At 57.7% G+C, this 57,671-nt stretch carries 53 protein-coding genes (2 of these 53 cut by a window edge); 22 read left to right on the forward strand and 31 right to left on the reverse strand.

All coding sequences use genetic code 11. The features are described 5' to 3' along the window. The 3 genes from HDF14_RS05650 to HDF14_RS05660 form a co-directional block, all read right to left on the reverse strand. Nucleotides 1–1,508 carry the 5' portion of a metallopeptidase TldD-related protein gene (locus HDF14_RS05650; RefSeq protein ID WP_183974377.1) on the reverse strand. Its footprint begins 247 nt before the window's first position, so 1,508 of the gene's 1,755 nt are visible here — the first part of the coding sequence; its start codon is at nt 1,506–1,508; its stop codon lies off the left edge, out of view. A gap of 161 nt (nt 1,509–1,669) precedes the next feature. Next, complete coding sequence (locus HDF14_RS05655) at nt 1,670–2,017, reverse strand: hypothetical protein (RefSeq protein WP_183974379.1); 348 nt, start codon at nt 2,015–2,017, stop codon at nt 1,670–1,672. Continuing rightward, nucleotides 1,999–2,559, reverse strand: a complete 561-nt coding sequence (locus HDF14_RS05660) for an RNA polymerase sigma factor (RefSeq protein ID WP_183974381.1) — start codon at nt 2,557–2,559, stop codon at nt 1,999–2,001. Before HDF14_RS05660 ends, HDF14_RS05655 begins: the two co-directional genes overlap by 19 nt. A gap of 99 nt (nt 2,560–2,658) precedes the next feature. Between HDF14_RS05660 and HDF14_RS05665 the strand changes: the two genes are divergently transcribed. From HDF14_RS05665 to HDF14_RS05675, 3 genes are all read left to right on the forward strand, one after another. Beyond that, complete coding sequence (locus HDF14_RS05665) at nt 2,659–3,117, forward strand: DUF6249 domain-containing protein (protein ID WP_183974383.1); 459 nt, start codon at nt 2,659–2,661, stop codon at nt 3,115–3,117. Between the two features lie 81 nt (nt 3,118–3,198). After that, the gene (locus HDF14_RS05670; protein ID WP_183974385.1) at nt 3,199–4,515 is read left to right on the forward strand and encodes a M48 family metalloprotease; all 1,317 of its coding nucleotides are present in this window, start codon (nt 3,199–3,201) and stop codon (nt 4,513–4,515) included. Then, entirely contained in the window at nt 4,512–4,883 is a 372-nt protein-coding gene (locus HDF14_RS05675) for a histidine triad nucleotide-binding protein (RefSeq protein ID WP_313899494.1), read from the forward strand. Before HDF14_RS05670 ends, HDF14_RS05675 begins: the two co-directional genes overlap by 4 nt. A 111-nt stretch (nt 4,884–4,994) precedes the next feature. Here the strand turns inward: HDF14_RS05675 and HDF14_RS05680 are convergent, their stop codons facing one another. Further along, nucleotides 4,995–6,119, reverse strand: a complete 1,125-nt coding sequence (locus HDF14_RS05680; protein WP_183974387.1) for a response regulator — start codon at nt 6,117–6,119, stop codon at nt 4,995–4,997. A 1,029-nt stretch (nt 6,120–7,148) separates the two neighbouring features. Here HDF14_RS05680 and HDF14_RS05685 point away from each other — a divergent pair. After that, a complete protein-coding gene (locus tag HDF14_RS05685; RefSeq protein ID WP_260698043.1) occupies nt 7,149–7,847 on the forward strand; it encodes an OmpH family outer membrane protein in 699 nt (232 codons plus the stop codon). A gap of 125 nt (nt 7,848–7,972) precedes the next feature. After that, entirely contained in the window at nt 7,973–8,665 is a 693-nt protein-coding gene (locus HDF14_RS05690; RefSeq protein ID WP_183974389.1) for an OmpH family outer membrane protein, read from the forward strand. A 435-nt stretch (nt 8,666–9,100) separates the two neighbouring features. Here the strand turns inward: HDF14_RS05690 and lepA are convergent, their stop codons facing one another. Then, a complete protein-coding gene (gene lepA / locus HDF14_RS05695; protein ID WP_183974391.1) occupies nt 9,101–10,903 on the reverse strand; it encodes a translation elongation factor 4 in 1,803 nt (600 codons plus the stop codon). Between the two features lie 393 nt (nt 10,904–11,296). Between lepA and HDF14_RS05700 the strand changes: the two genes are divergently transcribed. From HDF14_RS05700 to HDF14_RS05710, 3 genes are all read left to right on the forward strand, one after another. After that, on the forward strand, nt 11,297–12,589 hold the full coding sequence (locus HDF14_RS05700) for a PP2C family protein-serine/threonine phosphatase (protein WP_183974393.1): 1,293 nt from the start codon (nt 11,297–11,299) through the stop codon (nt 12,587–12,589). Nucleotides 12,590–12,738: 149 nt separating this feature from the next. Then, nucleotides 12,739–14,625: a transglycosylase SLT domain-containing protein gene (locus HDF14_RS05705; RefSeq protein ID WP_183974394.1), complete on the forward strand. Its 1,887-nt coding sequence runs from the start codon at nt 12,739–12,741 to the stop codon at nt 14,623–14,625. A gap of 158 nt (nt 14,626–14,783) precedes the next feature. After that, nucleotides 14,784–15,599, forward strand: coding sequence for a hypothetical protein (locus HDF14_RS05710; protein ID WP_183974396.1), 816 nt, complete (start codon nt 14,784–14,786; stop codon nt 15,597–15,599). A gap of 76 nt (nt 15,600–15,675) precedes the next feature. Here the strand turns inward: HDF14_RS05710 and HDF14_RS05715 are convergent, their stop codons facing one another. The 8 genes from HDF14_RS05715 to HDF14_RS05750 form a co-directional block, all read right to left on the reverse strand. Beyond that, on the reverse strand, nt 15,676–16,224 hold the full coding sequence (locus HDF14_RS05715; RefSeq protein WP_183974398.1) for a peroxiredoxin: 549 nt from the start codon (nt 16,222–16,224) through the stop codon (nt 15,676–15,678). 127 nt (nt 16,225–16,351) lie between these two features. Then, nucleotides 16,352–17,218, reverse strand: coding sequence for an LpxI family protein (locus HDF14_RS05720; protein WP_183974399.1), 867 nt, complete (start codon nt 17,216–17,218; stop codon nt 16,352–16,354). 17 nt (nt 17,219–17,235) lie between these two features. Next, on the reverse strand, nt 17,236–18,387 hold the full coding sequence (locus HDF14_RS05725) for a Gfo/Idh/MocA family protein (protein ID WP_183974400.1): 1,152 nt from the start codon (nt 18,385–18,387) through the stop codon (nt 17,236–17,238). 46 nt (nt 18,388–18,433) lie between these two features. Then, nucleotides 18,434–19,219, reverse strand: a complete 786-nt coding sequence (gene lpxA, locus HDF14_RS05730) for an acyl-ACP--UDP-N-acetylglucosamine O-acyltransferase (protein WP_183974401.1) — start codon at nt 19,217–19,219, stop codon at nt 18,434–18,436. After that, nucleotides 19,216–19,737, reverse strand: coding sequence for a 3-hydroxyacyl-ACP dehydratase FabZ (fabZ, locus tag HDF14_RS05735; protein WP_183974402.1), 522 nt, complete (start codon nt 19,735–19,737; stop codon nt 19,216–19,218). Before fabZ ends, lpxA begins: the two co-directional genes overlap by 4 nt. 66 nt (nt 19,738–19,803) lie before the next feature. Next, entirely contained in the window at nt 19,804–20,859 is a 1,056-nt protein-coding gene (locus tag HDF14_RS05740; protein WP_183974403.1) for a PLP-dependent cysteine synthase family protein, read from the reverse strand. A 50-nt stretch (nt 20,860–20,909) separates the two neighbouring features. Continuing rightward, nucleotides 20,910–21,770, reverse strand: a complete 861-nt coding sequence (locus HDF14_RS05745; RefSeq protein ID WP_183974404.1) for a hypothetical protein — start codon at nt 21,768–21,770, stop codon at nt 20,910–20,912. Nucleotides 21,771–21,781: 11 nt separating this feature from the next. Beyond that, nucleotides 21,782–22,585, reverse strand: a complete 804-nt coding sequence (locus tag HDF14_RS05750; protein WP_183974406.1) for an SDR family NAD(P)-dependent oxidoreductase — start codon at nt 22,583–22,585, stop codon at nt 21,782–21,784. A gap of 89 nt (nt 22,586–22,674) precedes the next feature. On the opposite strand from HDF14_RS05750, the gene HDF14_RS05755 reads away from it, so the two are divergent. Together HDF14_RS05755 and HDF14_RS05760 are read left to right on the forward strand one after the other, a co-directional pair. After that, a complete protein-coding gene (locus HDF14_RS05755) occupies nt 22,675–23,064 on the forward strand; it encodes a DoxX family membrane protein (RefSeq protein WP_183974408.1) in 390 nt (129 codons plus the stop codon). A gap of 178 nt (nt 23,065–23,242) precedes the next feature. Then, nucleotides 23,243–23,851 carry a hypothetical protein gene (locus tag HDF14_RS05760; RefSeq protein WP_183974410.1) on the forward strand — a complete coding sequence of 203 codons (609 nt, stop codon included), beginning with the start codon at nt 23,243–23,245 and terminating at the stop codon, nt 23,849–23,851. Nucleotides 23,852–23,876: 25 nt separating this feature from the next. On the opposite strand, the gene HDF14_RS05765 is transcribed toward HDF14_RS05760, so the two are convergent. From HDF14_RS05765 to HDF14_RS05775, 3 genes are all read right to left on the reverse strand, one after another. Then, nucleotides 23,877–24,224: a hypothetical protein gene (locus tag HDF14_RS05765; protein WP_183974412.1), complete on the reverse strand. Its 348-nt coding sequence runs from the start codon at nt 24,222–24,224 to the stop codon at nt 23,877–23,879. 99 nt (nt 24,225–24,323) lie between these two features. Beyond that, nucleotides 24,324–24,605 carry a hypothetical protein gene (locus HDF14_RS05770; protein WP_183974414.1) on the reverse strand — a complete coding sequence of 94 codons (282 nt, stop codon included), beginning with the start codon at nt 24,603–24,605 and terminating at the stop codon, nt 24,324–24,326. An 11-nt stretch (nt 24,606–24,616) separates the two neighbouring features. Further along, on the reverse strand, nt 24,617–24,967 hold the full coding sequence (locus HDF14_RS05775; protein WP_183974416.1) for a hypothetical protein: 351 nt from the start codon (nt 24,965–24,967) through the stop codon (nt 24,617–24,619). Between the two features lie 186 nt (nt 24,968–25,153). Between HDF14_RS05775 and greB the strand changes: the two genes are divergently transcribed. After that, nucleotides 25,154–25,747 (forward strand): transcription elongation factor GreB, encoded by a 594-nt coding sequence (gene greB, locus HDF14_RS05780; protein ID WP_183974425.1) that lies wholly within the window; start codon nt 25,154–25,156, stop codon nt 25,745–25,747. A gap of 19 nt (nt 25,748–25,766) precedes the next feature. Here the strand turns inward: greB and HDF14_RS05785 are convergent, their stop codons facing one another. Then, on the reverse strand, nt 25,767–26,216 hold the full coding sequence (locus HDF14_RS05785) for an MmcQ/YjbR family DNA-binding protein (protein WP_183974427.1): 450 nt from the start codon (nt 26,214–26,216) through the stop codon (nt 25,767–25,769). Nucleotides 26,217–26,576: 360 nt separating this feature from the next. Then, nucleotides 26,577–26,987 carry a DUF3253 domain-containing protein gene (locus HDF14_RS05790; RefSeq protein WP_183974429.1) on the reverse strand — a complete coding sequence of 137 codons (411 nt, stop codon included), beginning with the start codon at nt 26,985–26,987 and terminating at the stop codon, nt 26,577–26,579. Nucleotides 26,988–27,241: 254 nt separating this feature from the next. On the opposite strand from HDF14_RS05790, the gene HDF14_RS05795 reads away from it, so the two are divergent. Together HDF14_RS05795 and HDF14_RS05800 are read left to right on the forward strand one after the other, a co-directional pair. Further along, nucleotides 27,242–28,447 (forward strand): D-alanine--D-alanine ligase, encoded by a 1,206-nt coding sequence (locus HDF14_RS05795; RefSeq protein WP_183974431.1) that lies wholly within the window; start codon nt 27,242–27,244, stop codon nt 28,445–28,447. A 48-nt stretch (nt 28,448–28,495) separates the two neighbouring features. Next, nucleotides 28,496–29,131, forward strand: coding sequence for an energy transducer TonB (locus HDF14_RS05800; protein WP_183974433.1), 636 nt, complete (start codon nt 28,496–28,498; stop codon nt 29,129–29,131). 22 nt (nt 29,132–29,153) lie between these two features. On the opposite strand, the gene HDF14_RS05805 is transcribed toward HDF14_RS05800, so the two are convergent. The 8 genes from HDF14_RS05805 to HDF14_RS05840 all read right to left on the reverse strand — a co-directional run bounded on the left by HDF14_RS05805 (nt 29,154) and on the right by HDF14_RS05840 (nt 39,027). Continuing rightward, the gene (locus tag HDF14_RS05805) at nt 29,154–30,395 is read right to left on the reverse strand and encodes a threonine ammonia-lyase (protein ID WP_260698044.1); all 1,242 of its coding nucleotides are present in this window, start codon (nt 30,393–30,395) and stop codon (nt 29,154–29,156) included. Nucleotides 30,396–30,446: 51 nt separating this feature from the next. Further along, a complete protein-coding gene (locus HDF14_RS05810) occupies nt 30,447–31,301 on the reverse strand; it encodes a prephenate dehydrogenase (protein ID WP_221304562.1) in 855 nt (284 codons plus the stop codon). Between the two features lie 18 nt (nt 31,302–31,319). Next, nucleotides 31,320–32,339, reverse strand: coding sequence for a 3-deoxy-7-phosphoheptulonate synthase (gene aroF / locus HDF14_RS05815; RefSeq protein ID WP_183974435.1), 1,020 nt, complete (start codon nt 32,337–32,339; stop codon nt 31,320–31,322). A 79-nt stretch (nt 32,340–32,418) separates the two neighbouring features. Beyond that, complete coding sequence (locus HDF14_RS05820) at nt 32,419–32,682, reverse strand: chorismate mutase (protein ID WP_183974437.1); 264 nt, start codon at nt 32,680–32,682, stop codon at nt 32,419–32,421. A 130-nt stretch (nt 32,683–32,812) separates the two neighbouring features. Then, nucleotides 32,813–33,574 (reverse strand): tryptophan synthase subunit alpha, encoded by a 762-nt coding sequence (gene trpA / locus HDF14_RS05825; RefSeq protein ID WP_183974439.1) that lies wholly within the window; start codon nt 33,572–33,574, stop codon nt 32,813–32,815. 9 nt (nt 33,575–33,583) lie between these two features. Further along, the gene (trpB, locus tag HDF14_RS05830; RefSeq protein WP_183974441.1) at nt 33,584–34,822 is read right to left on the reverse strand and encodes a tryptophan synthase subunit beta; all 1,239 of its coding nucleotides are present in this window, start codon (nt 34,820–34,822) and stop codon (nt 33,584–33,586) included. Nucleotides 34,823–35,060: 238 nt separating this feature from the next. Continuing rightward, nucleotides 35,061–37,538 (reverse strand): RelA/SpoT family protein, encoded by a 2,478-nt coding sequence (locus tag HDF14_RS05835; protein WP_183974443.1) that lies wholly within the window; start codon nt 37,536–37,538, stop codon nt 35,061–35,063. An 88-nt stretch (nt 37,539–37,626) separates the two neighbouring features. Continuing rightward, nucleotides 37,627–39,027, reverse strand: coding sequence for a sensor histidine kinase (locus HDF14_RS05840; RefSeq protein ID WP_221304563.1), 1,401 nt, complete (start codon nt 39,025–39,027; stop codon nt 37,627–37,629). A gap of 663 nt (nt 39,028–39,690) precedes the next feature. Between HDF14_RS05840 and HDF14_RS05845 the strand changes: the two genes are divergently transcribed. The 3 genes from HDF14_RS05845 to HDF14_RS05855 all read left to right on the forward strand — a co-directional run bounded on the left by HDF14_RS05845 (nt 39,691) and on the right by HDF14_RS05855 (nt 42,697). Further along, complete coding sequence (locus HDF14_RS05845) at nt 39,691–41,490, forward strand: choice-of-anchor D domain-containing protein (protein ID WP_313899495.1); 1,800 nt, start codon at nt 39,691–39,693, stop codon at nt 41,488–41,490. A gap of 347 nt (nt 41,491–41,837) precedes the next feature. Next, entirely contained in the window at nt 41,838–42,461 is a 624-nt protein-coding gene (rpsD, locus tag HDF14_RS05850; RefSeq protein WP_183974455.1) for a 30S ribosomal protein S4, read from the forward strand. A gap of 2 nt (nt 42,462–42,463) precedes the next feature. Further along, nucleotides 42,464–42,697, forward strand: coding sequence for a hypothetical protein (locus HDF14_RS05855; protein ID WP_183974457.1), 234 nt, complete (start codon nt 42,464–42,466; stop codon nt 42,695–42,697). A gap of 228 nt (nt 42,698–42,925) precedes the next feature. On the opposite strand, the gene HDF14_RS05860 is transcribed toward HDF14_RS05855, so the two are convergent. Next, a complete protein-coding gene (locus tag HDF14_RS05860) occupies nt 42,926–45,820 on the reverse strand; it encodes an aconitate hydratase (RefSeq protein ID WP_183974459.1) in 2,895 nt (964 codons plus the stop codon). A gap of 419 nt (nt 45,821–46,239) precedes the next feature. Between HDF14_RS05860 and HDF14_RS25975 the strand changes: the two genes are divergently transcribed. Beyond that, nucleotides 46,240–48,009: a YXWGXW repeat-containing protein gene (locus tag HDF14_RS25975; RefSeq protein WP_260698045.1), complete on the forward strand. Its 1,770-nt coding sequence runs from the start codon at nt 46,240–46,242 to the stop codon at nt 48,007–48,009. Nucleotides 48,010–48,077: 68 nt separating this feature from the next. On the opposite strand, the gene HDF14_RS05870 is transcribed toward HDF14_RS25975, so the two are convergent. Next, a complete protein-coding gene (locus HDF14_RS05870; RefSeq protein WP_183974461.1) occupies nt 48,078–48,680 on the reverse strand; it encodes a hypothetical protein in 603 nt (200 codons plus the stop codon). A gap of 122 nt (nt 48,681–48,802) precedes the next feature. On the opposite strand from HDF14_RS05870, the gene purD reads away from it, so the two are divergent. The 5 genes from purD (at nt 48,803) to HDF14_RS05895 (ending at nt 53,644) form a co-directional block, all read left to right on the forward strand. After that, nucleotides 48,803–50,092: a phosphoribosylamine--glycine ligase gene (gene purD, locus HDF14_RS05875; protein WP_183974463.1), complete on the forward strand. Its 1,290-nt coding sequence runs from the start codon at nt 48,803–48,805 to the stop codon at nt 50,090–50,092. An 89-nt stretch (nt 50,093–50,181) separates the two neighbouring features. After that, nucleotides 50,182–51,132, forward strand: a complete 951-nt coding sequence (locus HDF14_RS05880; protein ID WP_183974465.1) for an aldo/keto reductase — start codon at nt 50,182–50,184, stop codon at nt 51,130–51,132. A 133-nt stretch (nt 51,133–51,265) separates the two neighbouring features. Beyond that, a complete protein-coding gene (locus HDF14_RS05885) occupies nt 51,266–51,760 on the forward strand; it encodes a DinB family protein (RefSeq protein ID WP_183974467.1) in 495 nt (164 codons plus the stop codon). Beyond that, entirely contained in the window at nt 51,757–52,746 is a 990-nt protein-coding gene (locus HDF14_RS05890) for a VOC family protein (protein ID WP_221304564.1), read from the forward strand. Before HDF14_RS05885 ends, HDF14_RS05890 begins: the two co-directional genes overlap by 4 nt. A 37-nt stretch (nt 52,747–52,783) precedes the next feature. Beyond that, entirely contained in the window at nt 52,784–53,644 is an 861-nt protein-coding gene (locus HDF14_RS05895) for a sugar phosphate isomerase/epimerase family protein (RefSeq protein WP_183974469.1), read from the forward strand. A gap of 15 nt (nt 53,645–53,659) precedes the next feature. On the opposite strand, the gene HDF14_RS05900 is transcribed toward HDF14_RS05895, so the two are convergent. The 3 genes from HDF14_RS05900 to purL form a co-directional block, all read right to left on the reverse strand. After that, nucleotides 53,660–54,085, reverse strand: a complete 426-nt coding sequence (locus tag HDF14_RS05900; protein WP_260698046.1) for a MerC domain-containing protein — start codon at nt 54,083–54,085, stop codon at nt 53,660–53,662. Nucleotides 54,086–54,210: 125 nt separating this feature from the next. Next, nucleotides 54,211–55,695 (reverse strand): amidophosphoribosyltransferase, encoded by a 1,485-nt coding sequence (purF, locus tag HDF14_RS05905; RefSeq protein ID WP_183974471.1) that lies wholly within the window; start codon nt 55,693–55,695, stop codon nt 54,211–54,213. Then, nucleotides 55,692–57,671 carry the 3' portion of a phosphoribosylformylglycinamidine synthase subunit PurL gene (purL, locus tag HDF14_RS05910; protein WP_183974473.1) on the reverse strand. It continues 540 nt past the right edge of the window, so the window shows 1,980 of its 2,520 coding nt (coding positions 541–2,520); its start codon lies beyond the right edge, outside the window; it ends in the stop codon at nt 55,692–55,694. Before purL ends, purF begins: the two co-directional genes overlap by 4 nt.

Genomic DNA, 57,671 nt, shown 5'->3' on the forward strand with positions numbered 1-57,671 from the left:
ACGAGTTCATCGGGGCGGCCATCGACGTAGACGCGATAGACCACCAGCGGAATTACCTGGAAGGCTTGGGGGGAACGGCGTGTCGTAACGGCAAAGCCCGAAGAGATGTCTTCGAAGTAAAGACCGTAAGCCTTGCCTTGCTTCTTCGCTTCGGCCTTCAACATCTCGCGCAGTCCGGCATCGCTGACAGTTTTAGAGGAAGTGACAATAAGATTTCCCTGTCGGCCCGTAGGCATATGACCGGTCTCAGCACGGCCGTGGCCGTTCGAGTTCGAGAAGCTCGCGATAGGAAGACGCGACATCAGGAAGGTATCGAGAACGCCATCTTTGATCAGGTCAACGCGACGCGCCTGCTGACCTTCGTCGTCGTAGCTATAGTGTCCGCTGAGTGAAGTTCCTTGGAACTCCGCCAGCGTCGGGTCGTCAGAGACGCTAAGAAATGTCGGCAAAATCTGTTTCCCGAGCAGTTTTGTGAAGGTCTGTCCTTCGTCGTCGCCGCGTTGGCGTTGGCCTTCGAGCCGGTGACCAAGAACCTCATGAAAGAAGACAGCGGAAGCCCTGCCGCTAAGGATCGCAGGGCCGTTGAAAGGCTCGGTAACAGGCGCCTCCCGCAAGGCCTCGAGATTCTTAGCCATCGCGGCAGTCTTGTCGATGAGTGCTTTCTGGTCGGGAAGATGCGCCACCTCGTCGGCTTCGAAGGTCTCTGCGCGGAACAGGTCCATTCCATCGGCGGCGCGTGTCCTGGCGACGATAACAAGTCGCGCGACATGGTTCGGGGTCGCGACCTTAGCACCTTCAGAGGACACAAAGTAGTCCGTCTCCGTTGTCGCTTCGAGCGCGACATTGTTGTAAAAGACATCGGGATACTGTTTGAAGAGGCCGGAGAGTTCGCGCAGGCGAGACTGCCATCCTGCGGTGTCGACGACCAGCGCTGGCGAGGGTTGCAGGATCGCCGAAGCTGGCTTCTCACTAGAGAAATCGGCCGAGGCGTCCTCCTCCTTCGCGCGAACCTGTTGCTCAGTCTTCACCTTCAGATAGCCGTCGAGCGCCTTGCCGTAGCCGCGGTTGGTAGCGAACCACAGGGTACGCTCGATGGCGTCGCTGTCGTTCGCGAGCGGCAAGGGGATTGTCGTCAGGGCACTGTTCCTATGGTCGCCATGAGTATTATCTTCAGCCGCCGTGCCAAGCCGCACCTGAACATCGGCGACGCGCCGGCGATTCTCACGCGAGCCGGTGATTGCCCCGAACTGCGCAGTCATGCTCACGCTGTCGCTATCGGAGACAGCATAGCTGAGAAAGTAAGGCTTCGGTTGAGTCGCGTCCGTCGCGTTGTTGCCAAGCGAAGTCATCGCGCGATGCAACTCAGACTCCATGGTGTCGATCAGGACAGCCGCCGGAGCGGGTTCAGGACTTTTGGTTGCTGCTGCACTGTAATCGACGGAGGAGATCGCCACCCCTACCAGGCCGGCGAAACTAACGCAGGCCACTGCCACTCTTTGTCTCTTCATGGAAAAGGAAACTCGTTTCACCTGCAAAATACGCCTGTTGCCGAGTGTATCGGAAGTGACGCTATAGCGCTTAGTCTCCGTGCGGTCCGTAGTAAACCATGCTGTCTTTCCGCAGACGACGAGAGTTGGACGAAACGACGCGGGTTTTGGCGCTAGGCAGCTTAGACGCTGTAACGCCGAACACTAACCCAAACGGTCAACACAACGAACTGAGTAAGAAGGAGAGACTCCGCCAGTCCAAACGCGGCGTGCCTTCCGTTGTGCACGGTCAAAGCGATGAGCACCACGAACGTCAAGATCATGCCCAGGAACACCGCGTTCTGGCCGTAGTGGGTAGGGGTCAACGATACCGGACGACGGCCTGCGGGAAGCCTGCTGGCAACGCGGGCAGCGAAGTCGGCGGGAATCTCAGTGCGGGGTGCCGTCTCGAGAGCACGCAGAATGCGCAGGTCCTGCTCGTCATCTGCGGCCTTGTTCACGAGCTTCGAATTCATTGATTCGTCTGACATTCCGTTCTCCTCTCCTTCGTTTGACGTTGTTGGATGGCTTCACGAAGCTTTTTACGCCCACGGTGAAGGTGAGTCCGAACCGTACCGATCGGCATCCCCAACGCATACGAAATCTGCTCGTAGCTGCGTTCTTCCTGATGATAGAGGATCAGGATCGTCCGTTCAATCTGACTGAGGAGCTGAAGCTGCTCCTCCACAGTCTGCTGGAACTCGCGTTCCTCCAGCTGCTGCTCGGCGTTGCGGTCGGGGTGTGCAAGCCTCTCCTCCCAGGCTGAAGTCTCGTCCGATAGCGAAACATGGGCGCGGTCATCACGTCGCCTCCGCTTCCACTCGTCCTGCGCGACATTCACCGCGATTCGGTAAAGATAGGTTGTGATCAGTGATTCACCACGAAAACTCGGCAGCGCACGGTAGAGCCGCAAAAAGACATCCTGCGCAAGATCATCGACATGCTCACGACTGCCGGTCAAGCGCAGTAGGGTGCGAAAGACCATGGCCTGATGGTCGCGTACCAGCTGCTCGAAGGTGAGATCGGTGTCCAAGCGAGGTTAGACAATAGAGTGCTCCGAAAGTTTCATTGAAGCGAGTGAAACTTTCCGGATGCGTCCCTGTCTAACGCGGGCAGAAAGAGGAGGTAGCATATGGATTTCATGATGAGTCCCTTTATTGTGCCTGTAGCCGGTTGCGCCGTTGGCGCGGTCGCGATCGTTTCAGGTATCTGGTTCGAAGCTCAACAGCGCCGTAACAAGGCGGAACAACGCATGGCCATGATTGCACGCGGCGTTCCTATCGCCGAGATCGAGAGGCTGCTTGGCAGCGGCGACGATGAGAAACGAGTAAGAGACCCACTGCGCAGTCTAGGGAACGCGCGGCGCGCTGGGATCGTTCTCGTTTCGCTCGGTGTCGGGCTGGTTCTATTTTTTGTAGCGCTCAGCGCAGTTGTGCAAGTGCGTGAAGTATTGGCGGGAGCGGCTGTGGGTCTTATTCCTCTGGCCATTGGAGTTGGCTTTTTCGTTGACTACAACCTGCAGAAGCGCGAGCTATCGCGCTTCGGGTTGGAGGTCGGTGCCGAATCGTCAGGCGTTGGATCGGATCGGTAGCTTTCGGCACGGTCGTTCGCATTTTGCGCGAGGTATGCGAATCATGCACACTGGCTTCATTCAGAATGGAGCCTTGAATTGATGAATGTACGTGCAGCTCTGCTTCTGCTGATAGGTTTTTTTCTGGTCACGCTCCCGTCAGCTCGAGCCCTGGGAACCACCCCAACCGAGGCGCAGGCTCTGCGAGAGGCCGCGCTGAATCACACGGCTTATACCCTGCCGCCGGAGAAGCTCAAGCTCGCAAAGGAGCTGTTTCGCGACCGCACCACACTACATTTCCTGGGCGAAGGGTGGGGCATCCTCCAACTCATTCTGCTGCTCGCCCTTCGTGTACCGGCGCGAATGCGCGACGTCGCCGAGAAAATGACGAAGAACCGCTGGGTCCAATGTTTCATCTTTGTCTTTCTCTTCCTTCTTCTCATCGCTCTCCTGAACGCACCACTACGTCTTTTTGGACACCACATCGCGCTCGCGTATGGGTTGTCGGTACAGCGCTGGGGCAGCTGGTTCGCGGATCTTGGTAAAAGCTTCCTGCTCGAATGGATCGTGGCCGGGCTACTCGTGATGGTGTTGTTCTGGGTAATCCGCTGGTCGCCAAAACATTGGTGGTTCTGGTTTTGGATCCCGACGATGGTCGCCGTAATGTTCGGCGTCTTTCTCTCGCCGATTCTTGTCGATCCGCTCTTCAACAAGTTCGAGCCGTTGCAGCAATATGACCCAGCGCTGGTCGCCCAGTTAGAACGAGTCGTGGCTCGCAGCGGCGAAACCCTGCCACCGGACAGAATGTTCTTCATGCGAGCCAGCAGCAAGGTCACGAGCATGAATGCGTATGTCACTGGCTTCGGACCCTCCAAGCGCCTCGTGCTGTGGGACACCACGATCTCTGCAGCGACTCCCGACGAACTCGCTGGTGTCTTTGGCCACGAACTCGGCCACTACGCCCTGCATCACATCATCCGGGGTCTGCTCTTCAGCGCAGTGTGCCTGCTAGTCGGCTTCTTAGTGGGGCAACGAATCACCTGGTGGCTGCTCACAAAGTATGGAGGACGTTGGCAGATCCGTTCCCAGAACGACTGGGCCTTCCTGGCGGTGCTGGTATTGGTGCTAAATTTGCTGAACTTCGCCGCGGAGCCGATCGAGAACGCCTTCAGCCGATCGATCGAACATGCCGCCGACGTGTACGGACAGGAGGCGATCCACGGCATCGTCTCCGACCCGCAAACCACCACCCTGCAAGGGTTCCAGAAACTCGGCGAGAACTCGCTCGACGACCCCACACCGCATCCATTGGTCGACTTCTGGTTAGACGGCCACCCATCCATAGCATCCCGCGCCGCCTTCGCATTAGCCTATAACCCCTGGACAGCAGGGCAACATCCGAAGTACTTTCAACCATGATGAAGATCACGCCGAGCAATATTGCATCTTCCGAATGCCTCTTCTGCAAGATCGTAGCCGGAGACATTCCGGCAAACCGTGTCTACGAGGACCAGTTCTGCATCGGTTTTCCCGACATCAACCCACAGGCCCCTACCCATCTGCTCATCATCCCAAAGCAGCACATTGCTTCCACCGCAAAGGCAGAAGCGGAACACTCCCCACTCTTAGGCTCACTGATGTCCGCAGCTGCCGAGATTGCGCGAAAAGAGAAGCTGCACAAAGGCTACCGAATCGTCGTCAACACAGGCGACGATGGGGGCCAGACCGTGAACCACCTGCATCTTCATCTACTCGGCGGAAGACACATGAAATGGCCTCCCGGGTAGAAAGTCGCCAAGAGGGAAGCATTAAAAAGAAAGAGCCCGAAAGATCTCTCTCGCGGGCCCTTCACTCAACTCACTAACGCTGAACCGTAACGTTCTGGTGCCGGCTTCCGTTTACTGGTTGAAGTTCGGCTCGTCTTCTTCTTCCATTCCATAGCGGCGCAGAAGGTTCGGAAGATTCTGCGAGAACGCTGCACGCGGCATCACCGTATCGCAACCCGCTTCGACGGCCTTCGCCTTCAGGTCTCCCTGCAGATGCGACAGGAAGCCGACGATGGAGGTGCTGCGCTTGAGCTTGGTCTTCAATTTGGGAATCAACGTCAAGGGCTTGGCATTCGCATTGTTGAGGTCGAAGACGATCAGGCCAGGCCGATCTTCCTCTTCGCCACTGACCAACGCGGCAACCGCCTCCTTGTCATTCTTGACGAACGCTACCTTGACCCCGAGCTTACGTGCTGTCTCGGAGATCTTGGCGATGAAGAAGAGATCTTCGATAAAGAAGAAGATCTTCGTCGGTGCATCCTCAGCGATCGGAATCGCACGCCCCTGCGAGTAGTCGATGGGCTGGGAGTCGCTCTGGTAGCTGCGCCCACCGCCATGGCCGTTGCTGCGGCCCTGGTAGTTCCCGTTGTGTGAGTCCATTGTGGATGGCGGGGTGTCGGCGAAGTTGCCGTTCACGGCGCGATAACTATGGTCCATCGGACCGACAAAGCTGCGTGGACCGCGGGACTGCTGTTTGCCGCCGCCGCCCTTGCGTTTGAACCCGCCGCTGTTGTTACCTGGCTGGTGCGTATCGCGGTCGCGATAGCCGCCACCGTTGCTGCTGAATCCACCGCCGTTACTACCGCTGGCGACGTTGCCCGGATTCTCCGGGGAGCGCTGACGGTCACGGTCGCGAAACTTCTTCTTCCAGCGTTTGCCACTGGACGCGCCGTTTTGTTGCTGGCCGGCATTGGCCTGAAAGCCCTGTCCGCCTTGCGGTTGGAACGTCTGAGGAGCGGCTGCGCCCTGAATAGAGCCGATGGGTTGACCTGCGCCCTGCTCGCCGGATTGGCTCGCCTGCGGTGCGTCTGGACCTTTGCTCTTCCGCTTGCGGCGGCGACGGCGGCTGCTTTTGGACTGCCCCATGCCGTGCGGGACGTTCTGCCCGGCAAATTGAGCCTCTCCGTCCTGCTGGACGGGAGACATTGTCGAACCCTGGTGAGAATCTACCTCGGGTACATTCTGCTCTGAAGTCATGCTTCCACTTCCTATTGCTTTAGATCGCAATTAGCGGTTCTCTCCCACGCGACGGTCTCGTCTTCCCGTGGGACTCACGGAGGAGGAACCAAACCGGTATTGAAGCGTCGGATGAAACGGTCTCAAGTTTTACTCGAACGGACTTCTTCTATTGGTATTTGGCTGCGATCAAATCGGCAAATCTGCCGGTTACGCACAGCCTGGAGCGCCAGACAGCAGCGAATCCTTGGTTTTTCACCCTCTACCTGTTTGCGACAGAGTCCGACAAATCCGGTCTACTGTAATCCTGTATCGTTGCCGCCAAACCTACGCAATCGGTAGTTTTCTGGTGGCCACACAGCGATCGGCACCCACAGCCGGTTCACAAGGCAACTCCTAGGGTACGCTCAAAGAACGAACTTGGCAAGGGCCTCTTCTACGACTTTCTGGTAAGCCACCCAACCAATTCAAAACTTCCGCTGAAATCAGAAGGGCCGCTCCTCGAGAGCGGCCCCTCTATCTTGAATGGCCAGTCACTGGCCTCCTGAAAAACTTGCAATCGAGGAAGCGAACCTCCGGACTTTGGTCTACACCATCGATTGGGTGTAGCTTCTGCTGAGCCGGAGGCATGTCTGACACACATCGATCAAGCCAACGTGTTGCCTTTCATGAAGAAGCAATTCATTCGCCAAAAACATGAGCAGGTCATTCGTTGGCAAACTCCGAAAGCAGCTGCTAACAACCACCCCGGAAATCTGAAAAACAGAAGACTGAGGCCCGCAGGCTCCATATTTCGGTAGGCTAGGAAGATCTAACTCGATTGACCCGTCCCCGGCTGGACCCTATAATTTATCTGTTCCGGCAGCCCTCTCGTTTTGCTACCGATTTGCCCCCATGGCAGTCTGTTCAATCGAGGTAAAAGATGGGCGTGCTCTGTCTCAAGGGTGCGTTGATCGAGTGGATGGAGGGAACGGCCTAGACGGCACTCCATGTGCGCGCGAAGCCGCACGCACAAGTTTGATCAATCCCTGAAGGAGTACCACACACCGCATGATGAATCGTACCTTCGCTTTTGTTACCGCTCTCGCTGCGGGAATGTCGTCCGCTGTTGGAGTGGCCCAGACAGCTGCTCCGACCGCTCCTGCTGCCGCTCCCACCCAGTCCGCTGCGGCGCCCGCGCCAGTTGCGCCTCACGCAGTGCCAGCAAAGATCGCGACCATTGAGTTCGAGCAGGTCGCCGCTGCAACCAACGAAGGGCAGCGCGCGCTCCAGACCTTAGAGAAGAAGTACGAGCCCAAGGGCGCCGAGTTGCAGGCAAGGGCGCAGGAGATCGACACGCTGAAGAAGCAGGTGCAGAGCGCCCCGGCAACGATGACGGATGCGGAACGCGCCACTAAGCTGCGTGCCATCGACACAAAGGAAAAGCAACTGCAACGCGATGGTCAGGATGCACAGCAGGCCGTCAGCGGTGAGCAGCAGCAGGCCATTGGCGTGGTCGCGAAGAAACTTGCGCCGGTCGTCAAGAAATACGTCGAGGACAACGGCTACACCATGCTGCTCGACATCACTGGCCAGCAGGGTGGTTCCGTAAGCCTGCTCTGGACCAGCGACGGCACCGACATCTCGCGCGCGGTTCTCGAAGCGTACAACGCAGCCTCGGGAATCGCACCGCCGCCTCCGTCGGCGCCTTCTCCGACTGCTCATCCGCACGCCTCGGCCGTCCCGAAGCCCGCATTGCCCAAGCAGTAACATTGGCATGACAGAATCAGGCTGGGTGGGGTGAAAGCGATTTGAAGCCACCCCACCTAGGATCTTTGTACCAATCTATTGAACGATCGAACCGATCGAAATTCTGAAGGAGCACCACAAACCGCATGAATCGCACTCTTGTTCTTGTCTCCGCGCTCGGCGCAGGATTGATGACCACCGCAGGAATCTCTCAGACTGCCGCAGCTCCAGCTCCAGCCGCTGCTGCACCTGCTTCCGCTGCTGCAGCTGTTGAACCACAGGCCATTCCCGCAAAGATCGCCCTGGTTGCCTTTGAGCAGGCGGTCTTTGCCACCAACGAAGGTCAGCGTTCCGTCCAGCAGATCCAGGACAAGTACAAGCCGAAGAAGGATCAGATAGACACCCTCTCGAAGGAAGTCGATTCGCTCAAGGCTCAGCTGCAGAGCGCGCCGGCAACTCTTTCTGACGAAGAGCGCGCCACTCGCCTCCGTAACATCGACACCAAAGAGAAAGAGCTGAATCGCAACGCCGAAGATGCCCAGACCGCTTACAACGCGGACCTGCAGGAGGCTTACGGCAAAGTAGCAGCCAAGGTTTCGGTCACTCTTAAGGAGTACGTCAGCAAGAATGGCTACACGCTGCTACTCGATGTCAGCGGACAACAGAGCAACGTGATGTGGGCTAACCAGAGCACCGATGTGACACAGGCGATCGTGACCGCCTACAACGCATCCTCCGGTGTCGCTGCTCCGGCTCCGTCGGGCCCCTCTTCTCCAGCTCCGACGACAGCGCGTCCGCGTCCAACAACCACCCCGAAGCCCGCTGCACCGAAGCAGTAAGCTCAGAACCAAGCTGCACACTGCAACGAAGAGAGTGCTCCACGAATCCTCTCGTCCTGCGGTGTGCAGCTTTTAAAGCTCTAAGCACAGGGCTCCTGTGGAAAAACCTGTGGATCGCGGAAGCCGAAAAGCCGGACTGGCCGGTCCAAGGTTAACTTGTATAGGTCTGGGCGCTGACATAAACTTCTACTAAGTACATATAAATCAGCGCGTTGGCCAACCCTTACCAGTTTTGCTAGCGCGAATCATCCCCAGCTTTCGCCAACTAACGCTGTTTCAAGGGTTTCCACAGTTCGACGTTACGATCAAGTTACAAATTCCCGCATCTAATCGATTTGTACGAGAACATCCCCAGATAAAACCGCGCTAACTAGTCTTTTTAGACAAGAGGTTGCGTCCAAAATCGAATCCTCACCCTCAGTTGTAGCGAGGTGGTTACTCTTCTCCTACCTTGAGAACCGCGAGAAAAGCTTCCTGCGGGATATCGACTTTGCCGATCCGCTTCATGCGCTTCTTTCCTTCTTTTTGCTTCTCCAACAGCTTGCGCTTACGGCTAATGTCACCGCCGTAACACTTGGCGATTACATTCTTGCGAATGGCAGTGACCGTCTCACGAGCAATAACCTTCGAACCGATTGCCGCCTGGATGGCGACCTCGAACATCTGACGTGGAATCAGTTCGCGCATCTTCGATACCAGCGCGCGCCCACGCTGCTGCGCAAAGTCTTTATGGATGATGATCGAAAGCGCATCCACAGGATCGCCCCCAATCAGAATATCCATCTTGACCATGGGCGAAACCCACATCCCAGCCAGCTGATAGTCGAGTGAAGCATAGCCACGCGACACGGTCTTCAGGCGATCGTAAAAGTCCAGCACAATCTCATTCAACGGAAGTTCGTACGTGATTAACACACGCGTATCAGAGACATACTCCATGTTCTGCTGGCGCCCACGCTTTTCTTCGACAAGCTTCAAGATACCGCCGACGTACTCTTCGTTCGTCAGGATCTTCGCTACGATCACCGGCTCTTCGATCTGCTCGATCTCCGTGGTCTCCGGCCAGCGCGAAGGATTATCAACCTCGCGCACGCTTCCGTCCGTCATCGTGATCTTGTAGCGCACGCCCGGCGCAGTCGTGATCAAGTCGAGATCGTACTCGCGCTCCAGACGCTCCTGAATAATCTCAAGGTGGAGCAGTCCAAGAAAGCCGCACCGAAAGCCGAATCCAAGAGCAACCGACGACTCAGGTTCAAAGGAAAAGCTTGCATCGTTGAGTCGAAGCTTTTCGAGCGCGTCCCGCAGCATCGCGTGCTCGTGCGAATCAACTGTATACAGCCCCGCAAACACCATGCTCTTGATGTCTTCAAATCCAGGCAGCGCTTCAGCGCAGGGATTCTCCACCGAAGTGATGGTATCGCCGACCTTAGTATCGGCAACGTTCTTGATCGTCGCGACAAAAAAACCCACCTCGCCCGCGCTCAGTTCGGCAAGCTCAACTGGCTTCGGAGTCATCACGCCCATGCTCTCAACATCGAACATCTTGCCATTGGACATGACCTTGATCTTCATCCCCTTGCGCAGCCTGCCGTTGATGATTCGCGCCAGAACAATGACACCTCTATAGGGATCAAACCAGCTATCGAAGATCAATGCCTGCAGTGGTGCTTCCGGGTCGCCCAGCGGCGGCGGCAGAAGTGTGACGACGGCTTCCAAAATGCTTTCGACGTTGAGACCAGTCTTCGCGCTGACTGCAATCGCATCGTCTGCAGGCAGCCCGACAGATTTCTCAATCATCTCTTTGGTGCGTTCAATATCGGCGCTGGGCAGGTCAATTTTATTGATGATCGGAATGATCTCAAGCCCATTCGAAATGGCGAGATACGCATTCGCAAGCGTCTGCGCTTCGACTCCCTGCGACGCATCGACCACCAGCAGAGCGCCTTCGCACGATGCCAGCGAGCGAGAGACCTCGTAAGAAAAATCGACGTGGCCAGGCGTATCGATCAGGTTCAGCTGATAGGTCTCGCCATCGTGCGCCTTGTACATCATTCGAACGGTGTGGGCCTTGATCGTGATGCCGCGCTCACGCTCCAGATCCATCGCGTCCAGTACCTGCGCCTGCATCTCGCGAGACGTCAGGGAGCCGGTCAGCTCGAGAAGCCGGTCGGAAAGGGTGGACTTGCCATGGTCGATATGCGCGATGATCGCGAAGTTGCGGATGTGACTTGGATCCATTTTGTAGCTGGGTAGCCTCAATATCCATGTTAACACCCCGTTGCGTTCTATAAAGAGGGAACCAATCGGTCCTGCGCTTTTGAAGTCAGCGATTCAAGGCTGTCTTATCCACTCCCTCTCTACGTAAATGACCGGCACCTCGGCGGCGTGGAACCAATCTGCGCAACGGTACGTATCAACAGGTGGCGAGACTTTGTCTGGATGAGACTTCGCAGAGTCAGCCGGCACGCTCAGGCAAGCAGAATTCATCTGAGACAGCTTGCAGCCTGCTCCGATCCTGCCGGATTTTCCTGCCGAAATAGCGCTTCTACGACGGATCAAACTTTGCATCGCGGCGCAGGCCCAAACATCAAATGGACCACAGATTCCTGGGTTCCTTGCAAGGAGGAGACCATGGCAACCAAACCATCTCCGATCGAAACACTCAGTAAAATTCCTTCACGCGTTCACTCTTCCAGCGCCTTCGTGCAGGCCTTGATGAGCGCGAAGGCCATGATGAAGTTCCAACGCGCCGCGCAACTGATTACTTCCAGTCTCGATCTGGAGATGTTGCTCGATCGGGTTGTAAACGATATCGCCGACGCTATCGGCTGCGTCGAAGTTTCAGTCTGGCTGCGCGATCCTAACGGTGAGGAGATGGTGCTTCACGGTGTTCGAGGGTGCACCACCTATCGCAAAGGTGCCCGCCTGAAGATTGGTGTACGTGGCATGGTCGGCCACGTGGCCGCGACCGGTGTGACGCGCTACGCACGAGATGTCACGGTCGATCCCTACTACGTCTCGTGCGAGGTGAACACCAGGTCCGAGTTGACGATTCCACTTATGACCCGCGGCGAGGTTATTGGAGTACTCTGCGTAGATCACAAACAGATCAACGCTTTTGCCGAAGACGAGGTCTTGGTACTAGAGGCCTTGGCCGGTCACGTCGCCGTGGCGATCGAAAACGCGAGGCTCTTCCGTAACGAGCGCCTGGAGCGGGAACAATTGAAGTACGAAGCAGAAGAAGCACGCGCTGTTCAACAGTCCCTCTTCGTCAAGGCCGTCCCGCTCGTCTGTGGTTTCGCCTTTGAAACTGCGTGGAATCCCGCAGGATCTGTCGCAGGCGATTGGTTTGATCTCATCGATCTCGGCAACGAGCGCACCGGAATCGTGCTGGCCGACGTGTCCGGCAAGGGAATGCCGGCCGCGCTGTTGATGTCATCGACACGCGCCATCCTGCGCTCACTCGCAAAGCTCGATCCTTCTCCGGGAAGAACCCTCATGCAGCTCAATCAGATGCTTATGGAAGACTTTCCAACGGGCAAATTCGTCACCATGATCTACGCTGTACTCGATGCCGAATCGCGCGAGATCACCATTGCCAGCGCTGGACATCTGCGTCCTCTCCTCATCAACGGCAAGTGCTCTTTTCTTGATATCGACACCGGCCTGCCACTCGGGCTCGGGACGACCTCGTATCCCGAATACAAGCTCACCCTCCCTCCAGGCACTCAGCTCCTCTTCTATACGGACGGAATCACCGAGGCAATGAATCATAGTGACGAGGAGTATGGCGTAGATCGGTTGGTCGAACACTTCCTGCAGCCCAACGCATGCGTCGACGGTCTGATCGAGGATGTGCGAAGGCACTCTCAGTACTCGACCCACACTGATGACGCAACCGCAGTCCTCATCCGAAGTCGATAAACCGTCAGGAGCACTGACCCATAACTGACCCATATGTCCGTCGCACTACACCATCTCTCGGATAGCTGAACCCTTTTCGCAAAGCTGTCCGCGAGAGTCTGCGAATTTGCTTCTTGCACCCCTTACAATGAAAAGCGAAGATGGTGCGAATGACATTAAGGGACTTGGTGCGAACTTCGGCACTCGCGGTGATGTGTGCACCGCTGGTACTGCTGACAGGCTGTCCGCAGGAAGATGCCGCCGCGCCGGGTAATGTCCCGGTACAAGCAACAGCACCAACGATTACGCCGCCGACGAGCGCGGATGCAGCAACGACCAGTCAACCAGCCCAGTCAACCGAGCAGTCCGTCGATAGCTCGGTCCACGCCTTCAAGGCGCAGCAACTGATCAACTCCGCTGAGGCTGCCTATCGCAGCGGTGTCGACAACTATCGCGCGGGTCGTCTCGATGCGGCACGGCTGGATTTCGACTCCGCAGTCGATCTCATGCTGACCAGCGGCATGAATCTAAAGACCGACCCGCAACTCGCGGACGAGTTCGATCACCTTTTGAACGCGGTCAACTCCCTAGAGATGGCCGCCCTCAAACAAGGCAACGGATTCTCTCCCAAGATCGAAGAGGCGCCCCTCGATACTGCCGAAGACCTCACCTTCCCCGCCGATCCCGAACTGACCGCAAAATTGAAGGCTGAACTTCAGATCTCCTCCGATCTCCCTCTCGTCATCAACGACCAGGTCGCCGGCTACATCGGCTACTTCGCGAACTCCCCTTCCTTCCACGCCCACATGCTCCGCAGCATGGAGCGCGCCGGAAAATACAAGACCATGATCCTGAAGGCGCTGGCAGACAACGGCGTGCCTCAGGACTTGATCTACCTCGCCGTAGCCGAGTCAGGTTTTCAACCGCAAGTCCTCAACGCAAAATCAGGAGCAGGCGGCATGTGGCAGTTCATGCCCACCGGCGCCTACGGTCTGGCGCGCAACGGCTACTTCGATGAGCGCTTCGATCCCGAAAAATCTTCAATCGCCTACGCGAAGTACATGAAGACCCTTTACAACCAGTTCGGCGATTGGTATCTCGCCATGGCTGCTTACGACTGGGGTCCCGGCAACGTCCAGCGTGCCGTGCAGCGAACCGGCTACGCCGACTTCTGGGAGCTCTACCGCCGCAACTCGCTGCCAAAAGAAACCAGGGATTACGTCCCCAAGATTCTCGCCGCCGTCATCATGGCGAAGAACCCCGAGAAGTACGGACTCGACAAGATGGTCCCCGACGCGCCCGTCGTCTCCGATACCGTCTCCGTCGACTACGCAATCGATCTACGTCTGGTGGCCGACGTGACCGACTCCTCTCTCACAGAGATCGTGGCCTTGAATCCCAGCCTCCTGCGAATGACGACGCCACGCGACACGTCGTTCGATCTGCACATCCCAGTTGGCACCCATGATGTCTTCACCGAGCGCCTAAAAGAGATTCCTGAAGACAAACGCAGCAGCTGGCGCTTTCACGTAGTACGCCCGGGCGAGACGCTCGACGGCATCGCAACCAGCTTGCATGCCCATGTAAGCGACGTCGTAGCTGCAAATGGCGTCGCTCTGAATGATGGCGTCGATACCGGGGACGAGCTCGTCATACCCGTTACGACAGCCGCTGCAGGCACACGGCCGCAGCGATATGCCATGCGTCGCGGCGACACTTTAGTTACCGTCGCCGATCGATTCGGCGTCTCAGTAGAAGATCTGCGGCGGTGGAATCATCTGTCCTCAAAGGCCGTGCATCCCGGCACGTCTCTCGCAGTTGTCGAGCCGGTCAAGCTCGCTCCCGGCACACACGTGCGCGGCAAAGGCACCCGAAGAAAGAGCAGCGTGCATACCGCTTCGACCAGTGTTCATCAGGGTTCCGCGCATTCAGCCAGCACACACAAGAACTCGAAGTCGGCCACGTCCTCCGCTTCCGGTAAGGTGACCAGCAAGAAGAGTTCAAGCGAAGCGGAGCTCAACTCCACCACCAAAACGAAAAAGAAAGCTACACGATAAGTTTCCTCGTGAAAAAGATTGCTTGCCTTCGGTAGCGCTTGGATGCATCCTGTTGCTAGAATCTCATCCCGATATGTAAAGATGTTTCTTGTTGCATCGAAGCTGGTAAGACAACGCAGAGAGCGATAGAAGTAGAGAGCAGTGAGGGGACAACAACAATGATGTTCGACGACACCATCAAGCTTCACGCAGCTGCAGCCGATGACGATCATACCTTCGGTGACGAACCCGATGACGAACTGGATGATGTGCACAACCGCTTCAACGACGATGACGAAGAAGAAGAGGTCACGATGACCTCAGAAGATGACGATGCGGAGTCTCAGCTCGATGAAGACGACACCGACGACGATCTTCATGGAACTCATGCCGAAGACGCAAAGCTGTTCGCACTGCCGCCATCGCCAGTAGGCAGCTACGCGCCGCCGACCAAAGCGTCCGAGCTGCCAGTCAGGCAATCCGCTGCGAGCCCCGTAAAGGCGGCCGCAAAGAAAGTTGCTGCGACGCCAGCCAAGAAAGCAGCACCAGCAAAGAAGGCTGCTCCTGCGAAATCGGCGACCAAGAAGGTCAGCAAGCCAACGGCCACCAAAACGGCCGCGAAGAAGCCGGCCGCCAAGAAGGTCGCCGCCAAGAAGGTTGCGGCGAAGAAGCCCGCAGCGAAAAAAGTTCTGGCAAAGAAGGCTGCACCGAAGAAGGCCTCTGCCAAATCGAAATCTGCCGCGAAGAAAGTTAGTGCTCTGCGCGGCGGGAAGGCCACCCCTAAAAAGGCGGTCGGCAACAAGAGCACTACAAGCAGTAAAAAACTAAAGACGAGAGGTACTATGGCAACTAAGAAAGCAGCAAAAAAGGCACCAGCGAAGAAGGCAGCAGCAAAGAAGGCTCCTGCTAAGAAGGCAGCCAAGAAGGCTCCTGCAAAGAAAGCCGTAAAGAAGGCTGTAAAGAAGGCCCCAGCAAAGAAAGCCGTAAAGAAGTAAGCACGCTCCAGGCAAGCAAATAGGCCCGGACTCCTCAATTGAGAGCCCGGGCCTTTTTGCGTCTGCTGATAAATATTTACTTCTTGTCGGCGGCGATCTCAGCGAGAACTTCCGTGCTGTGAACGTTCGGATCGACCTTCTCCCAGACCTTCACCACCTTGCCATCCGGCGAAATCAGGAACGTCTCGCGATTGGCGAACTTCATCACTCCAAAGTTCTTCACCGGAACGCCGTACATATCGACAACCTTGTGATCCGGATCGGCGAGCAGCTTAAAGCTGAACGTATCCTTCGAGCACCAGGTCTTGTGACCTTCCACTGTATCCAGGCTCACGCCGAGCACGACCGCGTTCGCCGCGTCATACTTGGCCATATCGCGCTGGAAGTTGTGCGCCTCAATCGTGCAGCCGGTGGTCTGGTCCTTCGGATAGAAGTACAGCACAACCCACTTGCCTTTGTAGTCCGTCAGGCTGACCGGTTTGTCTTCCTGCGAGGGCAGGGTAAAGTTGGGTGCCACGGCTCCAGCCTGTATTGTGTCTGCCGCCGGCGCCGCATGGGCCCTGAGGCCTATGCCGCACGCCGCTGCTACGCCGATGATTACTGCGATCCAAACTGCTTTGCGCATGGTGTTTCCCCTTATGTGATTCTGTTATCTGTGGACGAGTGAAAGCCGCGAAAGTCTCGAAGACGCATATGCTGCGTTGCAATTTTATCGTTCCGGCCGTTCTCTTTACTGCTTCGTGACAATATCTTTACTTCGCGACAATGGAAATACCAGCCGCATCCGCGGCGTTAAGGATCGCTGCGGGATCGAACATCAGAGTTCTCTCTGCTTCAACAGCCAGACAGGTGGCACCCGCGGCCTTCATCGCCTCGATGGTCGCAACCCCCACCACAGGTACGTCAAAGCGCATGTCCTGATTGGGCTTAGCGACCTTGACGACAGTGAGAGCACGACGAAGAGTCGTCTCACCCCCTGAATCGAGCGTGCGAAAAAGCTCCCCCGCGCGAGAGATCGTAGCGTCGGTCCCTTCCATCGCCTCCACCGCAACGCAAGCCTGAGCTGCAACCACCACCGTCTGACCAAGATCGTACGTGGCAATAGCCTGCGCGACAGTGCGCCCATAGGCAATATCCTTCAGCTCTTCCCCATCGGGCTCCCGACGAGTCAGCACACCAGCCTTCGCCAACAGCGGCTCAAGGTACTGTGTCGACGAGATCAGTTCAATCCCCTCATCTCCGAGCACCTTCGCGATCGCACCCAGCAGCATGTCCGTGTTGCGAGTACGCAGGCTCAACAGTAGCTTCGCAAGTCTCCAGTCCGGACGAATACTGGAAAAGATCTGCTTGTGCTTCACCTGGCCCGCCATCACGGCACGAGTAACACCCTCGCCGCGTAAGGTGTCGATCAGCTTCGACAACTCGCCCAGCGACAGCCAGTGAACGCGTACGCCAGGATCAGCCGCCGCGCGATCGTTCATCTCGGGATCGGTCTCTTCCTTGATCGCCGCAACGACAACCTGCAAGCCATTCGCCCGTGCAGCATCCAGCAACAGAAACGGAAAGCGCCCGTTCCCCGCAATAAGTCCAAGTTTTTCGATTTGATCTGATCCGCTCATGGTCACGTAAAGGAGCCCTACTTTGCAGCCGCGACTTCACGAGCGAGGTAGATCGTCTTCCCCGTCTGGGCCGAGCGACGAGCCGCATCGAGAATTCGAACCACCGCGATGTTCGTATCGAGCGACGTCAGGTCGTGCTGCGGCTTCAAACTTCCCCCTAGAACGGCCGCAAGATAGTTCAGCGAATCGTTCTGCGGTGCGGTCAGTGCAGGCGCTGTTTCAACGTGTTCACCTTTTTCTCCGGTCAAGCGCATACGAAGCTTCGCGCCCGGCGCGGCATCCTCATACAGCGTATCCACATAGCCGGTCGCACCATAGACCTCCATATCCTTCCTCGCAAACGGCCAGTTCCAAGAACCCTGTAGGATCGCCTGCGCATGCGGATAGGTCAGAACGATCGTGCTGTCATCATCAACCTTCGGATAGATCTGAGGCTTCAACTGCAACGCAACAGCAGTTACAGTCGTCGGAAGCTCTCCGCGCATGATCCATGTCGCAAGATCCACCCCATAGCAACCGAAGTCAAACATCGCACCAGCGCCATTCTCCTTCGGATCGGTCAGCCACTTGAAAAACTCGGGATCGACATGAATCTCCTTCGGCCCCTCATGCCCGTCGTGAACGACCAGCTTGCGTAGATCGCCGATCTTTCCCTCTTCCAACATCTTTACTGCAGCGGTGTTCGAGTTGTACCAGGTCGTCTCGTAGTTCGTCAGAACAGGAACGTTGTACTTCTCCGAGAGCGCCTGGATGGCAAGCGCATCTTCCACCGTAGTAGCCAGCGGCTTCTCCACCATGGCGGCTATGTGCAGAGGTGCAGCCTCTTCGATAGCGGCTCGATGCCCCGCAATCGACGTGTACACAAGGATCGCCTGCGGATGCGTCTTCTTCAGCATCTCTGCTTCAGTCGCAAAGAACAGATCTTCCGACAGGTGTGTCTTCGTAATATATTTTTGACGCAGTGCGGGATCAGGATCAGAGATACCCACCAAGGTAATCTCAGGATGCGAAGCGAGGTTGTGCAGAAAACCCTGCACATGGCCATGAACGAGCCCAACAATGGCAACTCGTACAGGAGCAGCCGCCTGAGCTTGTGCGTTCACAGAAGAAAAACCTGCCACCAGAAGGGAAGCAGCGAAAATAAGACGACTCGGAACCGACGAGATCATAAGGGAAACTCCAATTTAATTCTGTATGCCAAACCCAACGGTGCACCTATTTGATGATGCCTCGCTCGCTGCCTGCGATAAAGTCCGCGAGGTAAACGACATGTTCGCCCGCGCCGCCAGAAGCGATCATCTCGCGAATAGCCGCCAGCGCATCGGAGATATTAAGTTTCGACGCAATCAGCTTGCGATACGCCGCGCGAAGCTCCTTCAATTGTTCCGGCGTAAAACCTTTCCGCTCAAGGCCCACTTTATTCAGCCCGTAAGCGTGATTGTTTCGCTCGATTGAAGTCAACGAATAGGGAAGTACATCTTGCGTAATAGTCGTTCCGCCGCCAATATACGAATACTTCCCGATTCGGCAGTACTGGTGTACCGGACAAAGCGCGCCGACGGTCGCGTAGTCCTCAACCGTCACGTGGCCCGCCAACGTAGCAGCGTTCGCGAGAATGCACCCCGTCCCAATCTGCGAGTCATGCCCGATGTGGGTGTAGGCCATAATCAGGCAATCATTCCCCACCCGTGTCATCCCACCGCCGCCCTTGGTCCCGCGCGAAATCGTCACATACTCGCGAATCGAATTGCCATCCCCAATCTCAACGCCTGTAGGCTCCCCCGCATACTTCAGATCCTGCGGCGAAATCCCAATACATGCAAACGAGAAAACCCGGTTCTTTCGCCCCATCCTCAGGTGCCCGTCAAGCACAACATGCGAGACCAGCTCACACTCTTCCCCGAGCACGACATCAGGACCCACGGTGCAGTAAGGACCAACCGTACAGCTTGCAGGAATCTGTGCCCCCGCCGCGACGATCGCTGTAGGATGAATGCTCACTCTGCCGGCGCCTCTGGTGCAGCTTTCTTCACAACCCGCGGAACCACCTGGCACATCACCGTAGCGTCGCAGACCAGCTTCCCATCCACAGTGATATTCCCCAGCATCTTCACCGCACGGCTTCTCCACTGCAAAACCGTCACCTCAATGCGAAGCTGATCCCCCGGCACCACCGGCCGTCGAAAGCGCGCATTCTCAATTCCCGTGAACACCATCAGCTTCGAGTCGCGATCCGGAATCTCGTTCAGCAACAACGCCCCGCCCGTCTGCGCAATCGCCTCGACCATCAATACCCCAGGCATAATCGGGTAGTCAGGAAAGTGCCCCTGAAAATGCGGCTCGTTGATCGTCACATTTTTGATCGCGACGATGCGCTCCTTGCGTACCATCTCGACCACGCGGTCGATCAACAAAAAAGGGTAGCGGTGCGGCAGCAAGGACATAATCTCAAGGATGTCCATCGTAGTGCGTGGCGCCGGTTGTTCGTCGTCATTCTGGTCAGGCGTAGTCTCGCTCATGGCAAAGATGAGTATAAATGCCGAACCACGTCAACCGGACGAAACGGCCCTACAAACAACTCCGCCTCACCCCGCCGGCTGCAGCTGCGCCCCAGGAGTGGACCGAGCGATCTCCAACTCTTCCGGCGTCATATCCACTGCGATCTCCGCAAACAGCGGCGTGCTCAAATACCGTTCGCCCGTATCCGGCAGCATGCACAACACGGTCGAGCCCTTCGGCGCCTCCGCACACACCCGCAGCGCCCCGGCGAAGGTCGCCCCCGACGTAATGCCCACGAAGATCCCCTCCTTCACCGCCAGCTCCCGACTCCACCGCATCGCCTCCGCGTTCTCAATCCGCAACACCTGGCTGATGCGATGCGAATCGATCGCATCCTGCGTAAGGCTTGAGATAAAATCGGGGCTCCATCCCTGCTGCGGGTGCGGAGTCCACGCCGGGTGGCCCGCCGACGCTGTCCCATCCGCATTCCGCGGCTGCGCCGTCCCACTCGAGATCATCGCCGCCACCTCCGGCTCACACACCACAATCTTCGTCTCCGGCCTCTTCTCCGCAAGCACCCGAGCCACGCCCTTCAGCGTCCCCCCCGTACCAAATCCAGTCACCCAATAATCCAGCCGGTCGCCCTCGAAATCCCTCAAAATCTCCTGCGCCGTCGTACGCGAGTGCATATCCGCATTCGCCTCATTCTCAAACTGCCGCGTCCGAAACCAGCCATGCTTCTCCGCCAGTTCGTTCGCCTTCTTCACCATCCCCAACCCACGTTCCGCAGCCGGAGTCAGCACCACCTTCGCCCCCAGAAACCTCATCAGCTTCCGCCGTTCAACGCTGAAAGTCTCCGACATCGTAACCACCAGCGGATAGCCCTTCTGCGCGCACACCATCGCCAGCCCGATGCCCGTATTCCCGCTCGTAGCCTCGATCACCGTCTGCCCCGGCTTCAGCGCTCCCGTCCGCTCAGCGTCCTCGATCACACCCAGCGCCAGCCGGTCCTTCACCGACCCCAACGGATTGAACGCTTCAATCTTCACAAACAAATCCACTCCCGCAGGAGCAAGCTTATTAATCCGCACCACAGGTGTATTTCCAACGGTCTCGAGAATATTCGCAAACTTCCGTTTCATCGCATCGCTCCTTTTTTATCTGCAGAGAGTCTACTCAGGCCCGACCATCCTTACTGCTTTTTCTTCAGCAACACATCGGGATTAAACAGATCCGGCGCAGCATCGACGTCATACTCCACCTTCAGCAAAAATGTCTGGCTCGCCATATCGCCATTGTGGTATCGAGTGATCGAGAGCGCCGTCGGCAGCCCCTGAATCGTGTGGTAATCAGCGTACTCTTCCGCATCCTCATCGAAGTCCTTGAAGGTCTCATTCCTCCACTGAAACGTCCGGCGCAGCGGAAGATGCGACGTCGAATCCAGCTCGAGCGTCACCGCGTCATTGTTGTCGCTCAGCACCGTTACCTTCTCGGCAAGCCTGCGCTCCACCATCGTGGTCCCCTCGTAAACCACCACCACGCCCGGAGCCTTCAACCACGTATTCACCACCGCTTCAACCGAGTGATCGCGGCGTCGATAAAAATCATCGACCTGATCTTTCGGCAACTCGGCCTTGCCCTTGTAGGTGACCTCATACCCCTTACCGGCCGTCCAGATCTGCACAACGTCGATCTTCTTCCCTGGAAAAAGAATGCTCTTATCGGTAATGAATCCAACCCGCGTCGCCTCAAAGCGGTTGTCAGTAGGGAACTGCCGCGTCGAAGTAAAGTCGATCACCAGACCCGTAGGCGAGCCATGAAAGAACCGGCCAAGATGTCCAAGCTCGCGAATATTGCGACGGCTCAGCCACGCGTTTCCGCCCAGCGCCTCCACCATCTCGTTGAGAAGTTTCTTCCCATGTTGCTCCGGCGTCTCTCCGTTCGGCACCACCTGCCCGGCACTAGGAATCTCGCTCGCCTGTGACCACAGCGGCTTTACCGATCCCAAACCAAGAACAAGCACAACGCCAAATCCAAGTACAACCTGCCTCATACCAGCTCCACTCATCCGGCCAGCACCGCGCCGCCGTTCACGTTAAAGATCTCGCCGGAGATGAACCCAGCGAAGGGCGTACAAAGAAACAGAACAGGAGCCGCAATCTCATCCACATCCGCCGGACGCCCCAGCGGAATCAAAGAGAGCAGCTTCTTCGAAACCTCAGGATCACTTAGAACTCCCGCCGTCGCCTCCGTTGCGACCCAACCCGGCGCCACGCAGTTGCAATAAATCCCCTCACCAATCAATTCAGTCGACAGGCTCTTCGTCAGGCTGATCAACGCGCCCTTCGTCGCCGCGTAGTCCGCATGAAAAGCCTCCCCGCGCTGCCCCGCAGTCGAACTGATCAAAACAATATGCCCTCGCGCCGAACCCACCTGCGGCTGAGCCTTCATCTGCGCCACCGCAGACCGTACCACTCCAAACACGCTGTCCAGATTCGTGCCCAGCGTCGTCCGCCACTGCTCGCTCGTCATCTCAGAGATAGGCGCATCATGCGCCGGCCACACCCCATGATTCAAAATCGCGCAGTCAATCCGCCCGAACGCCGCCACCGCAGCCTCAACCAAAGCCGCTCCATCCTCAGGCGTCGCCAGCGTCTGCTGAACCGCAAGACATACCTCACTCCCGTCGCACTCCGCTACCAAAGCCTCAGCCTGCTCCGCCGCCGAGCGGTAGTTGAACACCACCTTCGCCCCCGCCCTGCGAAACATCCGAACCGTCGCTGCTCCAATTCCACGCGACCCGCCCGTAATCAGGGCGACCTTCCCAGCCAGCGACATCGCGACCCCAGAGTTACCGTTATTCAACATAGATTCGACATATCCCATCAATCTGCTTGACGCAATTGAAGCACACACAGAGAATTCTCTACTAATCCATCCCAAGGAGTTCGTCGCCTATGAAAATCGCCGTCCTGATCGCACGCATCCTGCTTGGACTCGTCTTCTTCGTCTTTGGGCTCAACAACTTCTTCCACTTCATGCCCAATCCGACGATACCCGGCGACGCCGGCGTCTTGGCCAACATCATGTTCGCGCATGGATGGCTGACCTTCCATGGAATTCTCTACACCGTCGCCGGAGCCCTGTTGCTCATCGGCCGCTACGTCCCCGTCGGACTCGTCATCCTGGGCCCCATCCTGGTCAACGTCCTGCTGTTCCACCTGACCCTGACCGGAGGCGCAGGAATCGGACCAGGCCTCGTCTGCTCTCTCCTGGAGATCTTCCTCATCTGGGCCTACTGGCCAGCCTTCGAAGGAATCTTCACCCCAGACGGCCGCCGGGCGTAGTTAATCCGGTTATCGCGATGTTTTTGCTGTTGCCTTTCTGGTTGTCATTCCCGAAGGGAATCTGCTGTCGCCGTTTTCACTGCAATCCTCGGCATCGGAACTGTTGACGGAGACTCGCCGTACCCCTAAAAGGGGTGCAAGAGTAGGTCCTTGGACCTCTTGTTTAGTGGAGGGTACGATGCCCAAGTTAGAGACGAATGCCGAAGCGTATCCGCGATCGCTCGATTGGTTACGTTACTTCTGCGCTTTCATGCTGTACATGTACGGCATCAGCAAGCTGCTTCACCTACAGTTCAACATGCAAACCCTGCTTGCTAGACAGCCGGTCGGCTCGCTAACGGGCTATCAGCTCACATGGTTTTACTTTGGCTTCTCTCGGGTCTACGCGTCCATTCTCGGTCTAACGCAGGTGGTCGGTGCGACTCTGCTGCTCTTCCGAAAGACCACGCTCTTGGGAACCCTGGCAATGCTCCCGGTGATAGCCAACATCCTGCTCGTAAATATGTTCATTTTAGTCACTGACTACGGACCCTACCTCATCTCTGGGCTCATTTGCACGTCGTTACTTATTATCTTGTGGCACCAGCGTGCCGCTCTCGTTTTCCTTCTCTGGTCCACTCAAAGCAGAGAACCGGTGAGATCTTTGCGCACTCACCAGTGGATTCGATTAGCCATCGTATTGGCAGCAACAACCATCATGGTCTCCGGCACCATCCTTCAACACCATGTAGAGCGGCTACGAGAGCAGAACCGCCATCGCCCGGCTGTAGTCAACCCCAGTGAGTAACTAAAGTCGGATTAGCAAACGCGATCTAATAGGTGAAGATATTCACCTGTGCGGTGGTGGAGACTTGAATTCCATTGAGCCCGAACTTGATACGTGCACAGTTGTTGACCGCCACAGCGTTCTGATTGAAACCCGACCCGATCTGCGGATCAGATTCCGTTCCATCCTCCCGATAGTAGGTCCACCATTCAATGTAGGCAATCGCGGCGAACTTCGGCCCCACAGGGGGGTCTATGAAATAAGTGAGAATGTCAGACAGGGCGATGTTCGCGTAGACATTCGTTCCGCGTGGGAACGGATCCGTCGTAAATTCTATGAGGACAAAGCTGTAGGCGATCACCTCGAGCCAATAGCCCGTTACAGTCGTCAACATCACAGACCTCCAGAGATGCTCATCAATCGTTCGAGTCTTCCAGATCGTGGTTCGGCGTCGAATCATCCTCGCCGGAGCAATCGCAGAACAGAACAAGCATCACGCAGGATTTGATTGGTTTGTGCGTCCGGTTGAGCCAAAACCGAACCAGACTCCTTCTTCGCCTGCCTCGGTGGGAACCAGCGTCTTTCGGCCTACATCCACCTTGTAACGCTTACTTTTATCCAGTTCAACAGCATCCGTTGTAAGAAGGTCGATGTGTTCGGCGCTGACCTTCGAGTGATGTTGTGCACTCTTTCGTGCACGTTCTTCATCTGCCGAACCGTGATGTATACCGAGAATGCGACCAGATCGGGCATCGAAGGTGATTATCGTTGACATCGGCATACCTCCTAATAGGTGATGACATTCACAAGAGCGCTTGCGACGACTCTGAATCCCTCTAGCACCAACCAGATACGCGCACAGTTGTCGACCGCCACAGCATTCTGATTGAAACCCATCGATTGCATTTGATTAGATTCCGTTCCGTCATCTTTATAGTGGGTCCAATACGGTATGTAACCTGTCGCGGAGTACTTCGTGTTAGAGGAGTCGAGCTCAAAATAAGTGTTGAGTTCGTTCAGCGAAATGTTTGCGTACACATTCGTTCCGGGTGGGAACGGACCTAATGTGAGCTCCTGGCTCTCTATAGCGCTGGGAGCAATGACCCTGAGCCAGTAGCCGGTGATACTAGTCAACATCACAGACCTCCAGAGATACGCGAACACTTTGAGACGTCTAAATTGTGGCCCGGGAGAGCGTTGATCATGCTCGACTATGAACGCAGTGTCAAACCGGACGAAAACGCTATCCTCCTCTGCCGGCAACGTCGGTTGGTCGTGATAAATGCGCATAGCTCAAATCGTGCCAGGAGAGAGAGCCGCAGAATGCGAAAAGGGTTTACGAGAAGACCGAAAGTGGAGGAGCCTGCTGCGAACCACGTCAAGAACTACATCACTCCAAGCGGCCTCGAACGCCTGAAAGATGAGCGCCATTTTTTGGTCACCAAGGATCGCCCGGCCGTAGTGGAGGTGGTGGCGTGGGCTGCAGGCAATGGCGATCGTAGTGAAAACGCTGACTATCAGTACGGCAAGCGACGACTGCGGCAGATCGATGGGCGGATTCGTTTCCTGACGAAGCGAATCGAGGCCGCGGAGGTAGTAGATCCGGAAGCTCCTAGAACAGGGCAGCGGGCGACGAGGGTGTTCTTTGGCGCCACCGTGCGCTATGCGAATGCCGCGGGAGCCGAGCGAGTGGTGAGCATCGTCGGCACGGACGAAGTCAATCTTGATCGCAACCACATCAGTTGGGCTTCCCCACTGGGGCGCGCACTAATGAAAGCCGCAGAGGATGACGAAGTCGTTCTTCATGCGCCGGGCGGCATTGAAACCCTGAACGTGCTAAGCGTGCGATACGAGCGCATTCCTGTAGAGCCGTTCCGCGAACCACATAGTCCCGAAGTCTTCACAAAAGAGACTTGATCGCTGCCCCTCAAACCGCTCATGGTTTAGCAGCTTTGGCAGCGAGCACCTTCCGCCGTTCCGCAATCAGCCGCTTCTGCTGGGCCGCAGGCAAGGCAAGAGCCGTACGAACCTTCGGCGGCAGCTTCGCCAGAGTAAGCGCGTGCGCCGCACTCAACTCCTGCTCCCACTCCGCCTTACGAAAAACACTCCAACCCGTCACCGCGACCCAGAAGATTCGAGCCACATAAGGCGCAGGAAAGATGCCCTCGGTCTCCAGCAACTCCGGGTACCGCTCCGCTCCCGCAAGATAAGAGATGACCCGTGCCTTATGGCCGCGATCCAGATCATTCGCATCAAGCGGCAACATCACAAACATCTTGCCGCCAATCGCTTTATCCCCCAGCCAGAAAACGAGACCACCCCACTGCGGCGTCTCAACCACATGCGGCAGCGTCAGCAGGTAAGCGCGAATACGCTCGACGTCCATGCCGGCAAGTATAGCTCCAACGTCACGCAGCCTTGCGACGCGGGTTCGGTTTACCTTGCTTCTCCAGCTTGCTTGCGGCGGCAGCCTTCTGATCCGCCCGCTTCACCGCAGCCGATTTCTTTCCAGGCTTAGGCTTACAACTTCCTTTCTCCCGCGGAGCCTTCCCCGCAACCGGTTCAAAACCGGGCCAGCACCGAGAGCTTTGCTTCGCGCCAGTGGACTTGCTAGAGGAAGAGGACGTCTTCTTTGAGGAGGATTTTTTCGCCGATGTCTTTTGAGTTGTCATGCAGACTTAGAAGCGTCCCATGCATGACACGTAGCCGAAAAATGGCCACGTTTTGCTGCAATCAAGCGACAGTTTCAACGCAGTCGCAAACGAATCGCCCCTTTTGCAGTGGCAGCATCGACCACATGCCCATGCTGCGTCACCACGATCTTTCCCGCGGCAACCAAACGTCGCGCTGCTGCCCGTGCCGGCTCCATCAACCCCTCCCAGTCCCGCCGGCTCTCCAGCCCACCCACCACCTTCGCCGCCTCAGATGGACAGATCGTCTTGTTCCTCCCACGCTCCGCAAGCAGTTCCAGAATCGCCCTCTCAAGCTCCACGCCTGACTCTCCCGGCTTATGCCCCCTGCATGCATCGCTGCAATACTTGATCACATCCCAGTCCTGCTCCCAGCTCTTACGCCACTCGAAGGAGCGTCCACAGGTCTTGCAGATCTTGTCCTTATGCGGTGTAGTGCGTTCGGGTTTGCGCTCGCGGTCAGGCATAAGAGAAAGATGCAGGAAAGCCCAGAGCCCGCGCCACACATGAAAATATTTTACAAATCCGTGGCGCATTTTTCACCCTCAAAAAATGACTGCTAAAACACCACGTCAGCCATGCAAATCACCACATCTTCACCACAAAAAACCACCACCAAAAACACAAAGATCAGCAAAACCCCCTGCAAAAGACCACTTCGATACCCAACATTTTTTTTCCCGCAGAACCGCCCAAATTTAGGAGAGACTTGTACCTATCCATGACGAAACAGAAGAAACAGACCAAAAAGCAAACAACTAAGTCCACCCCCAAAAAACTCCGCATTGGCATCCTCTTCGGCGGCCGCTCCGGCGAGCACGAGGTCTCCCTCCTCTCCGCCGCCTCCATCCTCAAAGCCATCGACCAGACAAAATACGAAGTAATTCCCATAGGAATCACCAAACAAGGCCAGTGGCTCACCTCCACCGATGCCCAGCACCTTCTAGCAGGCGACACAAAACCCGCGCCGGTCCAGAAGAAACGCACCGCCACTAAATCAGTCGCACTAAGCGCCAGCGCCGCTGGCCACGAAGCCCTGGCGCAACAAAACGGCTCTCTCGCCCAATCGCTCGACGTCATCTTCCCCGTCCTCCACGGCACCTTCGGCGAAGATGGCACCATCCAGGGCCTATTCGAACTAGCCGACATCGCCTACGTAGGCTCAGGCGTCCTCGGCTCCGCCACAGGCATGGACAAGACCGTCATGAAGCAGCTATTCGCCGCTGCCGGCCTGCCTCAAACCCCCCACGTCAATCTCCTGCGCAGCGAGTGGAAGGCCGACGCCAAGCGCTGCACGAAACGCATCGAGAAGAAGCTCACCTACCCAGTCTTCGTAAAACCCGCGAATCTAGGATCTTCCGTAGGCATCAGCAAAGTTCACGACCGCAGCGAACTCGCCCCGGCCATGGATCTCGCCGCCAGCTTCGACCGCAAGCTCATCATCGAGCAAGGCGTAGGCGGCCCCGGTGCCAAACCCCGCGAGCTCGAAGTTGCCGTCCTCGGCAACGATTCCCCCGAGGCCTCCGTCGTCGGCGAGATCGTTCCCGGAGCCGAGTTCTACGACTACAACGCCAAGTACCACTCCGACGCCTCCGTCCCAATCATCCCTGCGCAACTCTCAAGGTCCGAATCAAAACAAATCCGCGAAATGGCCATAGCCGCCTTCCGCGCCTGCGACTGCGCGGGTCTAGCCCGTGTCGACTTCCTCATGGAGCCCGCCGTCAAAAACAAAAAGGGCAAAGAATCAAAAGCCGCCCGCATCTACCTCAACGAAATCAACACCATGCCGGGCTTCACCAGCATCAGCATGTACCCCAAGCTCTGGGAAGCCTCCGGCGTGCCGTACAAAGAACTGATCGATCGACTCATCTGCCTTGCCGCCGAACGCCACCAGGAAAAGCAACAGACCACCTTCGCCCGCGTCTAACAAGAAACGCATTTGGACTTACATCGCAGAGAAAGGAGGAGATTGAGCATGGATACCATCGGCAAACCCATCGCAGTCCAGCGTCGAACACCGAACTACGCCATAGCTTCCTCTCTCCTGCATCTGCTCGTCATCGCCGCGCTTATCCACCAGCGCGCCTCCTGGGTCGCACCCATCCGCCTCCCCGGCAGCCCACGTGGTACCAATCTCCTTTTGACTTATTCTCCAGGCAGAGCCCCTCTACAAACCTCCACCCCAAATCCCAAGACCCAGCCCAAGCACGCTGAGTCCACTACTCCGCTACCAACTCCGCCAACGCAAAAGCCGAAGGATTCCACAGCCTCCCCCAACACAAGCTCGCCAGCCTCAACACAGCCGGACTCTACCGCGGGCGCCGACTCCCTGGGCTCCGGCAACATCAACATCGCTCTGGTCAGCTACTTTCCCACGCCAAAGCCTGACCTGTCGACCCTCCCGCACGGCACCAAAGGCGACGTCATCCTCGACATAGTCATCGACACCACGGGCAAGATTGCCGACATCAAAATGACCAGCGGCCTTGGCCATGGAATCGACGAAAGCGTCATTGCAACCATCCAGCAGTGGACCTTTCACCCAGCTACGAAAGACGGCCAGCCCGTCGCCAGCGAGCAAGAACTCCACTTCCACTACGAAAAGTCCTGACCTCAGAATCTCAGAAAAACCACTAGATCACCTGGCTATATCTGTAACCGCCAGCCGTCATCGCCGCCAATAACTCCTCGACCTGTTCGCGCCCACGGGTCTCCATAGTAATGTCGATCGTAGTGTCGCCAAGATTCACCCCGTAATATGCCCGGTTATACAGCGTATCCACGATGTTTGCCCGATACTTGGCAATCAACAGCGTCAGCTCGGCAAGCGCCCCGGGCTTATCCAGCAGATGAATCCGCAGCCGGATCATCCTTCCATCCTGCACCAAACCGCGCTCGATGATCCTGCTCAACAGCGTCACATCAATATTTCCACCGCACACCATCACCGCAGTATGCGCCCCATTCAGCGACGTCTTCTTCTGCAGTAACGCGGCCAGCGCCGCCGCCCCCGCACCTTCAGCAAGCGTCTTCTCTCGCTCCAGCAGAACAAGAATCGCCGAAGCAATCTCATCTTCATCGACGGTCACAATCTCATCGACATAGCGTTCGACCACAGGAAAGGTCGTATCTCCCACACGCCTTACCGCAATACCATCCGCAATCGTCGTGGACGGCTCCAACGTCACCGGGTGCCCAACCGTTCGCGCCGCCACCATCGAAGGCAGCCTCGAGGTCTGCACTCCAATCACACGAACATCCGGGCGCGACTCTTTGATCGCGCAGGCAACGCCGCCAATCAACCCGCCGCCCCCGATCGGAACCACCACGGCTTCCAGTCGAGGAATCTGCTCCAACAGCTCAAGCCCAATCGTGCCCTGCCCGGCCATCACCATCGCGTCGTCAAATGGATGAATAAACGTCATCCCGTCGGCCTCGCAAAGCCTCGTCGCCTCCTCGCAAGCCTCGTCGTAGTTCGCGCCGTACAGCACTACCTCCGCGCCAAACCCCCGCGTCGCCGTCACCTTCACCAGTGGTGTCGCCAGTGGCATCACGATCAAAGCCCGAATCCCTCGTTTCGTCGCATGGTATGCCACACCTTGCGCATGGTTCCCCGCGCTTGCCGCAACTACACCACGCGCAACTTGCTCCGGCGTCAGCATCGCAATCCGGTTCAGCGCACCGCGCTCTTTAAACGAGCCGGTCATCTGCAGGTTTTCGAGCTTCAGATATACCTGCTGCCCCGTCAGTGCCGACAGCATTTGCGAGTGAGGGCAAGGCGAATAGTAGATCGCTCCACGAACCCGCTCCCGCGCAGCAGAGACGTCGGCAAGGCTGATACTCCGTTGGCTTATCGAATCCTTCACAGGCATCATGATCTCTCTTCAAACTCGCAAAACATCAATTTCTTTCTCAAACCGCACGAATCAACGCCGCTGACGAAATCGATTCGCCAGCAAAAACTCATCCCGCAGCTCCGGCGTTCGCAGATTCTCCCGCACGTGCTGCAACCTTTGCTCCAACGCCAGCAGGGTATCCGCGACTGGCCCAGTGTTCGTCATCGCTACGTCTCGCCACATGCTGTAAGGGCTGGCTCCCAGCCGCGTAGTCTCCCGCAGAGCTCGTCCTCCAATCGCAGCTATCTCCGGCGCGTCACCAAACTTCTCTTCAAGCAGCGCGGCGAGCGCAGTCGAAAGCATTTGCGGCAAATGACTCACCCACGCACAGAGCTCATCATGCCGCGCCGCATCCATATCCAGCGTCCGCGACCCAAAACAACCAACCCACCCACGCCAGTCTTTCTCGATCGTTGTCATCTCAGCTGAGACAGGAGTGAACAACCACATCGCGCCATCGAATAGTCCCGCTTCCGCCAGAAGCGCGCCGCCTGATTCCTTACCCGCCATCGGGTGCCCAGGCAGGAACCCTGCGGTCGCATCTCCATCAAACAATTGCCGCGCCAACTCCACAATCTCGAGCTTTGTGCTCCCCACATCGGTCACAAGTTGCCCCGTGTGAAGCACCGGCGCCAGCAGTTGCATCCAGTCTTTGATCGCAAGTACCGGAACTGCCAGCACAGTTACATCTGCCAACCGCGCCAGCTCGAGAGCATTCTCGCGACTCGCTGCTCTGCCGTCAATCGCACCCATCTGCACGGCAGAAGCCATCTCAAGTTGGCTCGCATCCCACCCATCGATGCGCCCACCAAAGCCAGCCGCACGCAACGCCAGGCCCGTCGAAGCCCCAATCAATCCCGTCCCGATGATGAAAACCCGCTCCATTATGCCGGACTCCTCGTCCTATGCCATCATCCTGTTCACCACCGGTGCCAGCAACTTCAGCTGTGCCATCAGCTTTTGTAGCTGCTCCGGATACAAACTCTGCGCTCCATCGCTCATCGCCTTATCCGGATTCGGATGCATCTCCATCAACAATCCGTCCGCACCAGCAGCCACACTCGCGAGCGCCATCGGAGGCACCAGATCTCGAATCCCGACGCCATGCGACGGATCGCCCAGCACCGGCAAATGCGTTAGCCTCTTCAACACTGGAATCGCCGAGATGTCCATCGTATTCCGCGTATACGTCTCGTACGTCCGAATTCCCCGCTCACACAGCATCAGATTGTAGTTGCCGCCCGACAGAATATACTCCGCGCTCAACAGGACCTCTTCGATCGTCGCTGCGATTCCTCGCTTCATCAACACCGGCTTCCTCACATGCCCAAGCTCGCGCAGCAGATTGAAGTTCTGCATATTGCGAGCACCCACCTGAAAGCAATCGATGTAGGGCAGCATCAACTCGATCTGCGAGATCTCCATGACCTCGGTGATAACCAGAAGCCCCGTCTCATCGGAGACCTCACGCAGCAGCTTCAACCCATCGAGGCCCATGCCTTGAAAGCTATACGGTGAGCTGCGAGGCTTAAAGGCTCCGCCGCGAAGAAACTTCGCTCCTGCTGCGGCCACTTGTTTTGCGCTGGTAAGAATCTGCTCCCGCGACTCCACTGAGCAGGGTCCCGCCATCACTACAACTTCCTCGCCGCCGACCACAACCCCGTTCGGAAACGTAATGGTCGTTCCCCCCGGCCGGAAGCTTCGCCCTGCCAGCTTGTACGGCGACGAGATTCGATACGCATCGTAAACTCCGGCCAACACCTTGAACTCGGCAACCTCAAAATGTTCCGGAGTTCCGACCCCGGCGAGAATCGTCTGTGCTGCCCCCGTCGTCCGGTGAACGTTGAAGCCAAGCTCCACCATGCGTTCGATCACCTGTTGTATGTTTTCTTCCGTCGCTTCGCCATGCATCGCAACTATCATTGTCTTCGCGTCACTCTCTTTACGTAACCAAATTAGATACAATAACCAAAAGATCAGCCGTCCCGGTCGACTCGGAATGCTAAAGATCCCTTCGCTGCAGCGTTCGCATCACGTCGATAATTCGCTCATAAACATGAAGCAACTCGGCGTCGGCCAACGGTCCAGGGTTCGCCTTGCGAACGCGGTCGAAGACCTCCTGCTCGCGGCGCGGTTCATAGACCGGCAAATCTGCGGTCTTCTTAAGCTCTCCAATCGCACGTGCGGCCTCCGCACGTTTGTTGATGAGCCGAACGATCTCGACATCCAGCTCATCAATCTTCTGTCTCCAGTCGGAGATATCCATCTATTCTCCTCGCAATGCAACGGAACGCGCTCAAACATGATTCGCTGCAAAGTATTTTGTACAGAACCATCCTGTATCGACAATGATAAACGCCGCATCGCGCCGCTTTGCCCAGGCATGCTGTCAGCGTTCATGTTCGCAACCCCGCGATGAACTGCCCAATGGCAGTCGCTGCTTCCTTCGCCGGACTTTTCTCGATCAGTGCTACCAACGCGCTGCCGATGATCGCCGCGTCCGCAAATTCGCCCACCGCCTTCACATGCTCAGCATTGGAGATCCCGAATCCTACTGCAATCGGCAGCTTCGTAAACTGCCGCAGTCGCGTCACCAACTCCGAAGCATCTCCGGCCACCTTCTGTTGTGTCCCGGTAATCCCAACTCGAGAGATCGCATACACAAACCCCTGCGACACCGCCGCAATCGCCTTCAGCCGAGCATCGGGACTCGTCGGAGCCGCCAGAAAGATTGGCGCCAGCCCGTTGGTCTTCATCTCCGCCAAGTACTCGCCCGCTTCCTCGACGATCATGTCCGTCAACAACACTCCATCCGCGCCAGCCTCGGCCGCCCGGGAACAAAATGTCTTCATTCCCATCCGCACCACAGGGTTCAGATAAGAAAAGAGCACCAATCCCGCCGCTGGTCTAGCCGCACGCAGCCCCTTCGCCAAGTCGAGCACATCGGTCAGCCTCACTCCTCGCGCCACGGCCCGCTCACTCGCCCGCTGAATCACCGGACCATCCGCCAGCGGATCGCTGAAGGGAACACCTAACTCAATCACATCCGCGCCGTTGTCGATCGCAGCCAGCGCGATGTCCCTGGTCGTCGCCAGGTCAGGATCGCCGGCCGTCAAATAAGCAACAATCCCCGGCTTCTTGCTAAACTCAATCGCCATCGTTCTGTCTTAACCTTTCGCTCTCTCGCTGCCCTTCAAATTAAGCTCCCGCGCCAGGATCCCCATATCCTTATCGCCGCGTCCCGACAGGTTCACCATCAACACATCCGTCTTCACCATCGTCGGAGCCAGTCGAACCGCCTCTGCCACCGCATGAGCGCTCTCGAGCGCGGGCAAAATCCCCTCGGTTCGCGACAGCGTCACCGTAGCCTTCAACGCCTCATCATCCGAGCAAGAGACGTAGCTCGCCCGTCCCGAATCATGCAGCATCGCATGCTCAGGCCCCACACTCGCATAATCCAATCCTGCAGAAACAGAATGGGTGCTGCTCACTTGCCCGGCATCATTTTGTAACACATACGAGTACGTACCCTGCAGCACGCCCGGCAAGCCACCACCAACCTTCTGGAACCGCGCCGCATGTTCTCCCAGTGCTGTTCCGCGCCCACCCGCCTCAACACCAATCAACTGCACATTCGCATCCGGCAAAAACTCATAAAACGCGCCAATCGCATTCGACCCACCGCCCACGCATGCCACAATCGCGGTCGGCAGCTTTCCTTCTTGCTCGAGCATCTGCATCCGCGCCTCGCGGCTGATCACGCGATGAAAATCCCGCACCATCGTCGGATAGGGGTGCGCCCCCAAAGCACTGCCGAGAATGTAGTACGTCGTCCGAACATTCGTCACCCAATCCCGCATCGCCTCATTGATCGCGTCCTTGAGCGTCGCCGACCCAGCCGAGACCCCGCGCACCTCCGCGCCCAGCAGCCGCATGCGGTACACATTCAACTCCTGCCGCCGCATATCCTCCTCGCCCATGTAGACGACGCACTCCAGTCCCAGCAGTGCGCAAACCGTTGCCGTCGCCACTCCATGTTGGCCCGCCCCAGTCTCGGCGATAATCCTCTGTTTCCCCATCCGCCGCGCCAGCAGCCCCTGCCCCAGCGCGTTGTTGATCTTGTGCGCTCCGGTATGCAACAGGTCCTCTCGCTTCAAATAAATCTTCGCCCCACCCATCTGCTCCGTCAGCCGCTTTGCGAAGTACAGCGGAGTAGGCCTTCCGCAGTAGTGATGCAACAGGTCATCCAGCTCAGCCTGAAACGCCGCATCTTTCTGAGCCACTGCGTACGCCTGCTCCAACTCTTCGAGCGCAGCCATCAACGTCTCCGGAACATATCTCCCGCCGTACGCGCCAAACCGCCCCGCTACCGTCGCCGTCACACCTGCTATTGAACTCGCACTCATCGCTCACTCCTGCAATCTCGCCTTACACACAACAAAAGCCGCGACTCGGAAGGGTCGCGGCTCGTATGGATGTCGAATCAACTGAAGCTACTGCTATCTCTCAGATGAAGCTACTCCGCCGATGCCGCTATTGTGCGCCAATAGCGGAGAATAAACGAAATTCGGCTGGACTGAAGAATCATCTTGGTATCAACCATACATCGTGCCCGTCGGCTCTGCAACTTGCCGATTGTCAAATCTAGATCTTCTGCACCCGCTGAACATCTCGCACCCCGGGGACCTTCCGCAGATTCTGCACCAGCTTATTCAGGTGCCGCACATCCACCGTCTCCACCACAAAGTCGACGACTACCTGGCCATCTGGCATCGGCTTCGTATCCACGCTGCGAATATTCGTCCCATCATCCGAGATGATCGCCGTAAACTCCTTCAGCATTCCCGATCGGTCATCACACAACACCGTCAGCTTCACCGGATACGTCTGAGCCTTCGTTGTTCCTGGCTCAGTCGGAGACGGCGACCACTCCACCTGAATCCTTCTATCCGACTCATACAGCAAATTCTGCACATTCGGACAGCTTCTCGCATGCACCGCCACGCCCTTGCCCCGCGTCACGTACCCCACAATCTCCTCACCACGAATTGGGTTACAACAGCGCGCCCGGTACACCAGCAGATCGTCCTGCCCCTCCACCTGCAACGAGTCAGATCCCTTCCCGAAGAAGACCCGCTTCACCGCCTCCGACATCTGCCCAACGGTATTGCCGACCCCACCCTCCGGCACCGCAGGCTCAGCCGACATCGTCGACCCCGGCTCCAACTTATTGAGCACCTGCCGCGCTGAGAACTTGCCGAACCCAACCCCCGCCAGCAACTCCGCCTGCGTTCCCAGCCCATATTCACTGGCTACTTTGTCGTAGTCAGCCTCGTGGAACTTACCCAGCGACAGCTTGTACTTCCTTGCCTCACGATCCAGCAGCTTCTTGCCGATCTCGATCGCCCGCTCTCGCTGATGTTCATTCAGCCAGTGCTTAATCTTGTTTCGTGCCCGCGAACTCTTAGTAAAGCTAAGCCAGTCGCGGCTCGGTGCATGTCCAGTCTGCGTAGAAATCTCGACGATATCGCCGTTACGCAACTTGGTCCGAAGCGGAACGATGCGCCCGTTCACCTTTGCGCCGACAGTTGTATTCCCCACTTCGGTATGAATCGCATAAGCAAAGTCAATCGGGCTTGCATCCTTCGGCAGCACCACCACTTTGCCCTTGGGAGTAAAGGTGTAAACCTCCTCCGGATACAGATCGATCTTCAGCGTCGACATGAACTCATTGGGATCGGTCATCTCCCGCTGCCATTCCATCAACTGCCGCACCCACGCGAGCCGTTGTTCGTCCTTCGCGCTTACATTGTCCGAGGCTTTGTACTTCCAGTGCGCCGCAATCCCTTCCTCCGCGACACGATGCATATCCTCCGTGCGAATCTGTACCTCAAACTGATGCCCGCCCTCCGCAATCAACGTCGTGTGCAGCGACTGGTAGAGATTTGGCCGAGGCATAGCAATGAAGTCCTTGATCCTCCCTGGCACCGGCCGCCAGATCGAATGCAGCAGCCCCAACAGCGCATAGCAATCTTGCACCGAGTTACAAATCACGCGAATCGCCAGAAGATCGTAGACCTGATCCACAGGAATCTTCTGGTCCACCAGCTTCTGCTGAATCGAATACAGCCGCTTGATTCGCGACTCCACCCGCCCCTCAATCTTGAATTCCTTCAGCTTCGCCTCAAGCTGTTTCACGATCTTCTGCAAAAACTCTTCACCCGCCCCGCGCAGCGCCTCCACTTCCGTCGACACTTGCTCATACGCATAGGGATCGGTATACCGAAACGCCAGATCTTCCAGCTCGCCGCGCAGCTTACCCATACCCAGCCGATGCGCCAGCGGAGCGTAGATATCCAGCGTCTCCCGCGCAATCTTCTGTTGCTTCTCCGGCTTCAGATGCTCGAGCGTCCGCATATTATGCAGCCGGTCCGCGAGCTTAATAATCACAACGCGAACATCGGTCACCATCGCGAGCAGCATCTTGCGAATGTTCTCCGCCTGATGGTCCTCGCGATTAGCAAACTTGATCTTCTCCAGCTTTGTTACACCCTCAACAATGTGCGCCACCTGATCGCCAAACCGCTTTGCTATCTCCGCTGAGGTAACATCCGTGTCTTCGACCGCATCATGCAATAACCCCGCCGCAATCGCCGTCGAATCCATCTTCAACTCAGCCAGCACCTGTGCCACTTCGAGCGGATGAATGATGTACGGCTCGCCACTAGCCCGCTTCTGTCCCTCATGCTGTTGCAGACAGAACGCCCACGCCTTGCGAATAATCTCCAGGTCATCCACCGGTCGGTTCTCATGCACCGTCTCCAGCAAGCGATGAAACTTCGCATCCACCGCGTGAATATCCTTCGCCGAGCTACCCGCCAGATGGCTCGCCGAAGACTCGTCCACACCCGCAATCATCAGCGCCGACGTATCAGGCGCCGCAGCCTTCTTTTTCTTCACGCGAGTGGTCGTCTCCGATGCAACCGATGGTCCCGCGACAGGAAGAGCTGCCTCCAGCTCAATCCCCATCTCGGTATGTTCCACATCCGGCTGGCTCTTCGGTTCTTCGTGCGGCTTCGGCTGCGGGCCAACCTGCGAAGAGGCTGGAGGAGCGATTGCCATAGTTCATTATAGGCTGAACCGTCAACCCTTTACAGCCATAGCGAGAGATGGGAGTTACTTAGACCCAATTGAGATCAACTCCGGCCACCTAGGCCTCCGCCATCGGAAGCGTAACTCGAAACTCCGTCCTGCCGGGCTGCGATTCGAAAGCGATCGCGCCCTCGTTATGGCGGACCAGACGCCGGGCGATATCAAGTCCGAGACCGGTTCCCTGGCCCATTGGCTTGGTTGTGAAAAACGGATCGAAGATTCGGTCGCGAATCTCGTGGGGAATCCCGGCACCGTCATCGAGGATTCGCACCACAACACTTTGGTTGTCACGATTCGCAAGGACCTGCACTCGGCCACCATTGTCCGCGGCGTCCAATGCGTTGTCGATCAGATTTCCCCACACCTGATTCAATTCGGCTGCGAAGCCCCGAACCTTTGGCACTTCGGCCTCTAGCTCCAGCGTCACATCCACCAACTTCTCACGCGCCTTCGACTGAAGTACCGTCACCGTGTTCGCCAGGCATGAGCCCAGATCCACCGGCTCAGCCACGTTCGCCTGGTCCATGTGGGTAAATCCCTTCACCGCATTCACCAGGTTCGAGACGCGAATCGCCGACTCCTGGATCTTCGAAGTCAGATTCCTCACCGCACAGCCGGCGGCCGCCCACCGCAACACCGCGTTCAATGCCGGTCGCTCAACCCCAACAGCCAGCAACTCCAGCACCTCAAAAGTCACCTCGGTGTCGGCGAGTATCTGTGCGTTCGTCGTGTCCAGTCCGTGCCCGGCAAGCCACGCTTCCATCGCCTCTTCGCGATCGCTCTGTTCCAGCGTAGACCGCACCTCATGGAGCTTTTTCGCCATGCAGGCCCTGCGAACCGCCTCCACGGTGGCAATCTGCTCATCGTTCAGCGTCTCCGCAGCCAGATCGCGTGCAGCCTCTTCGGAGTCTTTCAAACGATTCCCAAGCATCGCCGCGCAACGCTCGATCGCCGAAGCAGGATTGTTGAGTTCGTGAGCCAAACCCGCCGACAGTTTGCCCAGCGAGATCATCTTTTCGTTTTGCAGCTCACTTGAAGTAAAAAGCCGGGCGCGATCAAGCATCCAGTGCACCAAAATCGTAGTGATTTCGTGGCATTCTCGCGTCATCGACCTAAGATGCTCGCGGGGAATCGCGAAAACCTCCACCGCCTCCAGAGCACGCACATCTCCGGGCGGAGCCACCATCCGCGAATACGGCAACACACCAGTGACATCTCCTTCACGCCACTCAATAAATTTGCTCGGCCCATCGGCTCGATCGACAAACACAGCGAGTCGTCCGGCGAGAATGATGAAAAGACCCTCCACGGGGAGGCCCTTCCTGCTTAACGCGTCTCCAGTATTCAGATTTCGAAGGGACCCATGCGCAGCCAGCCACTCCAGCTCGGTCCGAGACGCTGCGCTCAGAGTTCTGTGCTCGGCCAGCCGCTCGATAAGATCACGTGCTATCACAGGCATACAACCTCCCCATTAGAGGCGAACTACTCCCAACAACATCTATCAGAGTGAGAACGGCCTTGATGTGACTCGTCCGAATCAGGAAGAAGGCCGGCATGGGTCCTAAAATCCGATACACCGCAACGCATAACTCCGGCAAACAAGCCCTTATCAGTTCACGACATTTCGGTGCTTTCAAGTTGCAATCAATTGCATTCTTCTGGTACCTTTACGGTAAGCAGATTTTAGTTACCGTAGTACCCGCATTGGGAATGCTCGCGTAAAATCCGGGAAAATAAGACGACAACCTCCCCCCAATCTCATGTCGCCTTATCTTTCACCCCCAGCCTTGTAGTCTCAGAATTTGTATGAAATTTGAGGAACGAACTTCGGCTGCCTAGGCGGCGTCATGGTAACTGCCAGGTAAGAGATAGGTCCTCCTGCGTCCAAATTGTCCCTTCCGAAATCGGGCGGCGCGCAGTCACACAAACTCGTCTTAAATCACCTTTTCTTCTCTTTTTGCCTGCTCCAATCCATGTATCCCTGAAAATTTAAGAGGTGTTGGTGCCCCGTAATAGCTTTGTTTTTCGGTCTCTAGGTCCCCTTGTATCAACGTTCACCCCCAACTTCACCATTGAATCTCCAAATAAATCCCCAAAACAAATTAGATTGCTCTTCCTGCTTGTGGATAAGCTTTTCCGGCCCAGTAGGCTGGGCAAGCTTTCTTTCCTCGCTTTGACTTGCTGCCTGGCATTCGTCTCCTCCGCCAGCGGACAGCTCACAATCATAAGTTCGTCCGCGAAGCCTGCACAGGTGGACAGTAACGATTCCAATCCAGTCGAGATTGGCGTAAAGTTCAGAGCTGATACCAACGGCTCCGTTACCGGTCTGCGCTTTTATAAGGCAACGACGAACGTCGGTACTCACGTTGGGCACATCTGGTCGAAGTCCGGAATTCTACTGGGTAGCGCAACCTTTACCAGCGAAACGAAGTCAGGCTGGCAGCAGGTAAACTTCTCCTCGCCAATCCCGGTGTCCGCAAATACCACCTATATAGCGTCCTACTTTGCACCTTCAGGACACTACTCCGTGAACGACAACTTCTTTACAAAAACAGGTATTGACAACGCGCCTCTTCACGAGCTCGCTAACGGCGTTGATGGACCCGATGGGGTGTACAAGTATGGTTCATCCAGTGGTTTCCCGACCAGCACCTATGAGTCGGACAACTACTGGGTAGACGTTGTCTACACACCCCAGACAACCGCAGCGACTCCGCAGTTGACCCTGAGTGCCACGGCACTAAATTTCGGCAGTGTAACCGTCAACTCTGCGGCTACACAGTCGCTCACACTCACCTCGTCGGGCTCCTCGGCACTGACCATAAACTCGGCAGCCATCACAGGCGCGGGCTATTCCATCGTTGGAGGCACTTTACCGACGACACTGAACCCGGGCCAGACAACTACGTTGCAGCTTCAGCTCAAGCCTACCGCTGCTGGAACCGTGACGGGCCAACTCACCATTAGCAGCAATTCATCGACCGGTAGCACATCGACCGTCTCCTTGAGCGGCACAGCGACTGCGGCAACGAAACCGCAATTGTCGGCCAGTCCCTCCTCGCTAAGCTTCGGCAGCGTTGCCACCAACTCTTCGGCAACATTATCGGAGACAATTACCTCGTCGGGCTCCTCGGCATTGACGGTCAGCTCGGCTTCAGTCACAGGCGCCGGCTTCACCCTCGTTGCAGGCAGCTTCCCTGCGACGTTGAACCCAGGTCAGGCCCTTACGCTGCAGGTCAAGTTCACGCCCACCGCTACTGGAGCAGCTACCGGTAAGCTCACGATCAGCAGTAACTCGGCGAGCGGCGCCACGGCAGTCATCTCTCTCAGCGGCACGGGCACCACCCCAGGCACTCCTCAGCTAACCGTGAGCGCGACGTCGCTGAGTTTCGGCAGCGTCGCCACCAGCTCCTCGGCGAAACTATCGTTGACACTTACTTCATCGGGTACCTCGGCAGTGACGGTCAACTCCGCGGCCATCTCAGGCGCGGGTTTCTCCATCATCGGGGGAAGCTTTCCGCTGACCCTCAATGCCTCGCAGACTGCGACAGTGAACGTGCAGTTCGCCCCGACAGCAGCCGGAGCGGAGACAGGAAAACTCACGATCACCAGCAACGCTACAAGCGGAAGCCCCGCCCTCGTAGCGTTGAGCGGCACTGGCACCTCTGTCCCACATTCGGTGAGCCTCACCTGGTCGGCGCCCCCACCGTCAGCCGCGCCGGTCGCGGGGTACAACGTCTACCGGGCAATCAGCGGGGGAGCACTGCAACTGCTGAATCAACCGCCAGATACGTCGACCTCTTATGTGGATAGTACGGTCGTCGCTGGTGCTCTTTACGACTACGTCGTAAAGAGCGTCAATTCCGCAGGTGTAGAGAGCGTTCCGTCGAACGTGATCGCCGTGACAATCCCAACCCCTTAGCTTGCGCAGACTCGACAGGCTTGCAGATCATACCGAATGCAGCCTTAAAGAGTTGGCGTAGTAGTTTCATTCAACTATCTACAATTGAGGCGACGAAAGAAATAGCCAGGCCCAGAGACCACGCTGGGCTTGGCTATTTTGTTTAGAAGAATTAGCCGAGGCCCGCTGGAATCGACAATGCCACCCGTCTACTGCAATCCATAATAACGCGGTTGCCAAAGATATAGGACTGAAGTAGTCTGAATTTCAAGAGGCAAGAAACTTCGGCGCCAGCTGTCTTTTGGCGAAGCGCTGGCCGGGGTTGAGATCGGCAATCAGTCCCGCTTGGGACGCACAAAGGATGACGCATGAGTCACAGAACGAAGTTCAAGATGCAGCGTGCCCTCGGGCTCGAGCTGCCCGGCCTCGGCAAGCCCGGCGCTCTCGACACCCGCAGCTACCCACCCGGCCAGCACGGCCAGTCAAAAAATAAGAAACTATCCGAGTTCGGCTCGCAGCTCCGCGAAAAGCAAAAGCTCCTCTTCCATTACGGTCTGCGCGAGGAGCAACTCCGCCGCTTCGTCCGCGACGCGCGCACCCTACAGCAGTCCAATTGGATCGAAAGCCTCGTAGGCCTTCTCGAACGCCGTCTCGACAACGTCGTCTTCCGCCTTGGTTTTGCCCGCAGCATCGCCTCCGCCCGACAGCTCGTCAACCATGGCCACGTCATGGTGAACGGCCGCATCCTCACCATCGGATCCGCCGTCCTCCGCCTTGGCGACTTCATCAAACTCACCGCTTACGCCAGCGACATGAAGGCCACGATCGAGTCCCGCCAGTCGCCTCGGCTCACCCTCCCCAGCTACCTGCAGTTCGCAACCGATGGAGCCACCGATCATGGCGTCTTGCGCATGCTCCCCAACTCGCAGCACGTTCCCTTTGAGTTCGACCCACGCCCGGTAGCCGAGTACTACGCAAAGCAAGGAGTCTAGCCATGTGCACTGAAGACAAACACCAAACCCTAGCCTCGTCCGCAGGACTAGGCAGCATCACGGTCTGTGGTTGTGGAACCCTCAGCCTCCACGTCGGTGGCGTTTCTGTCCGGATGGACCTCAAAGCCTTCGTCCAGACAGCCGAAATGTTCCGAATCGCCATCGCCAACCTTGAAGACCAGGCTCGCAACCTACAACCAACAACCGCGAAAGCGCCGAGCATGCTCACCCACTGAGCCGAAGACAATTTTCCGACCAACGGGAGGACCACAAAGATCATTTAGCCAAGACCGGTACACAAGTCACGAAGTGACCGCGCCACGCGCAGTGGGCCCGTTCGGCAGGACAAGGAGTTTCTGAAATTAAGAAAGAACCCCCGCAGGTGTCTTTTTGGCGAAGCGCCGCGAGGGTTCCGAGATCGGCAACCTGGAAGGCTGACGAATGCAAACAGTATAAGCGCTCGTTTACACCTTCCCGGCCAGCTGCCGCAGCACGTACTGCAGAATCCCGCCGTTCTGGTAGTACAGAATCTCCTGTGGAGTGTCAATTCTCACTGTCGCCGAAAACTCGATCGTCTTCCCCAGGTCCGACTCCGCAAACACCGTCACCACCTTGCCATCGGCGAACTTGCTATCGAGCATCGCCTTCAACTGTCCCGGCGCATCCCCAATTGCAAACACTTCCTCACCCGTCAGGCGCAGGGACTCCACATTCTGTCCCGGCAAAAACTGCAGCGGCAAAATCCCCATTCCGACAAGGTTCGACCGATGAATCCGCTCATAGCTTTCAGCGATCACAAACTTGATCCCAAGCAGCCGCGGCCCTTTCGCCGCCCAGTCGCGCGAAGACCCCGATCCGTACTCCTTACCCGCCAGAATCGCCAACGGCGTGTTGCGTTTCGCATACTCCACGCTCGCATCGTAGATCGACATCGGCACATCATCCGGCAACAACCGCGTCACGCCGCCTTCAGTCCCTGGAGCAAGCTTGTTCCTCAGCCGCACATTCGCAAACGTCCCGCGCACCATCACCTCATGGTTGCCGCGTCGAGAACCATAGCTGTTGAAGTCCGAAGGCTTCACTCCATGCTCGGTCAGATATTTTCCCGCAGGTCCATTCTGCTTGATCGAACCCGCCGGCGAAATATGATCCGTCGTCACCGAATCTCCCAGCACCGCCAGCACACGCGCCCCATGAATATCCTCGACGGGAGCAGGCGTAGCCGGCATGCCATCGAAGTACGGAGCCTTGCGAATATAAGTCGAATCCCGCTCCCATCCATACGTCTCCCCATCCGGAAACTTCAGGCTCTTCCAATTGTTATCGCCATCCGAAACCGTGCTGTACTGTCGCCGGAACATCTCCGAGTCGATCGACGAGTTCACCGCCGACGAAACTTCTTCCTGCGTAGGCCAGATATCCCGCAGAAAAACCGGCTTTCCATCGAGATCGCGCCCCAACGCTTCCTTCTCGAAATCATGGGTAATGTGCCCTGCCAGTGCATACGCCACCACCAGCGGAGGACTCATCAGGTAGTTCGCCCTTACCTCCGGCGAAATTCTTCCCTCAAAGTTCCGGTTCCCCGACAACACCGACACAGCCACCAGCCCATGGTCTTCAATCGTCTTCGAAACATCCGTGGGCAGCGGGCCCGAGTTTCCAATGCACGTCGTACATCCATACCCCACCACCTGAAAACGCAGCTTATCGAGATAAGGCATCAGTCCAGCCTTCACGTAGTAGTCCGTCACCACACGCGAACCCGGCGCCAGCGAAGTCTTCACCCATGGCGGAGTACTCAGTCCCTTCTCCACTGCCTTCTTCGCAAGCAGACCTGCGGCCATCATCACGTAAGGGTTCGAAGTATTCGTGCACGAGGTAATCGCCGCAATCACAATCGATCCATGATCGAGATACTGCTCCGGATCCACGCCGAACCTGGTGCGAATCGACACATGCGGAGCTTCGAGCTGGGGCACCTTCTCGTCCTTGATCGTAATCACCGGCACCACTGGCGCTTCTACGACCGGTGCCGAAGCTCCCACGCTGCTGCTCAAATCGCCTGAAGCCGAAGCCGTCCCGCCCTCACCCTCCCAGCGCACCATCTGCCGAATTACCTGCTTATTTCCATTCGGCCCAAGCAGCGTCGGCAACTGTTCCTTGAAACTCGCCGCCGCGCCGGACAACGCAACCCGGTCCTGTGGTCTCTTCGGCCCCGCAACACTCGATTCCACCGTCGCTAGATCCAGCGAAATCGTCGCCGAGTAAACAGCTTCCTTCGCATCCGTAGTATGAAACAGGCCTTGCTCGCGGTAGTAAGCTTCCACCAATGCAATCTGCTCTTCGCTGCGCCCTGTCAGCCGCAGATACCTCAGCGTCTCCGCATCTACCGGAAAGATTCCGCAAGTTGCTCCATACTCCGGAGCCATATTCGCAATCGTCGCTCGATCGGCCAGCGGCAGCTCAGTGATACCCGAGCCATAGAACTCCACAAACTTACCGACAACGCCCAGCTTGCGCAGCATCTCGGTTACGGTCAACACGAGATCAGTAGCAGTCGTGCCTTCCCTCAGCTTGCCCGTCAACTTAAACCCAACCACCTGCGGAACCAGCATGCTCACAGGCTGCCCCAGCATCGCGGCCTCGGCCTCAATGCCACCCACACCCCAACCCAGCACACCCAAACCATTCACCATCGTCGTGTGCGAGTCGGTCCCCACCAGCGTATCCGGATAAGCGAACACCTTCCCCTGAGCATCCGGCGTCGTCGTAAACACCACTCGCGCCAGATACTCCAGGTTCACCTGATGACAGATCCCCATTCCCGGAGGCACAGCAGAAAAATTATTGAATGCCGTCTGCCCCCACTTCAAAAACGCATACCGTTCGCGGTTCCGCTGAAACTCCAGTGCCGCATTCAGGTCATACGCCCGCTGTGTTCCAAACTCATCCACCTGTACCGAGTGATCGATCACCAACTCCGCCGGCTGCAGCGGATTAATCTTCTCCGGATCGCCGCCCAGAGCCCTCATCGCATCGCGCATCGCAGCAAGATCAACCACCGCCGGCACGCCCGTAAAGTCCTGCATCAGCACTCGCGCTGGCATGTAAGCAATCTCGCGCGAAGGCTCTGCATTTGAATCCCAACAAGCCAGAAAGTGAATATCTTCCGCAGTCACCGTGCGGCCATCTTCATGCCGCAGCAGATTTTCCAGCAAAATTCTCAGCGAGAAGGGAAGTCGTTCCAGGTCGACACCCGTCCCCTCCAGTGCTTTCAGACGAAACAGATCGTACGTGGTCTTCCCCACAGACAGGGTAGACAAGCTCTTAAACGAATCAGGATGCGATTGAGTCGGCATGGTATCTTCTCCGAGGCGCGCTCTTGGAAGCGCGATGGTTGGGGCCGTGGTCACGTCTTCGAACCGCAGACGGCAACGGCTGAAGCCTATCAAGTTTTCAGGGGAGGGGTCGAACTAGCAGCTGCGTCCGCGGTCAGGGCGACCGTGGCGAAAGCGCTTCGTGTTGGGAAGGCAGCCTGCCATCAACATAATTTTACTGCTTTTCAGCCCATCGCAGTAAAGCGCCGGCCATCCCACCAACGGGTCATTGCACGCGCGGCCCAAACACTCCCTAATCACCGTAACTCGCAGACACCACGACAGAACCCCTTCCGTTGGCGATATCGCTCTCGCCCGCGAAAACCGCAATTTGTAGAAAAGTGCATCTCATTCAAGAAGTTCGTGTTTATACCAGCAGCAGGTACGAGGAGACTGGCAGTATGTACAAATCATTTCCCAAGTTTTTTCTAGGTCTGGCACTTGGCACTGCATCACTTGCAACGGTGACACTCTCGGGCTGTCACAAGGGCGTAGAGCCCGCAGCCATCCCCGACAACTCCGGCCCCGACCCAACCGATGCCAACATGGCGCCCGTCAGCGGCGCGCAGCCCGCGCCAGCTCCGCAGCCCGCTCCGGCAAGAGTCCTCGGCATCCGCTCCCAGTCCACTCCAGAGCAAAACTCCGAGCAGTATCCTCAGCAGCCTGCCACACCGCAAAACGAGGCCATCACCGCCGCCCAAACCGCGCAGCCCGCTGACCAGAATTACGACCAGAACTACGACTACAACGCCCCCACCAACTACGACGAATCTCAGGTAGATGCCGGCCAGCAGGCCCTCGAAGAAGCGAACGAACCCCCGCCGCCGCTCCCGGTCTACCAACAGCCCGAAGCCCCCGCGCCTAATTATCTCTGGACCCCTGGTTACTGGGGATACGCTCCCGTCGGCTACTACTGGGTCCCCGGAGCCTGGTGCGCGCCGCCCTACTACGGTGCTCTCTGGACTCCCGGCTACTGGGGCTTCTTCGGCGGCCGCTACCTCTTGCATCGCGGCTTCTGGGGCTCTCACATCGGCTTCTACGGCGGCGTGAATTACGGTTTCGGCTACACCGGCAGCGGCTACCACGGTGGCTACTGGCAGGGTCACAATTTCTACTACAACCGCTCGGTCAACAACATCAACGTTACACGGGTCACCAACGTCTATAACCGTACGGTCGTGGTCAACAACACCACTATCAACCGTGTCTCCTACAACGGCGGTCGCGGCGGCATCAACGTTCGCCCCCAACCCGCCGAGATCGCAGCCAACCGCGGCCCCCGTGTCCCACCCATGTCCACGCAGTATCAGAACCAGCGCGAAGCCGCACAGAATCGCCAGCAGTTCTACAACGTGAACAAGGGCCGTCCTGCTCTGGTCGCCTCTCCGCGTCCCATCGCCGCCGTAGCGCGTCCAGCCGTTCAGCCCGTCGCCCGCCCTGGCCAGCCGGCGGTCCAACCCACCCGCCCCGGCGAAATCAATCGCCCTGGTCAACCAGCAATTCAACCCACTCGTCCAGGCCAACCTGAAAATCGTCCCGGCCAACCAGCCGTGCAACCCACTCGGCCAGGAGAGATCAATCGTCCTGGCCAGCCAGCCGTGCAGCCTACCCGACCGGGCCAGCCCGAAACTCGTCCAGGTCAACCAACAGTTCATCCGGACAATCGCCCTGCCGTGCAGCCCACTCGACCAGGCCAGCCCGAAAACCGTGCAGGCCAGCCGCAAACGCGACCCTCCCAACCCGAGGTTCGCCCCACTCAACCACAGCAGCCTCAGACGCGTCCGGTTCAGCCTCAGACGCAACCTCAGACGCGACCAGTTCAACCGCAGGTTCGCCCCGAGCAGCCACAAAACCGGCCCGCACCGGAGACTCGTCCGCAACCCCAGCCGCGTCCACAGGAGGTCCAGCGTCCGTCGCCGCCTCCCCAGCCACGCCCAGCTCCCCAACCTCAATCGCGTCCTTCACCGCAACCCGAATCACGTCCCGCGCCGCAGCCCCAGCCACGGCAGGTCTCTCAACCAAGACCGGAGTCCCAGCCACGGCCGGCCTCTCAACCAAGACCGGAGTCCCAACCACGGCCAGCCTCGCAGCCAAGACCGGAGTCCCAGCCACGGCCGGCCTCGCAGCCAAGACCTCAATCACAACCTCACTCAGAATCGGGGCACCACTAATCTCGCATCACAAGAGAGACAAAAAGGCCCGCTTTTATGCGGGCCTTTTTGGTTTCGAAGAAATGATCTCAACGCTCCTGCGAAAGATCTTCCTCCAGCCAGTCATGTCCACAATCATCGCAGTGCCACTGGTTTGCCGGTTCCACCGCCTCCAGCAAAGTCTCATTGCCCCCGCACTTCGGACACTTCGGCACGGCGAACTCCTCCGGCACGGACTCCTCAACCTCTCTCCTGAACCTTTCAGCCAGCGGCTGCGACAACACCATCGCCGCCTCTTCCGCATCCTCAGGAGCCACCACAACCCGAGTCCCACGCACATCCATCCGCGATCCATCCTGCTGTAAAACCACCGAATCAATGCCCGCCTCACGCAGCGCGAGCGAAGCCGCTGAAGCACCCTGTCCGTCTTCATACTCAAAGACGCACTCCGCAGGTGCCAGCGCGGCAAAGGCCCGCAGATCCGCCAGATCATCCTCACTCAGCACTCTCGCCTCCGAGCGCTCCGGCGCTGCCGAAACCTTCAACCCGCGCTTTGAAATCTCCGCGCGCAAAGCCTCCTGCGCCATCTCCGTCAGGTCACTGATCCCGCGAGCCAGCGCCACCAACTCACCATCGCTATAGCTCGCATAGAGCGTCATCAACTCCTGATACTGCGCCGCATCACCAATCATGCTCAGTCTCCCGCTCAACAGCTTATCGCGTCCCAGTTTGACTTCATCCGCGACCATGCCTAGCCTCGAAGTTGCGAACCAAATTCGCATCACCAAAAGCACATCAACGAATGAAGGTCTGAATGAAGGTTCTGGTAATCGGCGGTGGTGGCCGCGAGCACGCCATCGTATGGGCTCTGCTCAAATCGTCTCAAGTCACAGAGGTCCTCTGCGCTCCCGGCAACGGCGGCATCGCGGCCATCGCCCGCTGCATCCCCTGCGACGCGGCCAACCTCCACGAGCTCGTCAACATCGTCGTCATCGAGCAGCCCGCCCTCACCGTCATCGGCCCCGAGGTCCCTCTCTCCCTCGGCCTCGTCGACGAACTCACCAAACGCGGCCACCGCGTCTTCGGACCCACCCAGGCTGCAGCCCAGCTCGAATCCAGCAAAGCCTTCGCCAAAGAGTTCATGCAGCGCCACGACCTCCCCACCGCCGAGTACGGCATCTGCACCACACTCGACCAGGTCCGCGAAGAGCTCCCCCGCTTCTCCGTCCCCATCGTCGTCAAAGCCTCCGGTCTCGCCGCGGGCAAAGGCGTCGTCATCTGCGAAACTCACCTTCAAGCCGAAGCCGCCGCTGCCGAGATGTTCAGCGGCTCCCTCCTCGGCACCACAGAAGAGGCCGTCGTCCTCGAAGAGTTCCTCACCGGCGAAGAGCTCTCCTTCTTCGCCCTCTGCGACGGCACCCACGCCATCGAAATCGCCTCCGCGCAAGACCACAAGCGCGTCGGCGAAGGCGACACTGGCCTCAACACCGGCGGCATGGGGGCCTACTCCACCGACGGCATCGCCACCCCGGCCATGCGCAGCTGGCTTCTCCACAACGTCGCGCAAAAGGTAGTCGACGGCATGGGCTCTGAGGGCGAACCCTTCAAAGGCATTCTCTTCTGCGGCATCATGATGTCTCCGCGCGGCCCCATGGTCCTCGAGTTCAACACGCGCTTCGGCGACCCCGAGACCGAAGCCATCCTCCTCCGCCTCGAGACCGACATAGTCGATCTCTTCAACGCCTCCATCGACGGCACCGCGAACGAACTCACCATTAACATGCGCCCCGGCGCCAGCGTCTGCGTCATCGCAGCCAGCGGCGGCTACCCCGGAAAATACGCCTCGGGCAAACCCATCTCCGGCCTCCCCACACAAAACGATCAACCCAGCGACGACGTAGTCATCTTCCACTCCGGCACAGCCCTCAAAGACGGAAAGATCGTCACCGCCGGAGGCCGCGTCCTCGCTATCTCCGCCGCCGCCCCTGACCTCCAAACCGCCCTCGACAAGGCCTACGCCGAACTCGCAAAGATCTCCTTCGAAGGCATGCAGTTCCGCCGAGACATAGGCCACCGCGCGCTACGCCAACAACCAATACGGTAGGTGACGTTTCATCTGCCAATGTTGCTGCGTTTCATCAGCTTTCCTCCGCCTGTTGAAGCCTCCATACCTCGACACACGTCCAATCGAGCATGGACAAGAAACAGCTAGGCAACTCTGATCTCCTTCTCTCCCCCATTGGCTTCGGCGCATGGGCCATCGGCGGCGGTGACTGGGCGTTCTCCTGGGGCCCTCAGGACGATAACGACTCCATCGCTGCAATCCACAAAGCCCTCGACCTCGGCATCAACTGGATCGACACCGCCGCCGTCTATGGCCTAGGCCACTCGGAAGAGATCGTCGGCAAAGCCGTCAAATCCGCTTCGCAAAAACCCTACCTCTTCACCAAAAGTTCCATGGTCTGGGACGACAAACGGAAGATCACCAACAACCTCAAGCAAATCCGTCGCGAGTGCGAAGACAGCCTCCGTCGCCTCCAGGTCGATTCCATCGACCTCTATCAGGTTCACTGGCCCAAGCCCGATGAAGACATTGAAGAAGGCTGGACCGTAATGGCCGACCTGCAGCGCGAAGGAAAAGTTCGCTGGATCGGCGTCTCCAACTTCAGTGTCGCCCAGATGGAGCGCGCCCTCAAAATCGCTCCCATCACCTCCAATCAGCCGCCTTACTCCATGCTCAATAGAGCGGTCGAAGCCGAGATCCTCCCTTTCACCCACAAGCACAACATCGGCACCATCAACTACGCTCCCATGCACTCCGGCCTCCTCACGGGAGCCATGACCAAAGAACGCGTCGCCTCCTTTCCCAAGGACGACTTCCGCCGCAACGCAAAGAACTACCAGGAGCCGTTGCTCTCCCGCAACCTCGCCGTCGCCGACTTCCTCAAAACCATCGGCACGCGTCACAACGTCACTGCAGGAGTGGTAGCTATCGCCTGGACCATCCATAATCCCGCCATCACCGCAGCCATCGTAGGTGGCCGCAACGCCCATCAGGTCGAAGGCGTCATCCCCGCAGTCACCTTCCGGCTCACCGAAGCCGAGTACGCGGAGATCAACGCATTCCTCGCCGCGCATCCATAAACCGAACATCGAGACAGGGCTGCAACAACTACACAAGCCCCTATGCGCAGCCCTGTCGCGATCAGTTCAACATTCACGTCACGTTCGAACATTCTTATTGCATCTTTCGTAAATAAAAAAGAAGGAGAAGACCGTGACCCAACCCACACTTACAGCTCAGGAACTCATAACCTGGGTCGAAAAAACCTCCACCGGCTGGCGCAACCTATTAGCCACCCACCCAGAACTGCTCGCTGCGCCCTGCGACGTCAACAACGTTCAATCCGTCGCCCAGCTCCTGCAGCACATCGTCGCCGTTGAGCTTCGCTTCGCCGAGCGTCTCTCCGATCTCCCCGCGACTGACTACACCAAAATCCCCTACGACTCAGTCGAAGAAATCTACGCCACCCACGACCACGCCTTCTCGCTCATCAACAAGCTTCTCAGCTCCAATATGGACTGGGATCAACCCATCGAGTTTTCCACCCGCGTGATGGGCCCAGCCCGTTCCACCCCCAAAACCATTCTGTTTCACCTCCTCCTGCACAGCATTCGCCACTACGCACAACTCGCCACTCTCGCCCGCCAACAAGGCATCAAGCCCGACTGGGGAATGGACTACCTCCTCATGAACCTGGAAGCCGTGTGATCGATCCAACTCGTCAATCCACCCTAGCCGTGCAGGTTTTGACAAAGGTCGGACCACCAACTAAAGTTGCTCCCATGCGCAGAGCCAGGCCTTTTGTCCCGTTCTTGACCGTAGTTTGCATTCTTCTATCCCTCTCAAGCTTCTCGCGCGCGCAGCAGCGTCCCGCCATCACCGGCATTGCCTTTGTTCGCATGTATACGGCTGATCCCACGGCCTCCGCAGCCTTCTACGGCAAAACCCTCGGCTACGGCCACGCCGAAAATAATGGCATCACCCGCTACTCCGTCAACGATCTCCAGTGGCTCGAAGTAGAAGCTCTCCCAACGCCCGCTCCGACCAGCCGCCTCGCCGCCGTAGCTTTCACCACTCGCGACGCGGCCGCCCTCGAGCGTTATCTCAAAGCCCACAACGTCGTCATTGAGCAGCCGCTCGCTCACGGAGCCTTTGCCGTCCACGACCCCGAAGGCAACCTCATCTACTTCGTGCAGGAGGGAACCAAAGTTCCCGGTCTCCCCGTAGCCTCACCCAACGCGCCTTCCCACAGAATCATCCATTCCGGCTTCATGGTCAAAGACGCGGCTGCCGAAAACACCTTCTACCGCGACCTCCTCGGCTTTCGCCCCTACTGGCACGGCGGCATGAAAGAAGGCGAGACCGACTGGATCAGCCAGCAGGTTCCCGACGGCACAGACTGGCTCGAGTACATGCTCGAAGGCGGCTCCACTCCCTCAGCCAAAACTCTCGGCGTCCTCAACCACTTCTCTCTCGGCACTCCCCACATGCCCGACGTGGTCGCAGCTCTCGCCCGCAACCAGTGCGAAGGCCCCAACTGCGCCAAAACGCAGATGGGCAAAGACGGCAAGATCCAGCTCAACCTCTTCGATCCCGATCTCACCCGCGTCGAATACATGGAGTTCCAGCCCTCTGGCACCCCCTGCTGCTCCCCTATCCTCGGCAAGCCGCCCACCGAGACCGAAAATCGCTAGCACCTCCGCAGCAAGTCACAAATCAGGAGCATCGACCATGCCCACCCGCCGCGACTTCCTCCGTCTCTCTGCCCTCGCCACCGCCGCCGGCTGCACCCTTGGCCGCAGCAGCTTCGCCTTCGCCGCCGGCGCCCCATTCGTCTACGGCGTCCAGCTCTACATGGTCCGCAAGCAGGCCCCGCAGGATCTCGCCGGCATTCTCCAATCCATCCAGCAGATCGGCTTTACCCAGATCGAACTTTTCCCCATCGTCTACACCCACCCCGCAGCCGAGCTCCGCAAGATCGTCGCCGACTCCGGCCTCGGCCTCGCCTCGGCGCACTTCGACTACGCCAGCGTCCCCACCAAAATCGACTACGCCCACCAACTCGGCCTCGAATACATGGTCTGCCCCATGATCCCTAAAGACCAATGGAATCTCGAAGGCTTCCACAAAGCCGCCGCCGACTTCACCACCTGGGGCCAAAGCGTTCACGCTGCCGGCATGCAGTTCGCCTTTCACAACCACTGCTACGAATGGGCTCCCCAGGGCCTCACCACCGGCTTCGACGAGCTTATGAAACACACCGACCCCGCCTACGTAAAACTCGAGCTCGACATGTACTGGCTCGCCCAGGCCGGCCAGGATCCGCTCACCATGCTCACCCGCTACGCCAACCGAGTCCGTCTCCTCCACCTCAAAGACCGCATCGCCAACGCCCCTACGGGCTTCATCATGGGCCCTGAAGCCAAGCACATCACCGAGCTAGGCAAGGGAACCCTCAACTGGCCCGCCATCTTCGCTCAGGCGCATAAGCAGGGCATCCGCTACGCCTACCTCGACCAGGACGACACCGCGCTCCCCATCCTCGAAAGTCTCAAAGAAAACTTCGCCTACCTCCAAACCATCAAGGCCTAGAGCGGCCATCTCAGGTCAACAAACGCCGGTCTCAGAGTCCGAGCATCGTCTGCACTCTCTGCAGAACGTATGATTCATCCGGTGCGCGCAGATCATCAGCACGCTCCCCGTCATCGTCACGGCAACTTCATACCCGTGCGACGGCAGCCGCCCCCCGAAGAACGCACCCGCAAAGATAAACCCCAGCCCCAGCGCCATCAGCCCAAGAATGCGCCGACGCCCATGCGTCCGAAATCCGTTCACCAGCGCCATCGCCCCCAGCGCCGCGACGCCCACCGCCAGCGCACGGTGCGTCCTCTCCTCGCCAGGAATAAAACGAGCCATCACCACCGACATCGAAATCAGCACCGGCGTCACCACACAATGCACCACACAGAGCGCAGAAGCCCACACTCCCAAACTATCCGCAGAAAAGGCCGAAGCCCGCATCGAGACACTCATTTTCAAAGTTCTTTCCAGAAAGGATTAAAGACACTCTTCCATCAATCTTATTCGCTATTGATATTCTATTATCATTTACACAATTTAGTCTTCTCCCCACAGGTACAACATCAGCAGAAGAATACCTAAGCTGTAGTCACCGCAGGCAGAATCTCCGACACATCCACCCACTGCGTCGGATAGTCCCCCGTATAGCAAGCCGTGCAGAAACTCCCCGGCGACAACCCATCCACCGGCTCCCCCTTCGTACACGAGTGCGTCAGCCCAATAAGGCTCAGGTACGCCAACGAATCCGCCTCAACAAACTCGCAGATCTCCGCGACAGATTTATTCGCTGCAATTAAATCTTTCTTCGAAGGTGTATCCACCCCATAAAAACAAGGCGAAATCGTCGGCGGACAAGAGATCCGGAGATGCACCTCCGTCGCCCCTGCAGCCCGCACCATCCTAACAATCTTCCTCGAGGTCGTCCCGCGAATGATCGAATCATCGATCAGAACCACGCGCTTGCCTTCCAGCAAATTCCGCATCGGGTTCAGCTTCATCCTCACGCCGAAGTCTCTCACTCGCTGCTCCGGCTGAATAAACGTCCGTCCCACATAGTGGTTTCGAATCAGCCCAAAATTAAACGGAATCCCCGACTCCGCCGCATACCCAATCGCCGCCGTCACACCCGAGTCCGGCACCGGCACAATCAAATCCGCCGGCACACCCGACTCCCGCGCCAACTGCCGCCCCATCTCTTCGCGCGACTGCTGCACCCACCGCCCAAAGATCTTCGAGTCCGGCCGCGCAAAATAAACATGCTCGAACACACAGCTCGCCTGGTCGGTCGTCGTGTTGAAGTAGCGGCTCGTCACGCCATCTTCGGACACCATCACCAACTCACCCGGCTTCACATCTCGCTCATACTTCGCATGCAGCAGGTCGAACGCGCACGTCTCGCTCGCAAAACAAAACGTATCCGGTGCCCCGTCCTTGCCTTCGATCCGTCCCATCGCCAGCGGCCGAAATCCATGCGGATCGCGCGCCGCAAAGATGCGATTCCGCGTCATCATCACAATCGAAAACGCGCCCTCCACCTGGTTCAGCGCCTCTGCCATGCAGTCGATCAGAGTGTTCTTCGTCGAGTGCGCAATCAACTGAATAATGATCTCTGAGTCCGACGTCGTCTGAAAGATCGCACCATCGCGCTCCAGCCGCTCCCTTGACGTCCCCAGGTTGATCAGGTTGCCGTTATGCGCAATCGCAATCAGTCCCTTTGTACTCTCAACAGAGATCGGCTGCGCATTCAGCAGCGCCGAATCTCCCGTAGTCGAATACCGCGTATGCCCAATCGCAATATGTCCAGGCAGCTTTCCCAACACATCGTCAGTAAAGATCTCCGACACAAGTCCCATGCCCTTGATGTCATTCACCTGCAGCCCATCCGCGCTGGCAATTCCAGCCGACTCCTGCCCACGATGCTGCAGCGAATAGAGTCCCCAGTAAGTCATCCGAGCCGCATCAGGATGGTTGTAGATCGCCATCACACCGCACTCTTCGCGGAGCTTATCGAATGGCGCCTCGTCCTCCACTACCAACTCATCCTCAACCAGAAGATCGCTCATGCCGTCACCACCTCTGCGGCCAACTGCTCTTCCAGAGCGCCCGTCCACGATTCTTTCAGCGAAGCGATTGGTTCATCAATCACTTTCTTTCCATTGATCGAACACTCGTAGTTGCCTGCAGTCACCTCGCCCAGCCGAGCCATCCACATCTTGGGATGCTCAGTAAGCACGGCGCGAATCGCTTCCACACCGCTCGCATCGGCAGAGACAATCACCGAAGATCCTATCTCACTGAAGAAGCGCTCCTTCAACGCGAACGGCTCGCTCTCAGAGACATTCATTGCCACGCGAACTCCCAGCTCTCGTGGAAAGCAAGCCTTCGCAAACGCAACTGCCGCGCCGCCATCCGAGATGTCCATCGCCGAGACCAGCAGACCCTTCGCCGCAAGCGCTGCCAGCGCCTTATGCAGCGCGGCCTCTTCCGCGAGATTCAACAACGGCGGAGCGCCCCAAAGCTCATGCATCACCGTCTTTGCATACTCGGTCGAGCCAAACTCCCGTTCGATCTTCCGACCCTCCCCCTGAAACGCCGAGAGGAACAGAATCACATCGCCCGCCTTGCGAAACGCAGAAGGTACACCCTTCGTCACATCATCGATAATCCCAACGATCCCAAGCACTGGCGTCGGATAAATTCCTTCGCCTTTGGTCTCGTTGTAGAGCGAAACATTCCCGCCCGTCACCGGCGTTCCAAGCGCAATACAAGCCTCGGCAATTCCATCGATAGCCTGCGAAAGCTGCGCCATTATCTCCGGCTTCTCTGGATTCCCAAAGTTCAAACAATTCGTCGCTGACACCGGCATCGCGCCTGTACACGCAACCTTTCGCGCCGCCTCAGCCACGGCATGCATCGCGCCCAACTTCGGATCGAGATACGTCCATCGCCCGTTGCCCGCCAACGCCATCGCCAGTCCGCGATCGCCCTTCTCCGCTTCAGTAAACTCATGAGAATCATCTGGCAAAACCACCGGATTCGTAGAGTCCAGGCTATCGGTCGCAAGCGTCGCCTCGCCTTGCGGAGTCGACGAAGCCACCAGATCCGCCAGTTTTCCCAGCAAGCCACGATGATGCGGTGCGCCCACTGTCTTCCCCGTACCCTTGATCCGGATCACACCCGCTTCGCCACCCGGTCCCTGCACCGTGTTTGTCTGCACCATCGAGTCATACTGCTCGTACACCCAGCGCTTATCGCAGATATTGGAGCTCGCCAGCAGCAGCTTCAAATCAGCCGTCAAGTCCCGCGGCCTCTTCAACTCTTCGAGAACATGCGCCGGAGGATCGAGCGGCACCGGAGCCTTCCAAACCCCCACAGGCCGGTGATACACCGGAGCATCATCGGTCAAACTCTTATTCGGAATATCCGCCACCAGCTCCCCATGCTGCGTGATCACCATATTCGGCTTCTCCGTCACCACTCCGACGATCGAAGCATCGAGTCCCCACTTCGCGAACACATCCAGAACCTCCTGCGCTCGCGGCTTATCCGCCACCAGTAGCATCCGCTCCTGGCTCTCGCTCAACATAATCTCGTAGCTCGACATCTTCGTCTCGCGCTGCGGCACCAGATCCAGCTCCACCGTCAATCCAAGATCGCCTCTCGCGCCCATCTCGCACGTCGAGCACGTCAAACCAGCCGCGCCCATATCCTGAATCCCAAGAACCGCGCCGGTAGCCATCGCTTCCAGGCAAGCCTCCAGCAACAGCTTCTCCAGAAACGGATCGCCCATCTGCACGTTAGGCCGCTTCTGCTCCGACCCCTCCGTAAACTCCTCGGAAGCCATCGTGGCCCCATGAATCCCATCGCGACCCGTCTTAGCGCCCACATAGATCACAGGATTTCCAACGCCCGTAGCCTTCGCATAAAAAATCTCATCGCTGCGTACCAGCCCCAGCGCAAACGCATTCAGCAGCGGATTGCCCGAGTAACAAGCCTCGAACCGTGTCTCTCCACCAACATTCGGAACGCCGAAACAGTT

It is taken from the genome of Tunturiibacter gelidiferens (genome assembly GCF_014201335.1).
GTDB classification, from domain to species: Bacteria; Acidobacteriota; Terriglobia; order Terriglobales; family Acidobacteriaceae; genus Edaphobacter; species Edaphobacter lichenicola_E.

Excerpts from the sequence above, each read along its gene's own strand:
- HDF14_RS05655 (WP_183974379.1), bottom strand. The coding sequence starts at position 2,017 with ATGTCAGACGAATCAATGAATTCGAAGCTCGTGAACAAGGCCGCAGAT.
- HDF14_RS05665 (WP_183974383.1), top strand. The coding sequence starts at position 2,659 with ATGGATTTCATGATGAGTCCCTTTATTGTGCCTGTAGCCGGTTGCGCC.
- HDF14_RS05670 (WP_183974385.1), top strand. The coding sequence starts at position 3,199 with ATGAATGTACGTGCAGCTCTGCTTCTGCTGATAGGTTTTTTTCTGGTC.
- HDF14_RS05675 (WP_313899494.1), top strand. The coding sequence starts at position 4,512 with ATGATGAAGATCACGCCGAGCAATATTGCATCTTCCGAATGCCTCTTC.
- HDF14_RS05680 (WP_183974387.1), bottom strand. The coding sequence starts at position 6,119 with ATGACTTCAGAGCAGAATGTACCCGAGGTAGATTCTCACCAGGGTTCG.
- HDF14_RS05685 (WP_260698043.1), top strand. The coding sequence starts at position 7,149 with ATGATGAATCGTACCTTCGCTTTTGTTACCGCTCTCGCTGCGGGAATG.
- HDF14_RS05690 (WP_183974389.1), top strand. The coding sequence starts at position 7,973 with ATGAATCGCACTCTTGTTCTTGTCTCCGCGCTCGGCGCAGGATTGATG.
- lepA (WP_183974391.1), bottom strand. The coding sequence starts at position 10,903 with ATGGATCCAAGTCACATCCGCAACTTCGCGATCATCGCGCATATCGAC.
- HDF14_RS05700 (WP_183974393.1), top strand. The coding sequence starts at position 11,297 with ATGGCAACCAAACCATCTCCGATCGAAACACTCAGTAAAATTCCTTCA.
- HDF14_RS05705 (WP_183974394.1), top strand. The coding sequence starts at position 12,739 with ATGACATTAAGGGACTTGGTGCGAACTTCGGCACTCGCGGTGATGTGT.
- HDF14_RS05710 (WP_183974396.1), top strand. The coding sequence starts at position 14,784 with ATGATGTTCGACGACACCATCAAGCTTCACGCAGCTGCAGCCGATGAC.
- HDF14_RS05715 (WP_183974398.1), bottom strand. The coding sequence starts at position 16,224 with ATGCGCAAAGCAGTTTGGATCGCAGTAATCATCGGCGTAGCAGCGGCG.
- HDF14_RS05720 (WP_183974399.1), bottom strand. The coding sequence starts at position 17,218 with ATGAGCGGATCAGATCAAATCGAAAAACTTGGACTTATTGCGGGGAAC.
- HDF14_RS05725 (WP_183974400.1), bottom strand. The coding sequence starts at position 18,387 with ATGATCTCGTCGGTTCCGAGTCGTCTTATTTTCGCTGCTTCCCTTCTG.
- fabZ (WP_183974402.1), bottom strand. The coding sequence starts at position 19,737 with ATGAGCGAGACTACGCCTGACCAGAATGACGACGAACAACCGGCGCCA.
- HDF14_RS05740 (WP_183974403.1), bottom strand. The coding sequence starts at position 20,859 with ATGAAACGGAAGTTTGCGAATATTCTCGAGACCGTTGGAAATACACCT.
- HDF14_RS05745 (WP_183974404.1), bottom strand. The coding sequence starts at position 21,770 with ATGAGGCAGGTTGTACTTGGATTTGGCGTTGTGCTTGTTCTTGGTTTG.
- HDF14_RS05750 (WP_183974406.1), bottom strand. The coding sequence starts at position 22,585 with ATGTTGAATAACGGTAACTCTGGGGTCGCGATGTCGCTGGCTGGGAAG.
- HDF14_RS05755 (WP_183974408.1), top strand. The coding sequence starts at position 22,675 with ATGAAAATCGCCGTCCTGATCGCACGCATCCTGCTTGGACTCGTCTTC.
- HDF14_RS05760 (WP_183974410.1), top strand. The coding sequence starts at position 23,243 with ATGCCCAAGTTAGAGACGAATGCCGAAGCGTATCCGCGATCGCTCGAT.
- HDF14_RS05765 (WP_183974412.1), bottom strand. The coding sequence starts at position 24,224 with ATGTTGACGACTGTAACGGGCTATTGGCTCGAGGTGATCGCCTACAGC.
- HDF14_RS05770 (WP_183974414.1), bottom strand. The coding sequence starts at position 24,605 with ATGTCAACGATAATCACCTTCGATGCCCGATCTGGTCGCATTCTCGGT.
- HDF14_RS05775 (WP_183974416.1), bottom strand. The coding sequence starts at position 24,967 with ATGTTGACTAGTATCACCGGCTACTGGCTCAGGGTCATTGCTCCCAGC.
- greB (WP_183974425.1), top strand. The coding sequence starts at position 25,154 with ATGCGAAAAGGGTTTACGAGAAGACCGAAAGTGGAGGAGCCTGCTGCG.
- HDF14_RS05785 (WP_183974427.1), bottom strand. The coding sequence starts at position 26,216 with ATGGACGTCGAGCGTATTCGCGCTTACCTGCTGACGCTGCCGCATGTG.
- HDF14_RS05790 (WP_183974429.1), bottom strand. The coding sequence starts at position 26,987 with ATGCCTGACCGCGAGCGCAAACCCGAACGCACTACACCGCATAAGGAC.
- HDF14_RS05795 (WP_183974431.1), top strand. The coding sequence starts at position 27,242 with ATGACGAAACAGAAGAAACAGACCAAAAAGCAAACAACTAAGTCCACC.
- HDF14_RS05800 (WP_183974433.1), top strand. The coding sequence starts at position 28,496 with ATGGATACCATCGGCAAACCCATCGCAGTCCAGCGTCGAACACCGAAC.
- HDF14_RS05805 (WP_260698044.1), bottom strand. The coding sequence starts at position 30,395 with ATGATGCCTGTGAAGGATTCGATAAGCCAACGGAGTATCAGCCTTGCC.
- HDF14_RS05810 (WP_221304562.1), bottom strand. The coding sequence starts at position 31,301 with ATGGAGCGGGTTTTCATCATCGGGACGGGATTGATTGGGGCTTCGACG.
- aroF (WP_183974435.1), bottom strand. The coding sequence starts at position 32,339 with ATGATAGTTGCGATGCATGGCGAAGCGACGGAAGAAAACATACAACAG.
- HDF14_RS05820 (WP_183974437.1), bottom strand. The coding sequence starts at position 32,682 with ATGGATATCTCCGACTGGAGACAGAAGATTGATGAGCTGGATGTCGAG.
- trpA (WP_183974439.1), bottom strand. The coding sequence starts at position 33,574 with ATGGCGATTGAGTTTAGCAAGAAGCCGGGGATTGTTGCTTATTTGACG.
- trpB (WP_183974441.1), bottom strand. The coding sequence starts at position 34,822 with ATGAGTGCGAGTTCAATAGCAGGTGTGACGGCGACGGTAGCGGGGCGG.
- HDF14_RS05835 (WP_183974443.1), bottom strand. The coding sequence starts at position 37,538 with ATGGCAATCGCTCCTCCAGCCTCTTCGCAGGTTGGCCCGCAGCCGAAG.
- HDF14_RS05840 (WP_221304563.1), bottom strand. The coding sequence starts at position 39,027 with ATGCCTGTGATAGCACGTGATCTTATCGAGCGGCTGGCCGAGCACAGA.
- rpsD (WP_183974455.1), top strand. The coding sequence starts at position 41,838 with ATGAGTCACAGAACGAAGTTCAAGATGCAGCGTGCCCTCGGGCTCGAG.
- HDF14_RS05855 (WP_183974457.1), top strand. The coding sequence starts at position 42,464 with ATGTGCACTGAAGACAAACACCAAACCCTAGCCTCGTCCGCAGGACTA.
- HDF14_RS05860 (WP_183974459.1), bottom strand. The coding sequence starts at position 45,820 with ATGCCGACTCAATCGCATCCTGATTCGTTTAAGAGCTTGTCTACCCTG.
- HDF14_RS25975 (WP_260698045.1), top strand. The coding sequence starts at position 46,240 with ATGTACAAATCATTTCCCAAGTTTTTTCTAGGTCTGGCACTTGGCACT.
- HDF14_RS05870 (WP_183974461.1), bottom strand. The coding sequence starts at position 48,680 with ATGATTGGTGATGCGGCGCAGTATCAGGAGTTGATGACGCTCTATGCG.
- purD (WP_183974463.1), top strand. The coding sequence starts at position 48,803 with ATGAAGGTTCTGGTAATCGGCGGTGGTGGCCGCGAGCACGCCATCGTA.
- HDF14_RS05880 (WP_183974465.1), top strand. The coding sequence starts at position 50,182 with ATGGACAAGAAACAGCTAGGCAACTCTGATCTCCTTCTCTCCCCCATT.
- HDF14_RS05895 (WP_183974469.1), top strand. The coding sequence starts at position 52,784 with ATGCCCACCCGCCGCGACTTCCTCCGTCTCTCTGCCCTCGCCACCGCC.
- HDF14_RS05900 (WP_260698046.1), bottom strand. The coding sequence starts at position 54,085 with ATGAGTGTCTCGATGCGGGCTTCGGCCTTTTCTGCGGATAGTTTGGGA.
- purF (WP_183974471.1), bottom strand. The coding sequence starts at position 55,695 with ATGAGCGATCTTCTGGTTGAGGATGAGTTGGTAGTGGAGGACGAGGCG.